The sequence below is a fragment of the Velazquezella soli genome, assembly GCF_977018685.1.
This window is the reverse complement of the sequence record NZ_CDRNXF010000004.1, coordinates 834,067-889,388: the sequence shown is the minus strand read 5'-3', so window position 1 is coordinate 889,388 and position 55,322 is coordinate 834,067. Positions and strand designations below refer to the sequence as shown.

At 61.2% G+C, this 55,322-nt stretch carries 56 protein-coding genes, 1 tRNA gene and 1 pseudogene (3 of these 58 cut by a window edge); 33 read left to right on the top strand and 25 right to left on the bottom strand.

Going from position 1 to position 55,322, the window contains the following annotated elements; genetic code table 11:
• Positions 1 to 62: the final stretch of a tRNA glutamyl-Q(34) synthetase GluQRS gene (gene gluQRS, locus AC0JZ8_RS07865; protein ID WP_471892206.1), read on the top strand. Its footprint begins 853 nt before the window's first position; the window shows 62 of its 915 coding nt (coding positions 854–915); its start codon lies off the left edge, out of view; its stop codon occupies positions 60 to 62.
• Here gluQRS and AC0JZ8_RS07860 read toward each other — a convergent pair.
• Positions 1 to 974 carry the 5' portion of a YihY/virulence factor BrkB family protein gene (locus AC0JZ8_RS07860; RefSeq protein WP_192085789.1) on the bottom strand. 16 nt of this gene lie to the left of the window's left edge, so 974 of the gene's 990 nt are visible here — the first part of the coding sequence; it begins with the start codon at positions 972 to 974; its stop codon lies off the left edge, out of view. The two genes, gluQRS and AC0JZ8_RS07860, sit on opposite strands and share 78 nt — an antisense overlap.
• 100 nt (positions 975 to 1,074) lie before the next feature.
• Between AC0JZ8_RS07860 and AC0JZ8_RS07855 the strand changes: the two genes are divergently transcribed.
• The 7 genes from AC0JZ8_RS07855 (at position 1,075) to AC0JZ8_RS07825 (ending at position 6,425) form a co-directional block, all read left to right on the top strand.
• Positions 1,075 to 1,908: an SDR family oxidoreductase gene (locus AC0JZ8_RS07855; RefSeq protein WP_471892205.1), complete on the top strand. Its 834-nt coding sequence runs from the start codon at positions 1,075 to 1,077 to the stop codon at positions 1,906 to 1,908.
• Between the two features lie 28 nt (positions 1,909 to 1,936).
• A complete protein-coding gene (locus AC0JZ8_RS07850; protein WP_062461700.1) occupies positions 1,937 to 2,140 on the top strand; it encodes a twin transmembrane helix small protein in 204 nt (67 codons plus the stop codon).
• Positions 2,141 to 2,172: 32 nt separating this feature from the next.
• Positions 2,173 to 2,745, top strand: coding sequence for a cob(I)yrinic acid a,c-diamide adenosyltransferase (locus AC0JZ8_RS07845; RefSeq protein ID WP_062461703.1), 573 nt, complete (start codon positions 2,173 to 2,175; stop codon positions 2,743 to 2,745).
• Between the two features lie 48 nt (positions 2,746 to 2,793).
• Positions 2,794 to 3,540 (top strand): rhomboid family intramembrane serine protease, encoded by a 747-nt coding sequence (locus AC0JZ8_RS07840; RefSeq protein WP_471892204.1) that lies wholly within the window; start codon positions 2,794 to 2,796, stop codon positions 3,538 to 3,540.
• Between the two features lie 140 nt (positions 3,541 to 3,680).
• A complete protein-coding gene (locus tag AC0JZ8_RS07835; protein WP_062461709.1) occupies positions 3,681 to 4,427 on the top strand; it encodes an electron transfer flavoprotein subunit beta/FixA family protein in 747 nt (248 codons plus the stop codon).
• 18 nt (positions 4,428 to 4,445) lie between these two features.
• Positions 4,446 to 5,375, top strand: a complete 930-nt coding sequence (locus AC0JZ8_RS07830; protein WP_471892203.1) for an electron transfer flavoprotein subunit alpha/FixB family protein — start codon at positions 4,446 to 4,448, stop codon at positions 5,373 to 5,375.
• 180 nt (positions 5,376 to 5,555) lie between these two features.
• Entirely contained in the window at positions 5,556 to 6,425 is an 870-nt protein-coding gene (locus tag AC0JZ8_RS07825; RefSeq protein ID WP_082476452.1) for a 3-hydroxybutyryl-CoA dehydrogenase, read from the top strand.
• A 93-nt stretch (positions 6,426 to 6,518) separates the two neighbouring features.
• Here AC0JZ8_RS07825 and tlpA read toward each other — a convergent pair whose 3' ends face one another.
• Positions 6,519 to 7,199, bottom strand: coding sequence for a thiol:disulfide interchange protein TlpA (tlpA, locus tag AC0JZ8_RS07820; protein WP_184654559.1), 681 nt, complete (start codon positions 7,197 to 7,199; stop codon positions 6,519 to 6,521).
• A 22-nt stretch (positions 7,200 to 7,221) separates the two neighbouring features.
• Here tlpA and argH point away from each other — a divergent pair, with 22 nt between their 5' ends.
• The 4 genes from argH to AC0JZ8_RS07800 all read left to right on the top strand — a co-directional run bounded on the left by argH (position 7,222) and on the right by AC0JZ8_RS07800 (position 13,159).
• Positions 7,222 to 8,622: an argininosuccinate lyase gene (argH, locus tag AC0JZ8_RS07815; RefSeq protein WP_471892202.1), complete on the top strand. Its 1,401-nt coding sequence runs from the start codon at positions 7,222 to 7,224 to the stop codon at positions 8,620 to 8,622.
• 92 nt (positions 8,623 to 8,714) lie between these two features.
• A complete protein-coding gene (gene lptM / locus AC0JZ8_RS07810; protein ID WP_062581790.1) occupies positions 8,715 to 8,921 on the top strand; it encodes an LPS translocon maturation chaperone LptM in 207 nt (68 codons plus the stop codon).
• Between the two features lie 33 nt (positions 8,922 to 8,954).
• Positions 8,955 to 10,223: a diaminopimelate decarboxylase gene (lysA, locus tag AC0JZ8_RS07805; protein ID WP_113111792.1), complete on the top strand. Its 1,269-nt coding sequence runs from the start codon at positions 8,955 to 8,957 to the stop codon at positions 10,221 to 10,223.
• 125 nt (positions 10,224 to 10,348) lie between these two features.
• Complete coding sequence (locus AC0JZ8_RS07800) at positions 10,349 to 13,159, top strand: TIGR02302 family protein (RefSeq protein ID WP_471892201.1); 2,811 nt, start codon at positions 10,349 to 10,351, stop codon at positions 13,157 to 13,159.
• Positions 13,160 to 13,175: 16 nt separating this feature from the next.
• Here AC0JZ8_RS07800 and AC0JZ8_RS07795 read toward each other — a convergent pair whose 3' ends face one another.
• From AC0JZ8_RS07795 to AC0JZ8_RS07785, 3 genes are all read right to left on the bottom strand, one after another.
• Positions 13,176 to 13,553, bottom strand: coding sequence for a response regulator (locus tag AC0JZ8_RS07795; RefSeq protein ID WP_062462002.1), 378 nt, complete (start codon positions 13,551 to 13,553; stop codon positions 13,176 to 13,178).
• A gap of 155 nt (positions 13,554 to 13,708) precedes the next feature.
• The gene (hpt, locus tag AC0JZ8_RS07790; RefSeq protein WP_471892200.1) at positions 13,709 to 14,251 is read right to left on the bottom strand and encodes a hypoxanthine phosphoribosyltransferase; all 543 of its coding nucleotides are present in this window, start codon (positions 14,249 to 14,251) and stop codon (positions 13,709 to 13,711) included.
• Positions 14,252 to 14,292: 41 nt separating this feature from the next.
• Positions 14,293 to 14,997: a hypothetical protein gene (locus AC0JZ8_RS07785; RefSeq protein WP_471892199.1), complete on the bottom strand. Its 705-nt coding sequence runs from the start codon at positions 14,995 to 14,997 to the stop codon at positions 14,293 to 14,295.
• A 207-nt stretch (positions 14,998 to 15,204) separates the two neighbouring features.
• Between AC0JZ8_RS07785 and ftsE the strand changes: the two genes are divergently transcribed.
• From ftsE to AC0JZ8_RS07765, 4 genes are all read left to right on the top strand, one after another.
• Positions 15,205 to 15,864, top strand: coding sequence for a cell division ATP-binding protein FtsE (ftsE, locus tag AC0JZ8_RS07780; RefSeq protein WP_062461741.1), 660 nt, complete (start codon positions 15,205 to 15,207; stop codon positions 15,862 to 15,864).
• Entirely contained in the window at positions 15,857 to 16,933 is a 1,077-nt protein-coding gene (locus AC0JZ8_RS07775) for a cell division protein FtsX (protein WP_430257767.1), read from the top strand. The genes ftsE and AC0JZ8_RS07775 overlap by 8 nt, the downstream gene beginning before the upstream one ends.
• A gap of 73 nt (positions 16,934 to 17,006) precedes the next feature.
• Entirely contained in the window at positions 17,007 to 17,741 is a 735-nt protein-coding gene (locus AC0JZ8_RS07770; protein ID WP_062461744.1) for a YdcF family protein, read from the top strand.
• A gap of 82 nt (positions 17,742 to 17,823) precedes the next feature.
• Positions 17,824 to 18,630 carry a lysophospholipid acyltransferase family protein gene (locus AC0JZ8_RS07765; protein ID WP_471892198.1) on the top strand — a complete coding sequence of 269 codons (807 nt, stop codon included), beginning with the start codon at positions 17,824 to 17,826 and terminating at the stop codon, positions 18,628 to 18,630.
• A 10-nt stretch (positions 18,631 to 18,640) separates the two neighbouring features.
• On the opposite strand, the gene AC0JZ8_RS07760 is transcribed toward AC0JZ8_RS07765, so the two are convergent.
• Positions 18,641 to 19,159 (bottom strand): gamma-glutamylcyclotransferase, encoded by a 519-nt coding sequence (locus AC0JZ8_RS07760; protein WP_471892197.1) that lies wholly within the window; start codon positions 19,157 to 19,159, stop codon positions 18,641 to 18,643.
• A gap of 53 nt (positions 19,160 to 19,212) precedes the next feature.
• Here AC0JZ8_RS07760 and AC0JZ8_RS07755 point away from each other — a divergent pair, with 53 nt between their 5' ends.
• Positions 19,213 to 20,217 carry a DUF2125 domain-containing protein gene (locus AC0JZ8_RS07755; protein ID WP_471892196.1) on the top strand — a complete coding sequence of 335 codons (1,005 nt, stop codon included), beginning with the start codon at positions 19,213 to 19,215 and terminating at the stop codon, positions 20,215 to 20,217.
• 15 nt (positions 20,218 to 20,232) lie between these two features.
• Here AC0JZ8_RS07755 and AC0JZ8_RS07750 read toward each other — a convergent pair whose 3' ends face one another.
• From AC0JZ8_RS07750 to AC0JZ8_RS07740, 3 genes are all read right to left on the bottom strand, one after another.
• Positions 20,233 to 21,162, bottom strand: a complete 930-nt coding sequence (locus AC0JZ8_RS07750; RefSeq protein ID WP_471892195.1) for a prephenate/arogenate dehydrogenase family protein — start codon at positions 21,160 to 21,162, stop codon at positions 20,233 to 20,235.
• A 19-nt stretch (positions 21,163 to 21,181) separates the two neighbouring features.
• On the bottom strand, positions 21,182 to 22,285 hold the full coding sequence (hisC, locus tag AC0JZ8_RS07745) for a histidinol-phosphate transaminase (protein ID WP_062461759.1): 1,104 nt from the start codon (positions 22,283 to 22,285) through the stop codon (positions 21,182 to 21,184).
• A gap of 80 nt (positions 22,286 to 22,365) precedes the next feature.
• Positions 22,366 to 23,127, bottom strand: coding sequence for a class I SAM-dependent methyltransferase (locus AC0JZ8_RS07740; protein ID WP_062461762.1), 762 nt, complete (start codon positions 23,125 to 23,127; stop codon positions 22,366 to 22,368).
• Between the two features lie 88 nt (positions 23,128 to 23,215).
• On the opposite strand from AC0JZ8_RS07740, the gene gloB reads away from it, so the two are divergent.
• Positions 23,216 to 23,986, top strand: coding sequence for a hydroxyacylglutathione hydrolase (gene gloB / locus AC0JZ8_RS07735; RefSeq protein ID WP_471892194.1), 771 nt, complete (start codon positions 23,216 to 23,218; stop codon positions 23,984 to 23,986).
• Between the two features lie 4 nt (positions 23,987 to 23,990).
• A complete protein-coding gene (locus tag AC0JZ8_RS07730) occupies positions 23,991 to 24,407 on the top strand; it encodes a cupin domain-containing protein (protein WP_430250918.1) in 417 nt (138 codons plus the stop codon).
• A 39-nt stretch (positions 24,408 to 24,446) separates the two neighbouring features.
• On the opposite strand, the gene AC0JZ8_RS07725 is transcribed toward AC0JZ8_RS07730, so the two are convergent.
• The 3 genes from AC0JZ8_RS07725 to AC0JZ8_RS07715 all read right to left on the bottom strand — a co-directional run bounded on the left by AC0JZ8_RS07725 (position 24,447) and on the right by AC0JZ8_RS07715 (position 26,568).
• Positions 24,447 to 24,572 carry a hypothetical protein gene (locus AC0JZ8_RS07725; RefSeq protein ID WP_256413811.1) on the bottom strand — a complete coding sequence of 42 codons (126 nt, stop codon included), beginning with the start codon at positions 24,570 to 24,572 and terminating at the stop codon, positions 24,447 to 24,449.
• Between the two features lie 306 nt (positions 24,573 to 24,878).
• The gene (gene yddG / locus AC0JZ8_RS07720; protein ID WP_471892193.1) at positions 24,879 to 25,763 is read right to left on the bottom strand and encodes an aromatic amino acid exporter YddG; all 885 of its coding nucleotides are present in this window, start codon (positions 25,761 to 25,763) and stop codon (positions 24,879 to 24,881) included.
• A 28-nt stretch (positions 25,764 to 25,791) separates the two neighbouring features.
• A complete protein-coding gene (locus tag AC0JZ8_RS07715) occupies positions 25,792 to 26,568 on the bottom strand; it encodes a DUF3108 domain-containing protein (RefSeq protein WP_471892192.1) in 777 nt (258 codons plus the stop codon).
• A 256-nt stretch (positions 26,569 to 26,824) separates the two neighbouring features.
• Between AC0JZ8_RS07715 and rpmB the strand changes: the two genes are divergently transcribed.
• Positions 26,825 to 27,127: a 50S ribosomal protein L28 gene (gene rpmB, locus AC0JZ8_RS07710; protein WP_062461777.1), complete on the top strand. Its 303-nt coding sequence runs from the start codon at positions 26,825 to 26,827 to the stop codon at positions 27,125 to 27,127.
• A gap of 107 nt (positions 27,128 to 27,234) precedes the next feature.
• Positions 27,235 to 27,876 carry a queuosine precursor transporter gene (locus AC0JZ8_RS07705; RefSeq protein ID WP_062461780.1) on the top strand — a complete coding sequence of 214 codons (642 nt, stop codon included), beginning with the start codon at positions 27,235 to 27,237 and terminating at the stop codon, positions 27,874 to 27,876.
• Between the two features lie 32 nt (positions 27,877 to 27,908).
• Here the strand turns inward: AC0JZ8_RS07705 and AC0JZ8_RS07700 are convergent, their stop codons facing one another.
• The 4 genes from AC0JZ8_RS07700 to AC0JZ8_RS07685 all read right to left on the bottom strand — a co-directional run bounded on the left by AC0JZ8_RS07700 (position 27,909) and on the right by AC0JZ8_RS07685 (position 32,593).
• Positions 27,909 to 28,868, bottom strand: coding sequence for an esterase-like activity of phytase family protein (locus tag AC0JZ8_RS07700; protein WP_471892191.1), 960 nt, complete (start codon positions 28,866 to 28,868; stop codon positions 27,909 to 27,911).
• Between the two features lie 44 nt (positions 28,869 to 28,912).
• Positions 28,913 to 30,838: a cobaltochelatase subunit CobT gene (gene cobT / locus AC0JZ8_RS07695; RefSeq protein ID WP_471892190.1), complete on the bottom strand. Its 1,926-nt coding sequence runs from the start codon at positions 30,836 to 30,838 to the stop codon at positions 28,913 to 28,915.
• Between the two features lie 52 nt (positions 30,839 to 30,890).
• On the bottom strand, positions 30,891 to 31,883 hold the full coding sequence (gene cobS / locus AC0JZ8_RS07690; protein WP_092660946.1) for a cobaltochelatase subunit CobS: 993 nt from the start codon (positions 31,881 to 31,883) through the stop codon (positions 30,891 to 30,893).
• Positions 31,884 to 31,945: 62 nt separating this feature from the next.
• Positions 31,946 to 32,593: a J domain-containing protein gene (locus AC0JZ8_RS07685; protein ID WP_471892189.1), complete on the bottom strand. Its 648-nt coding sequence runs from the start codon at positions 32,591 to 32,593 to the stop codon at positions 31,946 to 31,948.
• A gap of 116 nt (positions 32,594 to 32,709) precedes the next feature.
• Here AC0JZ8_RS07685 and AC0JZ8_RS07680 point away from each other — a divergent pair, with 116 nt between their 5' ends.
• On the top strand, positions 32,710 to 32,991 hold the full coding sequence (locus tag AC0JZ8_RS07680) for a BolA family protein (RefSeq protein WP_062581759.1): 282 nt from the start codon (positions 32,710 to 32,712) through the stop codon (positions 32,989 to 32,991).
• A gap of 7 nt (positions 32,992 to 32,998) precedes the next feature.
• On the opposite strand, the pseudogene AC0JZ8_RS07675 reads toward AC0JZ8_RS07680, so the two are convergent.
• The 3 genes and pseudogenes from AC0JZ8_RS07675 to AC0JZ8_RS07665 all read right to left on the bottom strand — a co-directional run.
• Positions 32,999 to 33,862: pseudogene (locus AC0JZ8_RS07675) on the bottom strand (transporter associated domain-containing protein); the annotation flags it as partial.
• Positions 33,863 to 33,882: 20 nt separating this feature from the next.
• Positions 33,883 to 35,013, bottom strand: coding sequence for a 3-dehydroquinate synthase (gene aroB, locus AC0JZ8_RS07670; RefSeq protein WP_471892188.1), 1,131 nt, complete (start codon positions 35,011 to 35,013; stop codon positions 33,883 to 33,885).
• Positions 35,010 to 35,615, bottom strand: coding sequence for a shikimate kinase (locus AC0JZ8_RS07665; protein WP_062581752.1), 606 nt, complete (start codon positions 35,613 to 35,615; stop codon positions 35,010 to 35,012). Before AC0JZ8_RS07665 ends, aroB begins: the two co-directional genes overlap by 4 nt.
• 145 nt (positions 35,616 to 35,760) lie before the next feature.
• Here AC0JZ8_RS07665 and AC0JZ8_RS07660 point away from each other — a divergent pair, with 145 nt between their 5' ends.
• From AC0JZ8_RS07660 to AC0JZ8_RS07640, 5 genes are all read left to right on the top strand, one after another.
• Positions 35,761 to 35,919 carry a hypothetical protein gene (locus tag AC0JZ8_RS07660; protein WP_092660944.1) on the top strand — a complete coding sequence of 53 codons (159 nt, stop codon included), beginning with the start codon at positions 35,761 to 35,763 and terminating at the stop codon, positions 35,917 to 35,919.
• A 26-nt stretch (positions 35,920 to 35,945) separates the two neighbouring features.
• Complete coding sequence (gene xerD / locus AC0JZ8_RS07655; protein WP_113111772.1) at positions 35,946 to 36,887, top strand: site-specific tyrosine recombinase XerD; 942 nt, start codon at positions 35,946 to 35,948, stop codon at positions 36,885 to 36,887.
• A gap of 64 nt (positions 36,888 to 36,951) precedes the next feature.
• Positions 36,952 to 37,905 (top strand): acetyl-CoA carboxylase carboxyltransferase subunit alpha, encoded by a 954-nt coding sequence (locus AC0JZ8_RS07650; RefSeq protein ID WP_092659372.1) that lies wholly within the window; start codon positions 36,952 to 36,954, stop codon positions 37,903 to 37,905.
• 204 nt (positions 37,906 to 38,109) lie between these two features.
• Entirely contained in the window at positions 38,110 to 39,468 is a 1,359-nt protein-coding gene (locus tag AC0JZ8_RS07645; protein ID WP_471892187.1) for a L,D-transpeptidase family protein, read from the top strand.
• Between the two features lie 6 nt (positions 39,469 to 39,474).
• Positions 39,475 to 39,711, top strand: a complete 237-nt coding sequence (locus AC0JZ8_RS07640) for a sulfurtransferase TusA family protein (RefSeq protein ID WP_062461809.1) — start codon at positions 39,475 to 39,477, stop codon at positions 39,709 to 39,711.
• Positions 39,712 to 39,757: 46 nt separating this feature from the next.
• Here AC0JZ8_RS07640 and AC0JZ8_RS07635 read toward each other — a convergent pair whose 3' ends face one another.
• A complete protein-coding gene (locus tag AC0JZ8_RS07635) occupies positions 39,758 to 40,933 on the bottom strand; it encodes a CobW family GTP-binding protein (protein ID WP_092659370.1) in 1,176 nt (391 codons plus the stop codon).
• A 30-nt stretch (positions 40,934 to 40,963) separates the two neighbouring features.
• Entirely contained in the window at positions 40,964 to 42,049 is a 1,086-nt protein-coding gene (locus tag AC0JZ8_RS07630) for a D-alanyl-D-alanine carboxypeptidase family protein (protein ID WP_244476246.1), read from the bottom strand.
• A 182-nt stretch (positions 42,050 to 42,231) separates the two neighbouring features.
• Between AC0JZ8_RS07630 and AC0JZ8_RS07625 the strand changes: the two genes are divergently transcribed.
• Positions 42,232 to 43,416, top strand: coding sequence for a M20 aminoacylase family protein (locus AC0JZ8_RS07625; RefSeq protein ID WP_113166672.1), 1,185 nt, complete (start codon positions 42,232 to 42,234; stop codon positions 43,414 to 43,416).
• Between the two features lie 55 nt (positions 43,417 to 43,471).
• A tRNA-Arg gene (locus tag AC0JZ8_RS07620) sits at positions 43,472 to 43,548 on the top strand.
• A gap of 340 nt (positions 43,549 to 43,888) precedes the next feature.
• Here AC0JZ8_RS07620 and AC0JZ8_RS07615 read toward each other — a convergent pair.
• The 3 genes from AC0JZ8_RS07615 to AC0JZ8_RS07605 form a co-directional block, all read right to left on the bottom strand.
• Positions 43,889 to 44,266, bottom strand: coding sequence for a DUF982 domain-containing protein (locus tag AC0JZ8_RS07615; RefSeq protein ID WP_325265530.1), 378 nt, complete (start codon positions 44,264 to 44,266; stop codon positions 43,889 to 43,891).
• 378 nt (positions 44,267 to 44,644) lie between these two features.
• Positions 44,645 to 45,181 carry a DUF2937 family protein gene (locus AC0JZ8_RS07610; protein ID WP_471892186.1) on the bottom strand — a complete coding sequence of 179 codons (537 nt, stop codon included), beginning with the start codon at positions 45,179 to 45,181 and terminating at the stop codon, positions 44,645 to 44,647.
• Positions 45,182 to 45,329: 148 nt separating this feature from the next.
• Positions 45,330 to 46,577 carry an FAD-dependent oxidoreductase gene (locus AC0JZ8_RS07605; RefSeq protein ID WP_471892185.1) on the bottom strand — a complete coding sequence of 416 codons (1,248 nt, stop codon included), beginning with the start codon at positions 46,575 to 46,577 and terminating at the stop codon, positions 45,330 to 45,332.
• Positions 46,578 to 46,677: 100 nt separating this feature from the next.
• Between AC0JZ8_RS07605 and dxr the strand changes: the two genes are divergently transcribed.
• Positions 46,678 to 47,862: a 1-deoxy-D-xylulose-5-phosphate reductoisomerase gene (gene dxr / locus AC0JZ8_RS07600; protein WP_471892184.1), complete on the top strand. Its 1,185-nt coding sequence runs from the start codon at positions 46,678 to 46,680 to the stop codon at positions 47,860 to 47,862.
• A 129-nt stretch (positions 47,863 to 47,991) separates the two neighbouring features.
• On the opposite strand, the gene hemA is transcribed toward dxr, so the two are convergent.
• On the bottom strand, positions 47,992 to 49,206 hold the full coding sequence (hemA, locus tag AC0JZ8_RS07595) for a 5-aminolevulinate synthase (protein WP_062462579.1): 1,215 nt from the start codon (positions 49,204 to 49,206) through the stop codon (positions 47,992 to 47,994).
• Positions 49,207 to 49,672: 466 nt separating this feature from the next.
• Between hemA and AC0JZ8_RS07590 the strand changes: the two genes are divergently transcribed.
• The 3 genes from AC0JZ8_RS07590 to AC0JZ8_RS07580 form a co-directional block, all read left to right on the top strand.
• A complete protein-coding gene (locus AC0JZ8_RS07590; protein WP_062462576.1) occupies positions 49,673 to 49,936 on the top strand; it encodes a glycine zipper domain-containing protein in 264 nt (87 codons plus the stop codon).
• 183 nt (positions 49,937 to 50,119) lie between these two features.
• Positions 50,120 to 52,045 (top strand): autotransporter assembly complex protein TamA, encoded by a 1,926-nt coding sequence (locus AC0JZ8_RS07585; RefSeq protein ID WP_092659354.1) that lies wholly within the window; start codon positions 50,120 to 50,122, stop codon positions 52,043 to 52,045.
• A gap of 17 nt (positions 52,046 to 52,062) precedes the next feature.
• Positions 52,063 to 55,322 carry the 5' portion of a translocation/assembly module TamB domain-containing protein gene (locus tag AC0JZ8_RS07580; protein WP_471892183.1) on the top strand. The gene runs 1,231 nt beyond the window's last position, so only the first 3,260 of its 4,491 coding nucleotides appear in the window; the start codon lies at positions 52,063 to 52,065; the stop codon falls past the right edge of the window.

Here is a 55,322-nt window from a genome sequence, read left to right as displayed (position 1 = left end):
CTCTGCGCGACGCGGGCCTCAGCCCGCTCGACATTCGCCGCCTCCTCGGCCTTGAGGGCTAGAGCGGAGGCATCACCCCGGCGGCGGCGCTCTTTCCGGACGCGGGAGAATACCGAATAGATCCGGTACTTCATCAGCGCCGCATTGAACTCCGCACCGAGCATGAAGATCACGCCGACCATATAGAGGAAGATGAGCACGATCATGATCGACGCCAGACCCGCATAGGTCGCTGCATAATTGGCGAAGGTGGAAAGATAGGCCGCGAACCCGAAGCCGAAGCATGTCCACAAAAGCACCGTCAGCGCCACCCCCGGCATGATGTCGATCAGCCGGCGATCTCCGGCCGGAAGGTACTTGTGCGACCCGAGCAGGCCGATCATCAGGAGAAACGCCGTGCCGACGAGACCCCAGTTGGCAGCCGCGTTGAGATCGCTGATCAGCCAGGGAAAGCGGGTCTGGGCGAAGCGCGATGCGACGGGCACTGCCAGCAGAAGAATGCTGATGACCGCAAAGATCACCACCGCCAGGATGACGTAACCCAAACTAGCGAGACGCGTCACATACCAGGGCCGCGTTTCCGTCACGCGGTAGGCGCGGTTGAGCGAGATGCGCAGCGCCTCGACGCCGTTCGACGCAAAGTATGCAGCCGCCAGCACCGATACGGTCAGCAACCCGCCGCGCGGTATCTCCAGCACCCGCTGCAGCTCGGACGCGATCGGATCGGCCACATCGGCCGGCCATGTATCGAACAGGAGATGCACCGTCGTCTGCGAGAAGCCGCCGGCACCGAGAAAGCCCGCAAGCGCCGTGCCAAAGATCAGGAATGGGAACAGCGCCAGTAGCCCCGACAGCGCCACATGGCTCGCCATGGCCCAACCGTCATCCTCCGAGAAATGCCAATAGGCATCCCAGAGCACCTTGAACGCCAGTCTCGGCCACCTGACCGGGGAGTTTTCTTCCAAAGGCGGCATCTCCCTGAGGGCTTCGGTGGAGGATGAGTTGAGGCTTATTGCAAAATATGGAAGGTAGGCGGCAACTTGTACAGAGAGACCTTAACGGTATGCAATCGGCATGACAGACGGAAGAACGATTATCGTGACAGGCTGTTCCTCAGGGATCGGCGCTCATTGTGCGCGCGCGCTGAAATCCGAGGGATGGCGGGTGTTCGCGACGGTGCGCAAGGAAGCCGACCTCGTGGCGCTGGAACAGGACGGCATCGAAGCCCTGCTGATGGACTATACCAAGCCTGAGACGATCGAGGCTCTGGTCGACACCGTTCTCGCCTGCACCGGCGGACGCATAGACGCGCTCTTCAACAATGGCGCCTATGGTCAGCCCGGCGCTGTCGAAGACCTTTCGACCGACGTGCTGCGTCTCCAGTTCGAGACCAATCTGTTCGGCTGGCATGACCTGACAACCCGCATCATCCCCTTGATGCGGAGACAGGGCCATGGACGCATCGTCAACTGCTCCTCCATACTAGGCATCGTTCCCTACCGCTACCGGGGCGCCTACACCGCCTCGAAATTCGCGCTGGAAGGCCTGACCGTCACGATGCGGATGGAGCTTCAAGGAAGCGGTATCCATGTGAGCCTGATCGAGCCCGGACCGATCGACACGCAGTTTACAGCCAATGCGCTTGCCAAGGTCAGGGAGAATATCGACCTCGTCAATTCGCCGCATGCCGAACAATACAAACGGCAATTGCAGCGCCTGGACGGGAGCGGGCCGGTCAACCGCCACAAGCTGGGGCCGGACGCCGTTCACACGGTACTGAAACATGCCTTGACCGCCGACAACCCGAAGCCACATTATCTGGTGACGAAGCCGGCCAAGCAGGGCGCGTTCCTGAAACGTATCCTGCCGGCAGCGCTCTTCTACAAATTGATGCAACGGATCGACTGATCGCGAGCAAGCGGAAAGCAAAAACTCGATGGCCACCTTTACCACCGTTCTGACCGTGATCGTCATCGGCCTGGTCGTACTCGTTCTGATCAAGGGCCTGTTCAACATGGTAAAGGGCACCGATGCCAACCGGTCGAACAAGCTGATGCAGCTGCGTCTGCTGCTCCAGGCCGTGGCCGTCATCCTCATCATGTTCACGCTCTGGCTGACCGGCGGCGGCCGGCCGAGCTAGAGAAATGCCGAACTAAGGAAATTACAGTCTTCATGGTCAAGCTCAACAAGATCTACACGCGCACCGGCGACGACGGGACGACAGCACTGGTATCCGGCCCGCGGCGCGACAAGCACGACATCAGGGTCGAGGCCTATGGCACGGTCGACGAGGTCAACTCGACAATCGGCATGGCAAGGCTTCATACGGCCGGCATGGGCGAGGTCGACCAGATGCTGTTTCGCATCCAGAACGACCTGTTCGATCTCGGTGCCGATCTTGCAACGCCAGATACCGGCGAAAAGCCCGAATACGAGCCTCTGCGGATCATCGAAGCGCAGGCGACACGTCTGGAAACCGAAATCGACACGCTGAACGCCGATCTCGAACCGCTGAAATCCTTCGTCCTGCCCGGTGGTTCGCCGGCTTCCGCCTATCTGCATCTCGCCCGCACCGTATCCCGGCGTGCCGAACGGTTGATGGTCGAGCTTTCGAGGCATGAGGCGATCGGCCCGGCTGCGCTCAAATATATCAACCGCCTGTCGGATTTCCTGTTTGTCGCGGCCCGCGTCGCCAACGAGAATGGCAGGACCGACATTCTGTGGGTGCCCGGCAAGAACCGATAGGCGAAAGCGCGACCAAGGCGCGACGGACGGGAGGAGAGGAAGCGACGCATGTTCATTCCCCTGCATGATGCCGTCGCGCTGAAATACATCCGCGTGCAGTGGGTGACGTTCTCGCTGATCGCCGCCAACATACTCATGTGGCTGTTCACGAGCCTTGCTCCATCGGAAACGACAGAGATCGCCTCGCTGGGTCTCGGCTTCATTCCGGCGATCATCTTCGACTATGCGGTGCTCGATCCCTCTGTCATCCTTGTCCCGGAAGACGCAACCTTCGTCACCTACGCCTTCCTGCATCTGGATTTCTGGCACCTTGCATCGAACATGCTGTTTCTCTGGGTGTTCGGCGACAATGTCGAAGACGCACTGGGGCATGTCCGCTTCCTGATATTCTACCTGCTTTGTGCCGCGGCCGGAGCCCTTGTGCACGGCCTGGTCGGCCCGATGTCCGAGGGGCCGCTGATCGGCGCATCGGGTGCGATCTCCGGTGTGGTCGCCGCCTATTTCATTTTGCATCCGCGCGTCCGGGTATGGGTGCTGGTTCTGTTTCGAATTCCGCTGCCGCTGCCCGCTTTCGTTCCGCTGACACTGTGGATCGTTCAGCAATTCGTGATGCTTTGGCTCGAAGCCGATAGTGCGGTGTCCTGGGGCGCGCATGTCGGCGGAATTCTGGCGGGTGCCGCACTCGTCATCGTGATGCGGCGCCGGGGCGTGCCCCTGTTCGACCGCGAGATCGTCACGCCGAAGGCCGTGCTGCACAAGCCGAGCGTATCGCAAGAGACCCGACCGGCCGAATAGGCCTATGAGAAAACCGCAACCCAGATGGGATAATCCACGTTGTCATCAGGGCAAAAATGGGTATCCATGTCGCCCACTGACAAATGGATAAGCCGCAAATATCTCAATCTGCGGCTGGAGAAAAGTCAAGGAAGGACCCCATGAAGATCCTGGTGCCTGTAAAGCGCGTCGTCGACTACAACGTGAAGATCCGCGTCAAGCCGGATGGATCCGGTGTCGAGCTTGCCAACGTCAAGATGTCGATGAACCCGTTCGACGAGATTTCCGTCGAGGAAGCCCTGCGCCTGAAAGAGGCCGGCAAGGCCGAGGAAGTGATCGTCGTGTCGATCGGTCCGGCAAAGGCTGAAGAAACGCTGCGCACGGCGCTTGCAATGGGCGCCGATCGGGCGATCCTGATCGAGACCGACGAAACGGTCGAACCGCTTGCCGTTGCCAAGCTGCTGAAGGGCGTCGTCGACGCCGAACAGCCGGGCCTCATCATCGTCGGCAAGCAGGCGATCGACGACGATTCCAACCAGACCGGCCAGATGCTGGCGGCACTGCTCGGAACAGGCCAGGCAACCTTTGCCTCGAAGATCGAGCTTTCCGCCGACAAGGCTGTGGTTACCCGCGAAGTCGACGGCGGCCTGCAGACCGTCGAGGTCAAGCTTCCGGCCGTCGTCACCACCGACCTGCGCCTGAACGAGCCGCGCTACGCGTCCTTGCCGAACATCATGAAGGCGAAGAAGAAGCCGCTCGACAAGAAGACAGCAGCGGATTTCGGCGTCGACATCGCCCCTCGCCTCAAGGTTCTGAAGACCGAGGAGCCGGGCGGCCGCAAGGCAGGCATCAAGGTAAAGTCCGTCGAGGAACTGGTCGGCGCCTTGAAGACCGCCGGCGTGATCTGATTTTAGGGAGATAAACTCATGGCCATTCTTCTTCTGGCAGAACACGACAATGCCAGCCTCAACGACCAGACCGCCAAGGCGCTGACGGCAGCAACCCAGATTGGTGGCGACGTCCACGTTCTGGTCGCCGGTTCGGGCGCGCAGGCCGCGGCAGACGCCGCAGCGAAACTTTCGGGCGTCTCGAAGGTCCTGCTTGCCGACGACGCAAGCCTTGCCAACAGCCTTGCCGAACCGCTCGCAGCACTGATCGTGTCGCTGGCGGGATCCTACGACGTCATCATGTCCTCGGCGACAGCGTCCGCCAAGAACGTCATGCCGCGCGTTGCCGCGCTGCTCGATGTGGCGCAGGTTTCGGAAATCATCGAGGTGATTTCGCCGGATACATTCCGTCGTCCGATCTATGCCGGCAACGCCATCCAGACCGTCCAGGCAACCGATGCCAAGAAGGTGATCACCGTGCGCACGGCATCCTTCGCGGCAGCCGACGAAGGTGGTTCCGCTTCCGTGGAAACCGTGGCAGCCGCAGCAAACCCTGACGTCTCGTCCTTCGTATCCGATGCACTCGCCTCCTCGGACCGTCCCGAACTCGCTTCCGCCAAGATCATCATCTCCGGTGGCCGTGCACTCGGTTCGTCCGAGAAATTCCAGGAAGTCATCCTGCCCGTCGCCGACAAGCTGGGTGCGGCCGTTGGCGCATCGCGCGCAGCGGTCGACGCAGGCTATGCGCCGAACGACTGGCAGGTCGGCCAGACCGGCAAGGTGGTTGCACCGCAGCTCTACATCGCGGTCGGCATTTCCGGTGCCATCCAGCATCTGGCCGGCATGAAGGATTCCAAGGTCATCGTTGCGATCAACAAGGACGAGGAGGCACCGATCTTCCAGGTGGCCGACTTCGGTCTCGTCGGCGATCTCTTCGAGATCCTGCCGCAGCTCGAAAAGGCCCTGTGAGGGCGACCGGCTTTTTCGCACCGCAGTTCGGCGACGCGAAAATGCTGGCAAAAAACACGCTAGCAGACTAGAAAAATGCCGGGCTGTCTCACGCAACCCGGCATTTTGCTGTGAGACGCCGGTTGGTTATGATGAATGCGAGACGCGGGCGAAAACCGCACCCAGGGAGCGAGTGAGATCATGAAGAATATCGGCGTCATCGGCGCAGGCCAGATGGGCTGCGGAATTGCACATGTTTCGGCGCTCGCCGGCTATCACGTGCATATCTATGATCTCTCCAAGGACCGGATCGAAGGCGCACTTGCAACCATCAACGGCAACCTCGCCCGCCAGGTTTCCAGCAACAAGCTTTCCGACGAGGATCGCAACTCAGCGCTTTCGCGCATCACCGGCTCCGCCGATGTCAACGACCTCGCACCGATGGACATGGTCATCGAAGCCGCGACCGAAGACGAAAGCGTCAAGCGCAAGATCTATGCGCAGGTCTGTCCGGTTCTCAAACCCGAGGCGCTTCTCGCCACCAACACCTCGTCGCTGTCCATTACCAGGCTTGCCGCCGCGACCGACCGGCCGGAACGCTTCATGGGCATACATTTCATGAACCCGGTGCCGCTGATGAAGCTGGTGGAACTGGTGCGCGGTATCGCCACCGACGAGCCGACCTTCCGGGCCGCCAAGGAATACGTGGTCGCGCTGGAAAAGACCGCGACCGTTGCCGAGGATTTCCCCGCCTTCATCGTCAACCGCATCCTGCTGCCGATGATCAACGAGGCGATCTATACGCTGTACGAAGGCGTCGGCTCGGTCGAGGCGATCGATACGGCCATGAGGCTTGGCGCCAACCACCCGATGGGACCGCTGCAGCTCGCCGATTTCATCGGCCTCGACACCTGCCTGTCGATCATGCAGGTGCTGCATGACGGCCTCGCAGACAGCAAATACCGCCCCTGCCCGCTTCTCGTCAAATACGTAGAAGCCGGCTGGCTCGGCCGCAAATCCGGCCGCGGCTTCTACGACTATCGCGGCGAGGTTCCAGTGCCTACGCGGTAAGGATCAGCCTTGTGGCGGTTCGCTCCTCACCCGCTTGACTGCACGCTAGAAGCGGTCGGCTGAGGCGAAGGGCAAGCCCTTCATCCGCAGCCCTCAAGCGCCCTTGGCGGCCGTCACCAGCGCCTTCGCATCGTCGCTGTCCCATGCGGCGGGGCCGTTCATGGCGCCGATCAGGCAGCCCTTCTTGTCGAGGATCAGCGTTGCCGGCAGGCCGAAGGCGAGGCCTTCCTTTTTCAGGGCGTTGAACGTGCCCATCGAACTGTCGCGGTAAAAGCCGAGCTTGTCGATCTTGTATTCTTCAAGAAAAGTCTTCGGCTTCTCGTCGGTGCCGGTGTCGATGTTGATGGCGACGACTTCGAAGTCAGGCCCGCCCATCGCCGCCTGCAAACCGTTCAGCGCCGGCATCTCTTCGCGGCAGGGCACGCACCAGGTGGCCCAGAGGTTAAGCAGCACCGTTTTGCCGGCGAGATCGGCGGTCGTCATGTCCTGCCCCGCCGGACCCTTGAAGGACAGGGAGAGCGGGCGCGGCGGCTGTGCCTCGACCATGGCGGCAACCTGGCCCTTCGAAAAGGCACCAACGGACTTTGCCAGTTCGGCCGAGCCCTCGCATTGCCCGGCGGAGGCGGACATCGCGGCGCCCCCAGCCCCATCCAAACCATTGCCAGACCCCATGTTCGTCACGTATACGGCGACGGTGCCGGCGACGATCCCGAGGACGGCGGCAATCAGGATCAATCGGACAGACGGAAGGCCAAGCGGTCTTTTGGACGTCATCAACTACTCCAGGACTGAATTCATGGCCGACACGAAGGACGCGACATCTTCCAACCAGATGTGGGGCGGACGCTTCGCTTCCGGGCCGGATGCGATCATGGAGGAGATAAATGCCTCGATCGGTTTCGACAAGAAGCTGTTCGCCCAGGATATCCGCGGTTCGATCGCCCATGCGACGATGCTGGCGGAACAAGGCATTATTTCGCACGAAGATAAAGACAAGATCGTTTCCGGCCTGAACACGATCATGTCAGAGATCGAAAACGGACAGTTCCAGTTCTCGCGCAAGCTTGAGGACATTCACATGAACATCGAGGCCCGGCTGGCAGACCTGATCGGTCCAGCCGCCGGTCGCCTCCACACCGCCCGCTCCCGCAATGACCAGGTCGCGCTCGATTTCCGCCTCTGGGTCAAGGAAGAGCTCGTCAAGACCGAGAAGATGCTGACGGGTCTGATCGCCGCGTTTCTCGACCGCGCCGAAGAGCATGCGGATACGGTGATGCCCGGCTTTACCCATCTGCAGACGGCACAGCCGGTCACCTTCGGCCATCACTGCATGGCCTATGTCGAAATGTTCGGCCGTGACCGCGCCCGCGTTCGCCACGCGATCGACCATCTGGACGAAAGCCCGATCGGTGCTGCGGCGCTTGCCGGCACGCCCTACCCGATCGACCGCCACATGACGGCAAAGGCCCTCGGCTTCCGCGAACCGACCCGCAACTCGATCGACACCGTTTCCGACCGCGATTTCGCGCTGGAATTCCTGTCGGTTGCTGCCATCTGCGCCGTGCATCTGTCGCGTCTTGCCGAAGAAATCGTCATCTGGTCGACGCCGCAGTTCGGCTTCGTGCGCCTGTCGGACGCGTTTTCGACCGGCTCCTCGATCATGCCGCAGAAGAAGAACCCGGATGCCGCCGAACTGGTGCGCGCCAAGACCGGCCGGATCAACGGTTCGCTGGTGGCGCTGCTGACGGTCATGAAGGGCCTGCCGCTCGCCTATTCCAAGGACATGCAGGAAGACAAGGAGCAGGTCTTCGACTGCGCCGAGAACCTGGAACTGGCGATTGCCGCCATGACCGGCATGATGCGCGACATGACCATTCGCGCCGACAAGATGCGCGCCGCAGCAGGCGCTGGCTTCTCCACCGCGACCGACCTTGCCGACTGGCTGGTTCGCGAAGTCGGCCTGCCCTTCCGCGAAGCCCACCATGCCACCGGCCATGCCGTGGCGCTGGCGGAGAAAAAGGGCTGCGACCTTTCCGAGCTCTCCCTTGAAGAACTGCAGGCGATCAACCCTGCCATCACCGACAAGGTCTTCGACGTTCTCTCGGTGGATGCCTCGGTTGCCAGCCGCGTCAGTTTCGGCGGTACGGCTCCCTCCGAGGTGCGCAAGCAGATCGCCTGGTGGCGCGAGAGAAACTGACGCCTGCGCGACGAATGAAGCGGCAAGGATACTGCACAAGCGCGCGGAACTTCGCTATGAAGTCTGCGTGACCGTGCCGGAGAAGGAAGAGAATGTCGAAATCCCTGGTGAAAATCGCCCATGTCAGCCTGATCCTGGGCGTCGTCAGCCTCGTTGTCGCCGGCTGCGGCCGCAAGGGCGACCTCGACCGCCCCAGCACGCCCGTCGAACAGCAGAACATCCGCAAGAGCAGCAAACCCGGTGACGCCAACAAGGAACCGGTTGCCGAGCGCCCGTTCGTCCTCGACCCGCTTCTGTAGTTTCCAGACCCCTTCAGTTTTCCGAGTTTTGACGTGAATCATTTCCATTACATCGACGGCGTGCTTCACGCCGAAAACGTCGCCATCCCGGAAATCGCAAAAGCCGTCGGCACGCCATTCTACGTCTATTCGACCGCCACGCTGGAGCGCCATTACAAGGTGTTCGCGCAGGCGTTTTCCGATGTGGATACGATGGTGTGCTACGCCATGAAGGCGAACTCCAACCAGGCCGTCCTCAAAACCCTGGCAAAGCTCGGCGCCGGCGTCGATGTCGTCTCGGGCGGCGAACTGCGGCGTGCGCTGGCGGCCGGCATTCCCGCCTCCCGCATCATGTTTTCGGGCGTCGGCAAGACCGTGGCGGAAATGGATCTGGCGCTCGAGGCCGGCATCTACTGCTTCAACGTCGAATCCGAGCCGGAACTGGAAGTGCTGAACCTGCGCGCTCTCAAAGTCGGCAAACGCGCGCATGTGTCCTTCCGCATCAACCCGGATGTGGATGCGGGCACCCATGCCAAGATTTCGACGGGCAAGAAGGAAAACAAGTTCGGCATCGCCTATGATCGGGCCCGCGCCGTCTATGCCCATGCGGCAACGCTTCCTGGCATCGAAGTGACCGGCATCGACATGCATATCGGTAGCCAGATCACCGAGCTTCAGCCGTTCGAGGATGCCTACCGGCTGCTGCGGGCGCTGGTGGATCTGCTGCGCGGCGATGGCCACACGATCAGCCACGTCGATGTCGGCGGTGGTCTCGGCATTCCCTACAAGGACGACAACACCCCGCCACCGCTGCCGGACGCCTATGCGGAAACGATCAAGAAGCAGCTTCGCACGCTCGACTGCAAGATCGTCACCGAACCCGGCCGCCTGATCGTCGGCAATGCCGGCATTCTGGTGACCGAGGTGATCTATGTGAAGGATGGCGGCGAAAAGACCTTCGTGATCGTCGATGGCGCGATGAACGACCTGATCCGCCCGACGCTCTACGAAGCCTATCATTCGATCCGCCCCGTCGTGGTACCGCCGGCCGATGCGCCGCGGATCAAGGGCGACGTTGTCGGTCCCGTCTGCGAGACCGGAGACTATCTGGCGCTCGACCGCGAGATGGCGGAACCGAAGCCCGGTGACCTGATCGCCGTCGGTTCTGCCGGTGCCTATGGCGCCGTGCAGGCCGGAACCTACAATTCCCGCCTGCTGGTGCCGGAAGTGCTAGTGAAGGGCTCCGAGTTCCACGTGATCCGCCCGCGCGGCTCCTATGATGACCTGATCGGCCTGGATTCCGTGCCTGCCTGGCTCGGCTAGAACGTTCACTTTTGCGGCAAACCGCCTGGAAATATCGGGGCCGGCATGTCGCCGCCCTCGTCTTCGCCACAAACATTGTTATGTTGATAGCTTGATTTGGGCCGCCACGATCGGAGACGGACCGCATGAGCTTGATCCGCAAAGGTGCATTCGAAACACATCCGGCGCTCGCAAGACGCGTTGCGCTGAAACGGTCGTTTGCCCGTTTCGTGCTGTTTTCCGAACGCCTTCTGCCGAAGCTTCTGGCCCCGCTCGCGGTCGTTGCCCTGTTCTTCTCCGTCTCCTGGTTCGGCCTTTTCCGCGTCACGCCCGATCTGCTGCGCTGGATACTGCTCGGCTTTTTCACCTTCGCGTTCCTGACCTCTCTCCTTCCCTTGGCGAGGCTTCGCTGGCCCGATGCTGCCGATGCGGACCGGTTGCTGGAAGATCGCAACGGCCTGCCGCACCAGCCCGTCGCCGTGCAGGAAGACCAGCCGGCGTTCGAGACGCCGTTTGCCCGCGCGCTCTGGAAAGAACACCAGATCCGCATGGCCGAGCGGATCGCGGCGCTCGATACGGGCATGCCGCGCCCGGATATTGCCAGCCATGACCGGTTCGCGCTCCGCGCCGTACCGGCGCTCATGTTTGCCGTGGCGCTCGGCTATTCCTTCTCGAACGGCGGCGGTTCGCCCGCAGACGCCTTCCGTCCGGCACCACTGGCTGCAAGTACCAACCCAGACCTTCGCATCGACGCCTGGCTGACACCACCATCCTACACCGGCCGCGCCCCGATATTCCTGACCGGCCGCGACACGGCGCCCGCAGCCGCGGGCGATACGGCCGGCAACACGGCATCTGTGCCGCAGAATTCCGGCCTGACCGTGCGCGTAACCGGTGGCGAGGGCGAGGAAGCGGTCGTCTTCACGCCGAAATCCGGCGGAGAGCCGCTGACGCTGATCACCGAGGAAGCGCGCAAGGCGGCTGAAGACGCAAGCAAGCAGGCACAAGGTAAGGCACCAGGCACGCCATTGCCCGAGGGCCAGCAGGCCAAGCCGCAGCCACCCGTCAAACAGCCGCAGACCGCACAGACTGTGCCGCCGCGCAGCTACGCCTTCAACGTGGACGAAAGCGGCGAACTCACCGTCAATGGCCAGACATGGACCTTCGACGTCATTCCCGACCGGCCGCCGGAGATCGCCTTCGACGGCCAGCCGAAGCGGTCCGTCAATGGCGCGCTGGAAATCGGTTTCCGCGGCAAGGATGATTACGGCATTCGGGAAGCCCATGCGCTGATCGAGCCTGTCGGCCCTGTCGACCCGGCGGCCACGCCGCTTTACCCGGCGCCAGAATACCGCCTCGACCTGCCGCGCCAGAACCGCGGCCAGGAGGTGAAGGCACTGACCAGCCGTAGCCTGGTCGAGCATCCGCTGGCCGGAAAGCGGGTCAGGATTACGTTGATTGCCAAGGACGGCGCAGGCCAGACCGGCCGCAGCCCCGCCCATGAAATGGTAATGCCGGGCCGCGGCTTCTCGGAACCGCTGGCGGCAGCCGTTGCCGAACAGCGCCAGGTTTTCGCGCTCGACACGCGCCAGGTGCCGCGCGCGATCGAGCTCAACGACGCGCTGGCGATCCGTCCCGACGAGACCATTCCGAACCTTGGCCACTTCCTGGCAATCCGCTCGGCCCGCGAGCGCATGAAGATTGCCCGCAACGAGGAACAGCTGAAGGACGCCGCCGACTACCTCTGGGAAATCGCGCTCGGCATCGAGGACGGCGATCTTTCCGCCGCCGAACGCCGTTTGCGCGATGCCCAGCGCAATCTGTCGGACGCGCTCGAGAAAGGTGCCGGGGATCAGGAAATCGCTGCCCTCATGAAGGAACTGCGCGAGGCGATGCAGCAGTTTATGAACGAGCTCGCGCAGCGCATGCAAAACGCACCGCCGGGCCAGCAGAACATGCAGGCGCAGAATGTCATTCGCCAGCGCGACCTGCAGAACATGATGGACCAGATCGAAAACCTCGCTCGATCCGGCAATCGTGACGCTGCCAAGGAAATGCTGTCGCAGATGCAGCGGATGATGAACAACCTGCAGGCCGGACGCCCGCAGCGCGGTCAGCAGGGCCAGCAGCAGCAGCAAAACAGCCAGATGCGCCAGCAGATCGACAGGCTCGGCCAGATCATGCAGGAACAGCAGCGGCTGATGGACCAGACATTCAAGCTGGACCAGGCCTTGCGCGATCGCATGCAGCGCGGCGACCCCGATCCGCAGAGCGGCGAACAGGGCGAGCAGCAGCAGGGCCAGAACGGCCAACCGGGTCAGCAGGGCCAACCGGGTCAGCAAGGCCAGCAGGCACAGCGCGGGCAGCAGGGCCAGCAAGGTCAGGGCCAGAACGGCCAGGGCGGCGAACAGAATACCGACCAGATGACAGCCGAACAGCTGCGTGAGGCGCTGAAGAACCTGCGTGCCCAGCAGGAAGGCCTCGGAAAACAGCTCGGCGAGCTACAGCAGGCGCTGAAGGGCATGGGCATGGACCCAGGCCAAGGCTTCGGGGAAGCCCAGAGTGAAATGGGCAGCGCCGGCAAGGCGCTCGGTGACGGCCAGGGCGAACAGGCCGTCGAAGGCCAGGGCAACGCACTTAACGCGCTTCGCCAAGGCGCCCAGAGCATGATGCAGCAGATGATGCAGGCGATGCAGCAGGGTCAGGGCCAAGGCGAAGGCCAGCAGGACGGCCAGGGACAGGGCATGGCCAACCAGGGCGGCCAGAACGGTCGCGATCCCCTAGGGCGCCCCCGCGCAACGTCAGGTCCGGACTTCGGCGATCAGGTGAAGGTGCCCGACGAAATCGACGTGCAGCGCGCCCGCGAGATCCTCGATGCCATCCGCGAGAAGCTGGGCAACGCCCTATCAGGCGATGCCGAGCGGCAGTATCTCGAGCGGCTGCTCGAGATCCGCTAAATCCACCTGCGAGAGATCAGGCCGCGCAGGAAGTCTGCACGGCAAGCGCCATGGCGACAGCCTTGCGGATTTCTGGCAATGCGAAAGGCTTCTGCACCACATCGACGATCTTCGACGACAGGTCATCGGCGCGTTCGCGCTGTTCGGCATAGCCGGTCATCAGCAGGATCTTCATGTCGGGATACTGGGCGGCGGCTTCGTGCGCCAGCGCAATGCCATCCATGACAGGCATGCGTATGTCGGAAAGCAGAAGATCGAACGCGCCCTGCTCGAGCTTTTCGAGGCCTTCGGCGCCATCGCCGGCCTCATGCGTCTCATGGCCATCCATCCGGAGAGCGCGCGCAACAAACATGCGCAACGTGTGTTCATCCTCGGTAATAAGGATCTTGGCCATAGCGATCATCGCTCCCATTTTGTGTATCAATCCGGGAGCAATTCACCAGAGTTTGGTTGTCGAGGAGTAAACAGGCGAGGCTCAAACCGCGCCATGGTTAACACCTTGCGACCGGATGACGGCAGATTTCTGCCCCCATCCGAACCAAAATCAACTCACGCGTCGCCAGTCACGACGCCGACGAAAGGCAGTTCGCGGAACGCGTAGGCGACGTCCATGCCGTAGCCGACGACGAAGTAGTCAGGGCATTCGAAGCCGACGTAATCCGCTTCCAGATCTTCCTTGCGCTTCACCTTCTTGTCGAGAAGGACGGCCAGAGAGACATGGCGGGCGCCGCGCTCGTAAAGCAGTTCCTTGGCAAATTTCAGCGTCCGGCCGGATTCCAAGATGTCGTCGATCAGCAGAACATCGCGGTCCTTCACGTCGCTGTCGATATCCTTGACGATGCGAACGCCCTGCGAGACCGTGCCGGTGCCGTAGCTCGAAAGCGTGATGAACTCCACTTCCGGTGCCAGGCCCGTTTCGTGCAGCGCGCGCAGAAGGTCCGCGGCGAAAATGAACGATCCCTTCAGGACGGCGATGACGAGCAGATCCTTGGTGGGACCGGTCGCAATCTGCGCAGCGATTTCGTGATTGCGCACGGCGATCTGTTGGGCAGTGAAAAGCGGCTCGATGTTTTTGCCGCGGACGACGGGCATGCGGATACTCCTGATAGATCGGAAGCGCCGCGATAACACAATCAGAGGCGGGACGCATCCCGTTCCGCAAATGTCAGGCGCAAATCCGGGAGTTTTCCGCCTGGATGCGGCACGCGCGCCGAAAATCCGCGGCTCTGGCCGGCAGCAATGGCGGATGCCGGCGGGGCAATCAGCGTCGAGGCGACCAGCATGTCTCCGGCCATCAGTTCGGCCCGGATCGCGGGCATGGTCTTTGCATCGCTGGTGCGGTTCTCGACGATCCCGTTGATCAGCAGAACCCGCATGCCATCGGCATCGCGCGGCATCATGGTGATATGGGTGATATCGAGCGAAGGTTCGGCTTTCGCCTCTCCGCTTTCGTTGAACAGAAACGAGAAGCCACCGGCACTTGCAAAGACCAGCACGAAAGCGGCCGCCACAAGCGCGCAGAACAGATCGGCCGAAAGCGTATTCAGCACACGCTCGACTTTGCCGACGAAGCCCTTTGGGACGGATGTGGCCGAAGCATCGGAACTAAATCTCTCTGCAGGCTTGCCGGCCGCCCGGTTCTTGGTTCTGTTGTCTGAATTGTCGTTGTGCGAACGCGGTCTGGATCGTTGCCACCCGCCATCGGTGACAGGCACAAACTGCGCATCCACCACGGGACCACGCGCCTTCACCCGGCCCTTCGGGCCTTTTGTGGGTTCGGGCGGCAGGATGTCCATTCGGACAATCGTCTTCCCGGCGCGGCTGCGGAACGTGTTCATCGGACCTCTTCGGCGCCGCTTGTCCCCCGATATCGAAAGAGGCGGCCATTGAAACGAATCCCCCCTAGTCGTAAATTCGATTGGTTAACCGATTGCAAACACCGCCCGAAATAAGCCCTTTTTGACCGGCGTTTTACCTTTCGTTTACCTTCATCGTTAAGAGATGGTCAGGTGCGAATCTGAAGGGTTCAGAGATTTGGTCTTCCGTTGATTCATTTCGAAAATGTTGGGTTGCGATACGGCATGGGCCCGGAGATTCTCCGGGACATGACGTTTGACATCCCGAAACGGTCATTTCAATTCCTGACCGGCCCATCGGGTGCCGGCAAGACGACGCTTCTGCGCCTGCTTTTCACCTCACTCTACCCCACCCGCGGCATCATCCGCATGTTCGGCCGCGAGCTGTCGCAGATCCCGCGGAGCGAGCTGCCGATGCTGCGCCGGCGAATCGGCATCGTCTACCAAGACTTTCGCCTGCTCGACCATCTGACCACCTATGAGAACGTCGCCCTGCCGCTTCGGGTGCGCGGCAAGGACGAGGCGTCCTATCGCAATGACGTGATCGAGCTCCTCAAATGGGTCGGCCTCGGCGAGCGCATCAATGTGCTGCCCGCGGTGCTTTCAGGCGGCGAAAAGCAGCGTGCGGCGATTGCCCGTGCGCTGATGGACCGTCCGGAAATCCTGCTCGCCGACGAACCCACCGGCAATGTCGACCCGCCCATGGCCCGCCGGCTGCTCAGCCTGTTCCTCGAGCTCAACCGGCTCGGCACCGCCGTCGTCATCGCGACGCACGATCTGGCGCTGATGGATCAGGTCGATGCACGGCGGATGATCCTCACCGAAGGGCGGCTCGATATCTATGAATGAGCCGCGCCCTCCCAAGAAGACCAAACCGGCTAAGACGGAGAAAGCACCGGCACCGGCAAACGCTTGGCAGGAGAAAGGCGCCGAGACAGCGACCGACCAGGGTCCGCGCCGCGCCTCGATGCGCGTGCGCCCGACAGCCCCGATCCTGCCTCCCTCCAATATCCAGGGCAATGCGCTGATGGTGGTGATCGCCATCATGGCCTTCCTCGCATGCCTGACGCTCGGCGGGGTCAGCATGGTTCGCGCCACCGCGGCCGGCTGGCAGAGCGAGATCGCCCGCGAAATCACCATCCAGATCAAGCCGGACGATGGCCTAGACATGGATGCGGCGCTGAAGAAGGCGCGCGATGTCGCACTCACCTTCGTCGGCACCCGCGACGGCACGATCATGGACGACAGCGCCACCGCCCGGCTGCTGGAACCGTGGCTCGGCACCGGCCTCGATCTTGCCGACCTGCCCGTGCCGAGGCTGGTCATCATCACAATCGACGAGCAGAACCCGCCGGATTTCGGGGCCATGCGTGACCTCCTGAAGACCGAAGTGCCGCAGGCCTTCCTCGATGACCACCGCACCTGGGTCGATCGGCTTGTGTCGATGGCCCGCACCACCGTGCTGATCGGCATGGGCGTGCTGATCCTGGTCTTTACCGCGATGATCCTGACCGTCGTCTTTGCCACCCGCGGCGCCCTCTCCGGCAACCGGCATATCATCGAAGTCCTGCATTTCGTCGGCGCCGAAAGCGGTTTCGTCGCCCGCGAATTCCAGAAGCATTTCCTAAAGATCAGCATCAAGGGATCGGCAGCCGGCGGCGCGCTGGCCGCACTGCTGTTTGCGGCCGCCAATCTGTGGCAGTCGAATTCCCGCGCGACGCCCCAGAGCGAGCAGGCGACAGCCTTGTTCGGATCCTTCACGATCGGATTCGGCGGCTATCTCGGAATTTTTGCGACGATCCTCGTGATCGCCCTTCTGACGACGCTGACCGCCCGCCTGACGGTGATGAAAACCATCGACGAGATCGACCTGATCCGCTCCGATCCGGCACGGGCGGATGGCGCGCCGAAATCATAACCCGCACGTGTTTTTTGAAGTGAACCCGTTGTGGGGCTAGGCGACAACGAAATCTAGGTCTATCAACGAAATCATGACACTCGGCCAGACCCCTCCCGATGTGACGGACGACCGGACTTCGGACCGGAGACGAAGGGCTTTGCTCTCGCGCCGGAGCACGTTTAGACGAATAGCAAGACGGATCGTCATGGTGGCGTTCATCTGCGTTGCGATCGTCGTCGGCGGTTTCCTCTGGTTCGCGGACGCGGTCACATCGTTGCGAGCGCCCGATGGCGTCAAGGCCGATGCAATCGTTGTTCTGACAGGTGGATATCTGCGCATAGAACAGGCGCTCGGTCTGCTGCGCGACGGGGCCGGCAGGCGGCTTCTGATTTCCGGCGCGCATCCATCCACCACGCCAACGCAGATCCGCAAGGTCACGCAGGCCTCGCCCGACCTTTTCAAGTGCTGCGTCGATATCGGCTATGATGCGATCGATACAATCGGCAATGCCAACGAGATCTCCCGCTGGATCCACGACAAAGACTACAAATCCGTGCTCGTCGTGACCAACAACTACCACATGCTGCGCAGTCTGCACGAACTGCGCCGCGCCGATCCCGCGACGGAATTCATTCCCTATCCGGTCATCAATGCAGATCTCGCCCGCCGCGCCTGGTTCGCCGAGCCGGATACTCTGCGCACGATGCTGTCGGAATACGTCAAGGTGGTGCTGGCAACCATTCGCGACTGGGTGGGCATGCAGAAGGGCAGCGGCCTTCGAACCGACGGCGATTCGACCGGGTCGGTGCCGAAAAAATCTCCCTGATCTGAGCAGGCCGTCGATCTCGCGCTTTTGTCCGCTCGAGTTCTCGTGTAGGCAACGGGCAGTCTGCAAGAAAGCCCGCTCCATGCTTCTCATCCGCTCCGTCGTGTTCAATACCGCCTTCTACGCCAACATGATCCTGCGGATGATCGTGTTTGCTCCCTACTACTTCCTGGCTTCGCGAAAGGCCGCCTTCAGCGTCCCCAAGGGCTGGGCTTCGTCCAGCAACTGGCTGATGGGCAAGATCGTCGGTGCCACTTTCGAAATCGAGGGCCTCGAGAACATTCCGGAAGGCGGCTGCATCTTTACGCCCAAGCACCAGTCTGTGTGGGACACCTTTGCGCTGATGCCCCACTATCCCGACCCGGTCTATATCCTGAAGCGCGAGCTTCTGTGGATCCCGCTGTTCGGATGGTATCTGGCCAGGCAACGGATGATCCCGGTCAATCGCGGCGCCCGCGGCAAGGTCATGGTCGAGGTGATGAAGCGCACCAAGGAAGAGATGGAAAGCGGCCGCCAGCTGATCATCTACCCTGAGGGAACCCGTCGCTCGCCTGGCGCCGAGCCGGACTATCGCTACGGCATCGCCCGCATCTATCGCGATGCGAAGGTTCCGGTCGTCCCGGTCGTTGCCCATTGGGGCCTGTTCTGGGGACGCCGCAAGCTGGTGAAATATCCGGGCCATTTCAAAGTCCGCATCCTTCCGGCCATCCCGCCTGGAATGGAGCCGGATGCCTTCTACAAGCACCTGATCGATACGCTGGAAACAGCAAGCGACCAGTTGCTGGTCGAAACCGTGGCGGCGAACCCGCATCTGCCGCTGCCGGCGACAGCATTGAAACGTCTGGCGGAACTGAAGGCCGAACAGAAGAGAGAGCAGACGACGGTTTGAGCGGGTAGCCTTACGCGGCTAGCGCCGCGGCGACCCCTTCCAGCCACAGGTCGCGAATGCCGATCTGCGCAAGATGCTCGACAGTGTTGAACACATAGGCATCGTTGGGACCGGACTTGCCGGCCGAGTGGCGCACGATGCCGGCCGCCTGTTCGACGCCCATCGCACCGGCATATTGCGGGTGGGCGCGATCGACGACATAGGTGACGGCCTTCACCTGCCGTCCGTCGATGAGCGTGATCGGCACGATCTTTTCGCGGTAGACATTGGTGACGAGTTCGCGACGACGCAGGTAGTCGATCGCATCGTCCCATGCGTCACCTGCCACCCGGAAGGCCGCACCCCTGCACGATCCGCCACGATCGAGCCCCATGACCAGACCCGGACGATCCGGCGTTCCACGGTGCACTGTCGACCAGATGCACAGCGACCGGCGAAAGCCGTAAACGCGGGCCTGCGCCTTCTCTTCGAACGGAAAGCCCGGGTTCCACATCAGCGATCCGTAGCCAAACACCCAAAATTCGTCCATATCGCACGCCATGCCGTCATCGAGATTTGCGAAAAGACCTTTGGGAGAACAACATGGCAGCGTCAAGCCGAAGCGGCGTCAGCAGAAAACTATGGATCCTGGCGAGTGCCGTCATTCTGGCGATAGCCCTTTATACGGCAGGCTGGTTCTATGCCGCATCGGTCCTGAAGCAGAACACGCTGGCGCTCCTGGGCAGCCAGCAGAAGCGCGGCATCGTCGCCGAATGCACCGATGCCGAATATCGCGGCTATCCTTTCCGGATAGGCCTGTTCTGCTCCAAGGTGACGGTGGATGACCGTGAAAACGGCATTTCGGGCACGTTCGGCGCTTTGCGCTCGGCAGCCCAGGTCTATGCGCCTGGTCACATCGTCTGGGAACTCGACGCACCCTCTGAAGTCCGCACCAGCCATGGCTTCTCCGTATCCACCACCTGGAAATCGCTGCAATCCAGTATCGCTGCCAAGCTGAAAGGCGTCGAGCGGGCGTCGATGGTCATCGAGGGCTCGCGCGCAAGCGTCGTTTCCGCGGCAAACACCCAGCCCTTCGACATCACCACCGACCGGACGGAAATCCACCTGCGCCAGAACGGCGACGATCTCGATGCCGCGATCTCGCTCGGCGGCACCTCGACGACAGCCGAGGGCATGGCAGAGCTTCTGCCCAAGCTCAACGCTCTCGTGGACGTGACGCTTGCCGGTCGCGCCGGCATGATTGACGGCAGCGATCCGAACGGTACAGCACTCTACAATACCAAGGGCGAGCTTCGTTCCCTGAAGGCCGATCTCGGCGAGGGACGGGTTGCCACTATCTCCGGCCCCTTCTCCTTCGATGACGAAGGGCGCATGTCAGGCAAGCTCAAACTGCGCGTGGAAAAGATCGACGCGTGGCAGCAGAGCCTCGGCGAAGTGTTTCCGGATCTCGCATCGACCATCAAGACCGCGGCAAACATGCTGGCAGCGCTTGGAGGTGGTGAAAATGCCTCACTCGACATCACCATCCGGCGCGGCAAAGTTCTGGCGGGCGGGCTGATCCAGATCGGCGAAATTCCGCGGATCTAGTGCAGACAGACCTGCTTATTTCTTCACATCCAGTGCGTGCCGGCCAAAGTCCGGCGCGTCCACATCCTGGCCGGCCTGAACGATGGAGCGGCGGATGGTGCGGGTGCGGCTGAAGAGTTCGAACAGCTTGTCGCCCTCGCCCCAGCGGATTGCCCGCTGCAGGTAGGCAAGATCTTCCGAAAACCGGGCCAGCATTTCCAGGATCGCATCCTTGTTGTGCAGGCAGACGTCCCGCCACATGGTGGGATCGGAGGCCGCAAGACGCGTGAAATCGCGGAAACCGGAGGCGGAATACTTGATGACTTCCGATTCGGTGACCGTTTCCAGATCATCCGCCGTGCCGACGATATTATAGGCGATGATATGGGGCAGATGCGAAACGATCGCGAGCACCTTGTCGTGGTGTTCGGGATCCATCTCGTCGATGCGCGAACCGAGCGCCACCCAGAAAGCCTTCAACTGCTCGAGCGCCGCCTGATCCGTTTCCGGCAGCGGCGTGAAGATGCACCAACGATCGCGAAACAGACCCGGAAAGCCCGCATCCGGACCGGACTTCTCGGTCCCGGCCAGCGGGTGACCGGGAATGAAATGCACGCCTTCAGGCATATGCGGCGCCATCTGCGCGATGACAGACGCCTTGGTTGAACCCACATCGGTGACGATCGCACCTGGCTTGAGGCTGCCCGCAATCTGCTTTGCGACCGTTTCCGACGCACCAACGGGAACGGAGACGATGACGAGATCGGCATCCTTCACCGCGTCAGCTGCAGACGCGGTATATTCGGTGCCAAGCTCCAGCTCTTCGGCCCGCTTCAGCGTCTCGCTACTGCGTGTCGAGATGACGACGTGATTGGCGAGCCCGAGCTCCTTCACGTCGCGCGCAATAGATGAGCCGATCAGGCCGATGCCGATCAGAGCGATCCGATCGAACTGCGGATGGGTCATGATATCAGTCCCGTTGCTGTCAGCGCGCCAGAAATTCGCCGAGCGTTTCGATGACGCCGCGATTGGCCTCTTCCGAGCCGATCGTCATGCGCAGCGCGTTCGGCAGGCCATAGCCCTTGACGACCCGCAGGATATAGCCGCGGCTGGTGAGGAAGGCATCGGCATCCGGCGCACGCTTGCCGTCCACATCGGGGAAGTGGATCAGCACGAAATTGGTGACCGACGGCGTGACCTTGAGCCCGAGCGTTTCGAATGCATGGGTCAGCTTGTCGAGCCAGAGCGTGTTGTGCTCGACGGCCTTCTCGACGAAAGCCCGATCGCGGATGGCCGCAGCACCTGCGGCAATCGCCGGCGCATTCAGGTTGAACGGTCCGCGGACACGGTTGAGCGCATCGAGGATCGCGGCCGGGCCGTACATCCAGCCGATCCGCAGCGCCGCAAGACCGTAGGCCTTCGAGAAGGTCCGGCACATCACGACGTTTTTGCTGTTCGAGACGAGCTCGAGGCCAGCCTCGTAATCGTTCTTCTTCACGTATTCCGCATAGGCCGCGTCGAGAACCAGGATGACGCTTTTCGGCAGACCGGCATGCAGGCGGCGGATGTCGGATACCGGGACATAGGTACCGGTCGGATTGCCCGGATTGGCGATGAACACCATCTTCGTCTTGTCCGTGACAGCGGCGAGGATCGCGTCGACATCGACGGTGCAATCCTTTTCCGGCACTTCGATCGCCTTGGCGCCGGCACCAGTGATCTGGATCTTGTAGACGAGGAACCCGTGCTGGGTGATGATCGCCTCGTCGCCGGCACCGAGATAGACATGGCACAGCAGGCCGAGCAGTTCATCCGAACCATTGCCGCAGATGATGTTGGCAGCGTTCAAGCCATGCACCGAGCCGATCGCTTCGCGCAGCGCCAGGGCCTGGCCATCGGGATAGAGCTCGAGGTGACCTGCCGCCTCGCGAAAGGCTTCGATCGCAGCAGGGCTCGCACCAAGCGGCGTTTCGTTGGACGAGAGCTTGAACACCCGCGCAACGCCGGGAGCATGATCCTTGCCGGGCACATAGGCGGCGATATCCAGAATGCCTGGACGCGGAACGGGCTCACTCGCAACGATGCTCATCGATTGGACCTTCTCGGTAATGTCTGTGGGCAGGGTATGCTCAGGCATTAAAGCCGAACAGGCCCAATGTCGAGCCGGTTTTAAGAGCCTTTGGGCGTGTCGGGCTGCGTCCGCGTCGTCGGCACACCGCGTGGTGCCATGACCGGCACGAACACGCGTCTCGACGCGCGGGCTGCCACCGGCAGGCCCTGATACAGCCGCTTTTGCGCTTCCAGCACGATGACTCCAGAAAATACCGGCCAGAAGCGGCGACCGATACGATCGAACACCTGCCGCATCTTCATAATCGTCCGCGCTTTCGAGGGCGGAAAGAACAATGCCTCGGCGCTGGCGCCCGGCGTGAAGTTCGTCTCACGCATCAACGTCGTCAGCTGCCCGCGCGAATAGGGCCGGCCGGAGCCGAAGGGCGTATGTTCCATGCGGGCCCAGACGCCGCGTCTGTTGGGAACGACGATCACCAGGCGCCCGCCTGGCGCCAGCACCCGCCAGATTTCCTTCAGCGTCTCACGCGGATTTTCGGCAAATTCCAGCGAATGCACCAGCAGCACGCGATCGACCGAACTGTCCGGCAGCGGCAATTCCTCGTCGAACACCAAAGCCGTGCTCGAAAGCTCGCCCGGCGGCCAGTTCACCGCCCCCTGCCCGGCCGGCATGAAAGCGAAGGTGCGCTCGGTATCGGCCCGGAAGTGATCGAGATAGGGCACTGCGTATCCAAGCCCGACCAGACGCTCCTCCGGCAGGCGCGCCCAGAGCGACGACAACGCCACGACGATCGACTGCTCGGCAAACCGGCCAAGAGCAGAATGATAGAACTCACGCAGATCGACGATATCGACGGACAAGATAAATTGCTCGCTGAAGGTGGTTGGACTTCAAGGCACCAGTCTCTACATTGTTCGCCAAGTGGAAATGAGCAAGAGGTGAGGCAGAATGAAGCCGTTGGAACTCGAAGTTTTTCCCTGCCGGAGCGACAATTTCGGCGTTCTCGTGCACGATCCGGAAAGCGGACTGACTGCGTCAATCGATGCGCCGGAAGAAAAGCCGATCGTCGAGGCCGCCGCCCGTCGCGGCTGGACGATCACCCACATCTTCACCACCCATCACCACACCGACCATGTGGAAGCAAACCTTGTGCTGAAGCAGAAGTTCGGACTGGAGATCATCGGCCCCGTCAACGAGGCGGTCGCGATCCCCGGCCTCGACCGGACAGTTGCAGATGGCGATGAGTTCCATTTCGGCGACCATCTCGTTCGCGTCATCGAAACGCCCGGGCACACGGCCGGCCATATCTGCTTCCATTTTCCGGACGACAAGATCCTGTTTGCCGCCGACACGCTGTTTGCGCTCGGTTGCGGCCGCCTGTTCGAGCGGCCCGCTGCCGACATGTGGTCTTCGCTGCAGAAGCTAGCTGTTCTACCGGATGAAACGGCGATCTATTTCGGCCATGAATACACGCTGTCCAACGCCCGTTTCGCGCTGACGATCGATCCGGACAACGAGCGGCTGAAGACCCGCGCCGCCGAGATCGAGGCCCTGCGCGCCGACGGAAAGTTCACCATTCCGACGATGATGGGCCTGGAAAAGGAAACCAACCCCTTCCTGCGCCCCGCCGATCCCGCGATCCGGCGCAACCTGATCATGGAAGGCAAGACCAACGAAGAAGTGTTTGCCGAAATCCGCAAGCGCAAGGACAATTTCTAAAACGATGACTGCGCAAGAGATCATCACTACTCTCGGCATGCAGCGCCACCCGGAAGGCGGCTGGTATGCGGAGACGTTTCGCGATGGAGACGGCACCGGGCGCGGTGCCTCGACGGCGATCTACTACTTGCTTCAAGCCGGCGAGAAATCGCACTGGCATCGGGTGCCCGATGCAGCGGAAGTCTGGCACTATTATGCCGGCGATCCGCTGCTTCTGAAGATCTCGGATGGAAAGACCGTCGAGGAAATCCGGCTCGGTGTGGATCTGGCCAGCGGCGAGCGGCCTCAAGCCGTGGTGCCGGCCGATGCCTGGCAGGCAGCAGAACCACTCGGCGCCTACACGCTGGTGGGCTGCACGGTCGCGCCGGGATTCGAGTTTGCGAGCTTCGAGATGGCAGCGCCTGGCTGGGAGCCGGGTTGAGGGCGTGCACAAACCCGAGCACAAACCGGTGTGGAGCGCCTAGTCTTCCTTGCGCTTGCCATACTTCCGTTCGTGCTGTCGCACTGTGAAATAGGCATAGGCCCATCCCAAAGCCGCGATCGAGAGCGGAAGAACGATGAACGCATATATCTGCAAACCTGTCATAGCAGCTTCCTCAATATACGCTTGCCTCCCCAATGTAGAATAGCGGCGGCAAAAAGCCAACCGGGTCCCACAACCGAAAGTATAAAAGCGTTTCCAGTCGAGACTGACGGCGCATAGATCGCCGCGGCGATCGGAGCAAACACGCCAACCGTGAGACAGGACGTCGACGCCCGGTCGAAGGAATTGGCGACGTACTTGGTTCGTTCGTTATGGATGATCGACATCGTCGGCAGATCACTCGCTGTTGCGATGGCAATCTAGCGGATAAGTTGCAGGCAACACACCCAAAGCCTGACGCTCAGGCTGCTAATCTGTTTCGACAGCTTTCGATTTCGGCCGCAGCATATCACGTGCAGCGAGCACCGCTCCACCGGTGATCAGTACGCAGGCCGCGAGGATGCGCCAGTCCGGTTCGGCAAAGCCGGAAAGCACCAGGATCAAGGTCGAGAGCAGGGGCGCGGCATAACTTGCGGCGCCGATCACCTGGATATCGCCGTTCTTCACGCCGTAATCCCAAGCGTAGAAGGCAGCGCCAACCGGCAGCAGGCCAAGGCCGACGACCGCCGCCCACTGGCTGGTGTCCGCCGGCCATATCGTGATCTCCAGCGCCAGATGGCACACAAGCGACAAAAGCGATGTGGCGAGGCAGAACCCCGTCACCACGTCGGTCGAGACACGATCGAAGCTGCGGGTCAGCAGCGAGTACCCCGCCCAGGTGAAGGCGCAGATGAAGGCTGTGCCATAACCCAGCGTATAGGCACCGTCGAACGACAGGCCGTTGCGCGAGACGATGGCAATCGTGCCGCAAAGCCCGGCAACCGCACCGGCGACGTGGTACCAGCGCAGCCGCTCGCCCGGCAGGAGCGCCGAGCCGACGACGATGAGCAGCGGCCAGAGATAGGCGATCAGACCCGCCTCGACCGCCGGCGCATTGCGCAGCGCGGTAAAATACAGAAAGTGGTAGCCGAATAATCCGCCGATCCCGATGATCCACACCTTGGCGGGCTGTTTGAGCAACCGGATGCGCTGCGGCCTGAAGGCGAACAGGATCAGCCCCGGCAGGCTGCCGATCGCAAACGTCATCGCATTCATCTGGAACGGCGGAACCTTGCCGGATGCCGCCGTCATCAGCGCCAAAAGCGACCACATCAGAATGGCCGTAAAACCGATCAGCGTACCCCGGATCTTCACTATGCCTCCTTCGGCATGAGCCGATCTGCTAATCGCCAATCTTCACGGCCGTCACGTAGAGCGGCCCCATCCTGGTCGGGATACGGGCATAGACGGGAGCATATACATTTGCTCCCTCGGCCTTGGCAAACCAGATTTCCATCGGCGTCTTGCGCAGATACTCGATATCTGTGCGTCCGCGACGGAACCCGGATTTGGGCGTATAGCGGATCGAGCAGACGATGGCCTCTCCCTTGAACCCTTCCGCCGCAAACGGCTTGGTGCCCATCGGCGACAGCACCAGATCCATGCGCGATTCACCGTCATAGATCGGCAACCGGTTCGGGCAGATCTTGGCATCGACCGGAAAGATCAGGCCGCTCAACGGGTCGAGCACGGCGCGAAGATCCTTGTCCGTCACGGGCACCCAGTTTTCCCGGTTGCGACGCGGCGGCGGGGTGACCTTCGTATCGGTCACATTACCGTTGCTGTAGGAGATATCGTAGACGCGCTTCCTCTTTCCGACATTGTAGACAAGATTATAGCGGTCAGCCTGCAGCTTCTGGCCCTCGATGCGACCCGTCACGCTGGTTTCCGCCGAAACCTTGCTGATGATATCGGCGATACCTGACGATTTGAACGTTCCGTTGATCTTGTACTGGCCGCCGTCGAATTCGCTCGAAAAGCTCGCCGTCGCGATCGGCAATATCCCGAGCGTGATACTGTAATGGCTGACCTGCCGGGTTTCGGCCGCCATCGAAGGCGTTGCTGCACCGAAACTCACAAGAGAGGACAGGGCGACGGCGAAATATGTGCGAGAAAGCATGAACGGCCCTGACGGATGAGATGGAAGCGACTTGCCTGACGAGTGTGACTGACCATAATGGCAAGAAAACAGCGACGCGCCAGCCGCAAAAGCACCAAGCGACGCCTTGAGAGTCGGAAACACAAGGTTTTGGCTTGACGCGCCGGACCTCACTGACTATAGAACCGCAACTTTCCAATCAGGACCAATTGGATCGGCATGTCGGGCATTGCCCGGAAATTGCTTCCGATTGCAGAATAGAACAAAGGTGTATCCCATGTCTCGTGTATGCGAACTGACCGGCAAGGGCGTAATGACCGGCAATAACGTCAGCCATGCCAACAACAAGACCCGTCGTCGGTTCCTGCCGAACCTGTGCCAGGTCACTCTGATCTCCGATTCGCTCGGCCAGCGCTTCCGTCTGCGGGTTTCCGCTCACGCGCTTCGCTCCGTTGAGCATCGCGGCGGTCTTGACGCTTTCCTTCTGAAGTCCAGCGAGACTGAGCTGTCCATGCGCGCTCGTCTTCTGCGTCGCCAGATTGCCAAGAAGACTGCTGAAGCAGCGACTGCTGCTGCTTAATCAGCGTCTTCAACATCACCGGCTTTGAAGAGGGCTTGACCGGATAACCGGACAAGCCCTTTCTCATGGCCATATCCGCAACTGGTGGCATACCCCAGGATAAAAAAATGCAAGCGAAACGCTATACCCTTATCTATGCCCTGCTGATGGCAGCGGTCGTCGTCGCCTCGAACTTCCTCGTACAGTTCCCTGTCACAGGAAGCCTTTTCGGAGTAGCCCTTGGCGATCTCCTGACCTGGGGCGCTTTCACCTATCCCTTCGCCTTCCTCGTCACTGACCTTACCAATCGCCAGTTCGGGACGACAATCGCACGCCGTGTGGTTCTGGTCGGCTTTATCTTCGGCGTAACGTTGTCGCTCTGGGCATCCGCTCCGCGCATCGCCATCGCCTCGGGCACCGCCTATCTGGTCGGCCAGCTTCTGGACATCTCGGTGTTCAACCGCCTGCGTCGCCAGTCCTGGTGGCAGGCGCCGCTGGCAGGCTCCCTGCTCGGATCGGCGCTTGATACACTGCTGTTCTTCTCGCTGGCCTTTGCCCCGATCTTCGCCTTCCTCGGCGCCAATGACGACTTCGCCGTCGGCTGGTCTCCGATTCTGGGCGCACTCTCGACCGAAGCCCCGCGCTGGGTTTCCTGGGCGCTCGGCGACCTCGTGGTCAAGATCCTCGTCGGAATCGTGCTGTTGCTGCCCTATGGCGCGCTGATGACCGTGTTGCGGCCGATGCCGCAGGTCACTGCAAAGACCGTGTGACATAATCAAGGGGAGCCTGAAGCTTCCCTTTCTTATTCCGCGAGCCGAAATTCCAGCATCAGGTTGCGCTGCAGGAAGTTGCCGTTGTCGTCGGAGACGAGGATGAGATGCGGGCGGCCGTCGGGCGCCTCGATCACGTCGAGACCTTCCATATTGTCGATCGCGTAGGTCATATCCGCTTCCAGCAGGACTTCGCCGTCGATTAGGGCACCCGGACGGATCTGCGCGCCATCGAAGCGGCGGATGCGCATGCCGAGGCCGCCGAGGAAGCTGAAACGGCGCTCCAGCAGCAGAAAGTCGCCGTCAGGCAGAAATGCGCCATCGGTCGCGTCATAGGGATCGTGACGGACGATCTTGAAAACGCCCTTCAGCGGCCCTTCGAGAATGGCCGCAAACATGTTGCCGTTCTGATCGAGGCTGTGTTCCGTTACCGTCACGAGCGAGCCCTTCAGCGGGCTGTCTTCAGGCGAGAGCGCCAGCGTTTCCATGCCGGCGTTCATCCGCAATTCCCTGCGGGGAAAGACGAAGTCTATGGTGCGCGTCGGGCCTGAAGCCTCGAAACCGGGATCCGGATAGGTTTCGATGCGGTGCAGCTGCTCGAAGCTTACCATTGCCTCGCCCTTACGCAGGGCAAGACCCTCCGCATCCGAATGGAACTTCGACCCCGGCCGCCCGCCCCTGTAGAGCAGTGGCGACACCTGCAGGCGGCTGAGACCCGAGAGACGGCCCTCCGCATCCCGTTCGATCTGCCCGGTCAGCCAGTGACCGGTATCGAGCACCGAAACAAAACTCTTACCGTCCGGACGGAATCGGATCGCGGATAGCGATTGCAGCATGCTGTTATTTGAGGAGAACTGCAGCCCGCCCAAAAATTCGAGCTTGCCGAAACGGGTGGCGTCAGAGCCCGTCTTGAAACGGGAAATGGTATGGACACTCGCCTCTACATCAGGACCTGCGGCACCGGCCGGCAGAGCGGCCAGTGCAGTCGACATCAGAGCCGCCGCAACGGCCACGCGGAAGGGTTTCACCGAAGCCCTCAGCCTGCCCGTCGCATACGTCCGCCGCGGGCGCCACGCGCACCACGGCCGCCCTGTGCCGACGACTTGTCGGCAAAGAGTTCGGCCAGCTGCTCGGTCATCGCGCCCGCCAGCTCGTCCGCGTCGACGATGGTGACGGCATTGCGATAGTAGCGCGTCACATCATGGCCAATGCCGATCGCCAGAAGCTCGACAGGCGACTTGGTCTCGACCTGTTCGATGACGGCGCGCAGGTGCCGCTCCAGATAGTTGCCCGGATTGACCGACAGAGTCGAATCATCGACCGGCGCACCGTCCGAGATCATCATCAGGATCTTGCGTTGTTCCGGCCGCGCGATGAGACGGTTATGGGCCCACATCAGCGCTTCGCCGTCGATGTTTTCCTTGAGCAGACCTTCGCGCATCATCAGTCCGAGATTGCGGCGCGAGCGGCGCCATGGCGCATCGGCGGACTTGTAGACGATGTGGCGCAGATCGTTGAGACGGCCAGGCGTCGCAGGCTTGCCGTTCGCAAGCCAGTTCTCGCGGCTCTGGCCGCCCTTCCAGGCTTTGGTGGTAAAGCCGAGGATCTCGACCTTCACGCCGCAGCGTTCCAACGTGCGCGCAAGGATGTCGGCGCAGGTTGCCGCAACCGTGATCGGACGGCCGCGCATGGAGCCGGAATTGTCGATCACCAGCGTCACGACCGTATCGCGGAACTGCGTATCGCGTTCTTTCTTGAAGGACAGCGGCTGCATCGGGTCGATGATCAGGCGCACCAAGCGGGCCGGATCGAGATAGCCCTCCTCCAGGTCGAAATCCCAGGAACGGTTCTGCTGCGCCATCAGGCGGCGCTGCAGCCGGTTGGCCAGACGACCGACGGCGCCCTGCAGATGCGCAAGCTGCTTGTCGAGGAAGGCACGCAGCCGCTCGAGTTCTGCTTCGTCGCACAATTCTTCGGCGGTGATCTCCTCGTCGAATTCCTGCGTGAAGATGTGATAATCCACCTTCTCGTTAAAATCGTCGAACGGGCTGTTGGGGCGGCGGGTTTCGCCCGGCGTCTCGGAGTGATCGTCGCTTTCGTCGGACATCTCCTCGTCCGACATTTCGGCGCCGTCCATCTCGCCTTCGTCCATGTCGTCGTCGGCAACGTCGCTCTGTTCGGCGGGCGCGGCGTCCGATCCGGCTTCTTCCTCGACTTCCTCGTTCTCGGTCTCGCCGCTGCTCGGCTGTTCCTCGTCGTTCTGGTTGTCGATTTCCTCAGGCTCGCTGTCGTCGCTGGCGAGATCCTCGGCCATCTGCATGGATGACAGCATGCGGCGCACGACCTTGGAAAAGGCCTGCTGGTCCTCGATGACATTTCTCAGATTGTCGAGATCGCCCGACGCCTTGTCCTCGATGAACGGACGCCAGAGGTCGAGCACCTTGCCGGCGCTTTCGGGCGGCGTCACGCCGGTCAGCTTCTCGCGAACCAGCATGGCGATCGCTTCGCCGATGGGTGCGTCTTCCTGACGCTCGATGCCGGTGAAATTCGCCTTGGCGTATTTTTCCTGATGCATCGAGTTGAGGTTGGAGGCAACGCCGGTCATTCGCAGCGCGCCGATCGATTCGATCCGGGCCTGCTCGACCGCATCGAACACAGTGCGCGCATCCGATCCCTGCGGCGCCAGATTGGCATGCATGGCCGTATCGTGGCAGGCAATCCGCAGCGCCATAGAATCGCCGAGGCCCCTTGTGACGGCAAGCTCATGAGCCGTCGGACGCCTTGAGATTTCAGGCAGACGAATGCGATCACCGGCAAGGCCGGGGCGCTCGTTGGCGAACGACACCTCGACCTCGCCATTGGCGGCAATCGACCGGACGCAGCCGGTGATCGCCCGGCGCAACGGCTCGGTATCGACCATGCCGCTGGACTTGGGCTTCGAATTGTCTCCACGACCTGACATGGCCTGCATTTCCTTCGCTTGGCGAGTTAGGTCACGCCCCTGCCGACGTTCATTAAGCGCCGAGAACCATGTTCGCGGCACTTTCCTTGAGCTCGACGCCGAAGGCGCGCTGATACTGTTCGGCCACCAGCGTGCGCTCAAGCTCGTCGCACTTGTTGAGGAAGGTGATGCGGAAGGCAAAGGCGACATCACCGAAGATCTCGGCATTCTCGGCCCAGGTGATGACCGTACGCGGGCTCATCACGGTGGACAGGTCGCCGTTGATGAAGGCGGAGCGGGTCAGATCGGCGACGCGCACCATCTTCGACACGGTTTCGCGACCTTCAGCCGTCTTGCCGAACGACTTCACCTTGGCGGCAACGATATCGACTTCCTTTTGGTGCGGCAGGTAGTTCAACGTTGTCACGATCGACCAGCGGTCCATCTGTGCCTGGTTGATCTGCTGGGTGCCGTGATAAAGGCCGGTCGTATCGCCCAGACCAACCGTGTTGGCGGTCGAGAAGATGCGGAATGCCGGGTGAGGACGAATGACGCGGCTCTGGTCGAGAAGCGTCAGGCGGCCCGACGATTCCAGCACGCGCTGAATGACGAACATCACGTCCGGACGACCTGCGTCGTATTCGTCGAACACAAGTGCGACATTGTGCTGGTAGGCCCAGGGCAGGATGCCGTCCTTGAATTCGGTGACCTGCTTGCCGTCCTTCAGCACGATCGCGTCCTTGCCGACGAGATCGATACGGCTGACGTGGCTGTCGAGGTTGACGCGCACGCAAGGCCAGTTGAGGCGGGCGGCAACCTGCTCGATATGGGTCGATTTGCCGGTTCCGTGGAAACCGGACACCATGACGCGGCGGTTATGGGCAAACCCTGCGAGGATGGCGAGCGTCGTGTCGCGGTCGAACAGGTAGTCCGGATCAAGGTCCGGAACGTAAGGGTCGCCGTGGCTGTAGGCCGGAACCCTCAAATCGGTATCAATGCCGAAAACATCCCGGACAGATACTGTGGTGTCGGGAAGGTTGGAAATGTCTAAGTCGATCTTGCTCATCATAACTCCAGGGCACGGGCAAATGCCCGGCCTTCATCCTCGCTGCCATATGTTTTTACGGCTTAGCAGAAACCCGCCTGCTTCAACAACTGGTATGCTTGAATGACAGCGCGAAAACGGTCTTCAGAACCGCGGTCTCCGCCATTGGCATCCGGGTGGTGCTTCTTGACCAGTTCCTTGTAGCGCCGCTTGATATCGGTCGAATTCGAGTTTGCCGCCAGTTCCAGCGTATCGAAAGCCTTGGCTTCCAGCGTTTTCAGCTTTCGTCCCTGCGTTTCGAACCGTCCGCCGGTGCCCGCACGGGCCTGGGAAACAAATCCGAACGGATCTTTGAAACGCTGCTGCGCGTAAGCAGTTCCGCTGGCACCGCCGGCACTGGAACGCGCGCTCGAATGCAATGGCCCGTCTTTCGCCGCCTTATTGACGCCAACCGTCCATGTGGGGCGATGACCGGTGATCGCTTCCTTCTGGTAGCGCGCAATCTCACCATCCGACAGGCCGGAGAAATAGTTGTAACCCTTGTTGTATTCCTTCACATGCTCGAAGCAGAACAGGAAGAACTGTCCTTCCGCATTTCGACCCACGGGCGCGCGGTGGGCGCCGGGATTGTTACACCCGTCCCACTGGCAGGTCGGAGCCTGCGCAGCCGTTTCCTGCTGCCTGTTCCGGCGCGTCCGGATACGGTCGAAATATTTGGAATCGAGTTTCATAAGGCTCCTATTATGGGGCCGCCGAGAAGTCGGGACAAGAATTGACAAACCGGTTTGTTGCTGGTTTCTGAGATGCCCTTCTGCGTCGCCCTGTCTGCCATCAAAGGAAGCCGAACATGACCGTAAGAGCCCGCATCGAAGCTACGCTTCGCGACAACCTTTCCCCCGATCGGCTCGAGGTGATCGACGAGAGCCAGCATCACGCCGGACATCAGCCGGATATTACAGGAACCGGCGAGACCCATATGCGGGTGCGGATCGTGTCTCCGGCATTTGCGGGAAAGAGCCGTCTCGACCGGCACCGGGCGGTGAATGCGCTGCTTAAGCCCGAACTTGACGCAGGTCTCCACGCGCTGGCGGTGGAAGCCGCAGCACCGGGCGAAGCGACGCGCTGGTAGCGGAGACCTATTCGCCGGGCAGCGCTGTCTCGACTGCCGGGCGGATTCTGAGCCGCGTGATGCGGTTCTTCTCGCGCTTCAGGACGATGAAGCGCTTGCCGTGGAAGGTGAAGGCCTGACGCTCTTCGGGGATGAGCTTCGATTCGTGGATGACGAGGCCGGCGATCGTCGTCGCTTCCTGATCCGGCAGGCTCCAGCCGAGTGCCCGGTTGAGATCTCGGATCGGCACCGAGCCATCGACCAGGATCGAGCCGTCGGCTTCCTGGCGCACGCCACGGACCTCGATATCATGCTCGTCTGCGATATCGCCGACGATTTCCTCGAGAATATCCTCCAGCGTGACAATGCCCTGCACCTCGCCATATTCGTCGACCACGACGGCGAAATGCACCTTTCGCTTCAGGAATGCGGCAAGCTGGTCCTTGAGGCTGGTACTATCGGGCACAAACCACGGCCGCTGGGCGATCTTTACGACATCGACAGGGGCCCCGTCGGCCTCCACGTCGGCAAGTGTGCGCAACAGGTCCTTGGCATGCAGCACGCCGATGATGTTTTCGGTCGAATTGCGCCACACCGGCATGCGGGTATAGGGGCTTTCGAGCACGGTGCGCACCAGAACCTCGGGCGGATCGTCGGCGTTCAAGGCGCGCATGACGGTGCGATGCCGCATAACGTCGGAGACTTCGAGCTCCTGAAGCTCGAACAGTCCGCTCAGCCGGTTGCGGTCCCGCTGCACGGGATCGCGCTCCCGGTGCCGGGCCTCGAGTGCCGAATGCAGATCGTCGCGGTCCGCAAAGACCAGCGTTTCCGGTGACAGCGACAGGCCGGACATGCGAAGCAGGCGGCGGATGACCGCGTTCAGCAGGCGCGATGGCAGGCTGCGTTTCGCGCTCATCGGCTCCGCTTTTCGTCAAGAAAGCTCAGCACTTCGGAAGACGGTACATCGTCGGCAACAAAGGACTGGCCGATCCCGTGGGTGAGGATGAAGGTGAGCTTGCCGCTCTTGACCTTCTTGTCCTGCGCAATCGCATCGAGAAGCTTTTGCGTCGGCGGCAAGTCACCTGGAATGTCGCTGATCCTGGTCGGCAGGCCGACGGCTTTCAGATGCGCCTCGACGCGGCTGGCATCATCGGGGCTTGCAAGGTTCATGCGGGCCGAGAACTGGTAGGCCAGAACCATGCCGATCGCGACGCCCTCGCCATGAACGAGGCGCTTCCCGTCGTATTCGACGGCGGCTTCCAGCGCGTGGCCGAACGTGTGACCGAGATTGAGGAGCGCCCGACGGCCGGTCTCCCGCTCGTCTTCGACAACCACATCGGATTTCGACTGGCAGCTTCTGGCAATTGCCTCGATCCGCTCGGGCTCGCCCGAGAACACGGCCTTCCAGTTCTTTTCCAGCCATTCGAAGAAATCCGGCTGGTCGATCAGTCCGTATTTGGCGACCTCGGCGTAACCTGCCCGAAACTCCCGCTCGGACAGCGTGTCGAGTGCTGCGGTATCGGCGAGAACCAGATCCGGCTGGTGGAAGACGCCGAGCAGGTTCTTGCCGTGACGGGTGTTGATGCCCGTCTTGCCGCCGACGGACGAATCCACCTGCGCCAGAAGCGAGGTCGGGATCTGCACGAAGCGCACGCCGCGCCGCACGATGCCCGCCGCAAACCCTGCGAGATCGCCGATCACGCCGCCGCCAAGCGCGATCACCGCATCGTTACGTTCAATCCGCGCCGACAGAACCATGTCGCAGACGGTTGACAGGTGTTCGAGGCTCTTGGTCTTTTCGCCAGCCGGCAGCGTCAACGACACGGCTTCGATGCCGTCGGTCTGCAGACTGTCCATCAGTGCTTCGAGATAGAGCGGCGCCACATTTTCGTCCGTGACGATGGCTGCACGGCGACCTTTCAGCCGCGAGGTGATCTCGCCGCCGGCGCGCTCGATGAGGCCGGGGCCGATCAGAATATCGTAGGCGCGCCCTTGGAGCGGCACATGCACCAGGCGTTCGGAAGCACGGGAGAATTGGTTCATGGCATGTCACCTGTCTTTGCAAGGCCGGCCTTGGGAAGCCCGGCCAGCGCTTTTAGCACCTCGTTGACCATCACGTCCTTGCGGACATTATGCGACAGCACGGTGAGATCGGCTTCGGCATAGATCGGGTAGCGCTGGATCATCAGGTTCTCCAGCGTCTGCTTCGGGTTTTCGGTTTTCAGAAGCGGGCGGTGATCGCGCCGGTTGACGCGCTCCCACAGAACATCCAGATCCGCTTTCAACCAGAGCGAAACGCCGCCGGCCTTGATCTGCGCGCGGGTCGCCTCGTTGATGAAGGCACCGCCGCCGGTGGAGACCACCCGCGGTCCCTGCTTCAGCAACCGCTCGATGACCCGCGTTTCCAGTGCCCGGAATTCCGTTTCTCCGTATGCGGCAAAAAGCTCCGAGATCGTCATTCGGGAGACTTTTTCGATTTCCGCGTCGGTATCGACGAAGGGCACGTTGAGCGCCTGGGCGACCAGCTTTCCGATCACCGACTTGCCCGCTCCCATCAGGCCGACAAGGGTCAGGTTGCGGCCATCGAGTGCCGCGCTCGCCCGCTGCTTGAGCGACTGTTCCGCAATGGATGCAACTTCGTTCATCGTCTCGTCCGTTTGCGAAACGGTATCGACAAATGCGGGATGGGCGTCAAGCCGCGCGGCGCCTGAAACACCGCCCTCACCGTTTCTTCTTGTCGATCTATAAACATTTACGGATATAGTGCAGCGCAACGAAGCGGAGTTCTCGATGCCTACCCTGTTCCGGTTTCTATTCGTGCTCGCGGTCATCGCTGGCATCATCTACGGAAGCATGGTGGCACTGGTCTTTCTGGTGGAGCCGCGCGAACGCGATGTCACCGTGCGCGTGCCCTCCGAACGGCTGAACCCGCCCGCCCAGAAGCCCTGACCGCCTGACAAGGATAGGACGAACCAATGGCCGACCTGTCTCGCGCTCACATCGAAGCCTTTCTGGAAATGATGAGCGCCGAACGCGGCGCGGCGATGAACACGCTGTCCTCCTATGAACGCGATCTGGAGGACATGCATTCCTTCCTCGCAACCCGCAAATCGACGCCGTCTTCCGCGCAAAGCGCCGATCTGTCGGCCTATCTCGGCCATCTCGGCAAGCAGGGCTTTGCCGCGTCCTCGCAGGCAAGACGCCTTTCTGCCATGCGGCAATTCTACAAGTTCCTCTATGCCGAAGGCCTGCGCACCGACGATCCGACATCCATTCTGGACGCCCCGAAGAAGGGCCGTTCGCTGCCGAAGATCATGACCGAGGCAGACGTGACACGTCTCTTAAGTCTTGCCATCGAGGAAGCGGCACAGCCGGGACCCGATCAGATTTCCCGCGCCCGCATGCTGGCGCTGCTCGAGCTTCTGTATGCAACGGGGATGCGGGTGAGCGAACTCGTCTCTCTGCCGGCAAAGGTGCTGGACCAGGAAGGCCGGTTCCTGATGGTGCGCGGCAAGGGCAACAAAGAACGGCTGGTGCCGCTCTCCCGCTCGGCCATCGCCGCGATGAAAGTTTATGGCGAAATGCGGAGCAGCCGCGAAAAAGATGCGGAGAGCATCTGGCTCTTCCCTTCCAGCAGCAAGGAAGGTTATCTTCCCCGCCAGGTTTTCGCCCGCGACCTCAAGGGACTGGCGGCGCGGGCGGGCTTAAAAACCGCTGCGATCTCGCCGCATGTGATGCGTCACGCCTTTGCAAGCCATCTTTTGGCAAACGGCGCCGACCTTCGAGTGGTACAGGAACTGCTTGGACATTCAGACATTTCCACCACTCAAATATACACTCATGTCCTGGAAGAACGGCTTCGCCAGACGGTGCAAACACATCACCCTCTTGCAAAACAGGCCAAAAACCGGGATTAGAAGCCCCGATCGAAAATTGGAACGCTACGTTCCTCAAGAGAAAAACAACCGGAAACCGGATCTCATGCAAACGTATCTCGACTTCGAAAAGCCAATCTCTGACCTCGAGGGCAAGATCCACGAGCTCAAGAAGCTCACGGACGAGAATGAAGGCATAGACACGACCGACGAGATCACCCGCCTTGAAGGCCGGGTGAAGGAAGCGGTCAAGGACATCTATTCCAAGCTCGGCGCCTGGGAAAAGACGCAGGTTGCCCGCCATCCGCAGCGCCCGCATTTCGTCGATTACGCCGCAAAGCTGTTTACCGATTTCACGCCGCTTGCCGGCGACCGCAATTTCGGTGAGGACGCGGCGATCCAGGCAGGCCTTGCCCGTTTCAACGGCATGCCTGTCGCGCTGATGGGCCAGGAAAAGGGTCACGACACCAAGAGCCGCCTGAAGCACAATTTCGGCAGCCCGCGTCCTGAAGGCTATCGCAAGGCGATCCGCATCATGGAAATGGCCGATCGCTTCGGTCTTCCGATCATCTCCCTGATTGATACGGCAGGCGCCTATCCGGGCGTCGGCGCGGAAGAGCGCGGCCAGGCGGAAGCCATCGCCCGCTCGACGGAAATGTGCCTTGGCGTGAAAGTCCCGTTGATCTCGATCGTCATCGGCGAAGGCGGCTCCGGCGGTGCGATTGCCATCGCCACCGGCAACCGGGTCTACATGCTGGAGCATTCGATCTATTCGGTGATTTCACCTGAAGGTGCAGCTTCGATCCTGTGGCGCGATTCGACCCGCGCCCGTGAAGCTGCGACCAACATGAAGATCACCTCCGACGACCTGAAGGGTCTCGGCATCATCGACGAGATCATTCCGGAGCCGATCGGCGGCGCCCATCGCGATCCAGAAACCGTTATTGCTGCCACCGGCAAGGTGATTGCTTCGGCTCTGGAAGAACTTGGAAAGCTCTCCGGCATCGAGTTGCGCAACCAGCGCCGGCAGAAATTCCTCGATATCGGCCGCAACCTGTAGGATTAGGCGTAAAACCGATCGTCTGCCCCTGAAATTGCCAAAATCGCCGGTATAGGACTTTGGCAATTGCCGGTGTGCGGTGAAAACCGCGGCGGTTTCGCTAGACAGCCGCGTGCAAGCGTTTAAGAAGATGTAAAGCTTACCGTCTTATTGATCGTGTCTCGTACGGTTTTGTTCGCCATTCCTGATATGTGGTTTGTCTCGATGCGCCTGAAACACATCGCCTTCGCCCTTCTTGTCGCAACGGCCCTTACCGGCTGTAACGATACGCTGGACTCTGCAAAGATCGATCTCTCGACCGTCAAGAACAAGAAGGAGCAGCCTCTTCCTTCCAGCATCGTTGCCGAGATGCAAAAGAGGAACATGCCGCGCCAGTCGCCGATCATGATCCGCATCCTCAAGGAAGAGGGTAAGCTCGAGATCTGGAAGGCGAAGGCCGACAACCGCTTCGACGTCATCAAGAGCTATGACATCTGCGCCTGGTCCGGAAAGCTCGGACCGAAGGTGAAGGAAGGCGACCGTCAGGCGCCGGAAGGCTTCTACAGCCTGACCCCTGCGCACCTGAACCCCAATTCGCAGTATTACCTCGCCATCAACACCGGCTTCCCGAACCGCTACGACGCCGCCAACGGCCGCAGCGGCACCAATCTGATGATCCACGGCGCCTGCTCGTCGTCGGGTTGCTACTCCATGACCGACGAACAGGTTCTGGAAATCTACGCCTTTGCACGCGACGCCTTTAAGGGCGGCCAGACCTCGATCCAGCTGCAGGCGCTTCCCTTCCGCATGAGCGCGGAAAACATGGTGCGCCACCGCGACAACCAGAACTATGACTTCTGGAAGATGATCAAGACCGGCTACGACAATTTCGAAGTGACGAAGCGCCCGCCGGAAGTGAACGTCTGCGAAAAGAAGTACGTTTTCAACCAGCAGACCGACAGCAACGGCAAGTTCGCACCGGCCGCCGCCTGCCCGACCATGTCGACGCCGCCGACGCTGGTATCCGCACTGTCGTCCTATTCCAAGACCTACGACCTCGCCTATCAGAAGGCGATGGACAAGTATGACGGCAAGGTCTGGTACGAGCCGACGGAAGCCGAGCGCAAGGCCGTCGTTGCCGGCAAGCGCAAGGGCCGTGAACTCGCCTATGCACCAACAGGCACGTCGCTGGAAGCCGGCAAGCTGCTGAGCCAGTCGGAATTCAAGCAGATGATGGAAAAGCGCATGGCCTCGGGCGGCGAGAAGCCGGCGACCACCGTGCTTGCCTCCGCTGGCCCGACGTCTGCCCGTACAGCCTCGATCAACGAGCGCATGATGGTAAAGCAGGACCGCCTGCCTGCAACGACGACCGGCTCGATTGCCAATACGCAGTTGCGTGGCGCCCAGACCACCAGCGTTCCATCGGCGCCGGCACCAAAGGCTGCAACGCCGACCGTTCAGACAGCGCAGGGCACGACCGTTGCCGTTCCTGTGCCGGAACAGAACCCGCTTGCCTATACGGCAACGCAACCGGTGACCGAGACCGCCAAGAAGCCCGCCTGGAAGTTCTGGTCCAAGGACTGACGCCCAGTGCCTGGGGAAGCCCTCGGAGAGACCTATGATCTTCGCGGGCTGAAATGCCCCCTGCCCGTGCTGAAGACCCGCAAGCGTCTGAAATCCATGGAAACAGGCGCGTCTCTCACCCTGGAAACCACCGATCCGCTTGCCGGCATCGATATCCCGCATTTCTGCAGCCAGGACGGCCACGTCCTGCTCTCGTCCGAGCGGACCGAGACGGGCCACAGGTTCGTGATCCGCAAGGGTTGATCCCGGCGACAGGCTCAAGCGTGAGCCGGTGCCAGACGGCGCAGCCTTAGAACTGCATGCCCGGCACGGCCAGCGGATTGTCTTCGAGCGCCGCACGATCCGGACGATCGATCTGCGGCTTGCCTGTGAAGGCCGCGAAAAGATCCTGCACGAACGCCTCCGGCAGATCCTGGGTGATCAGCACCATGCGCGTCAGACGATCGGAGCCTTCAGGCCATTTCGCCAGCCGTTCCGGCGGATGGAAAATGCTCTGCACGCCGTGCAGCACCAGCGGACGCTCGAGATTATCGGACATCGCCACGATCGCCTTCATGCGCAGAAGCTTTTCGCCATGCGCCGAGCGCAGCAGATCCACGAACATGCTGAGCGCCATCGGCTCGATCGGCTTGTCGTGGACGATCGAGAAGGAGCGAATGTTGGCGCCGTGCCGGTTTACATCGTGATGATGGTGGCCGTGATCATGAGGATCGTGCTTATGGTCGTGATGGTCGTGCCCGTGCCCGTGCCCATCGTGCCCATGCCCATGAGCCTCATGCGCGTGATCGTGCGCCACTTCTTCCCGCAGCCAGCGGCCGACATCGGCGATCTTTGTTTCCGGATCGTAGAGCCCGTTGACGAGGATCGCGGCGGCACCGGTGCTTTCGTCATCGCCATCGACGATGGGTGCCCGCGGGTTGAGCGCGCGCAGCCGGGCCCGCAGCGCGTCGCTCTCCTCCGGTGTGGACATGGAAAGCTTGGAGAGAACCAGCCGGTCGGCGACCGCAGCCTGCTTGACCGCTTCCGGATGACGATCGAGCGTCGAGATACCGTTGACCGCATCGACAACGGTGACGACGCCGTCGAGCTCGAAATTCTGCGCGATGACCGGGTTTCCCATGACCGACTGCATGACCGGCGCCGGATCGGCAAGGCCTGTCGTTTCGATGACCACCCGGTGGATCGGCTTCAGCCGCCCGGTCTGCACGCCGTCCATCAGCGTGGCGAGCGTATCGATCAGCTCTCCGCGCACGGTGCAGCACAGGCAGCCGTTGGAAAGTTCAAGCAGCGCATCGCCCGAGCTTTCGACCAGGAAATTGTCGATGCTCACATCGCCGAATTCGTTGATGATGACGGCCGTGTTGCTGGCGGCCGGATCCTTCAGGATCCGGTTGAGAAGCGTGGACTTGCCCGCCCCCAGAAAGCCGGTGAGGATCGAAACCGGAATGCGACCGCTAAAGGACATGTTTTAGTACCTTAAAGTTCAGCCCGCTCTTTAGAGATTGGCTGGGCGCGGCTGCGGGATCGGCACGGACTTTGTGCCCGTATTGGCATCCGGCACGTCTTCGCCGCCGAGGATGAGGCTTGTCACCGCATATTGCGGTGGCCGCGTCATCTCGTGGATAAAGGGCGAATGCAGAACGGTTCGCCCGGCATCGTCGCGATTTTCACTGCGGACTTTGGCAGCCTTCGGATTGCAGATCTCGGCGCTGACATCATTCACCTCGGCCGTGTTTCCATAGGGCGGCAGCGAGGCGAGCGGCACGCCTTCGTTTGCCTGGGAGGTGAGCCCCTGCTGCAGAAGGTTCGCAGTATCATCCGCCCGGCCGGCGAGACTGTCGGACCCGAGCACGACCGAAATCACCGTGCGGCCGTTGCGGGTGGCCGAGCCGATCTGGTTGAAGCCGGCGGCGCAGATGAAACCGGTCTTCATGCCGTCGGCCCCATCAAAGCGGCCGATCAGCGTGTTGAAGTTCGGATACTGCTTCTTGCCGGTATCGATGCCTTCCAGCGAGAAATAGCTCTGGTACTGCGGAAATTCCCGCTTCAGCGCCAGCGTCAGCACGGCGAGATCGCGCGCCGTGGTAAACTGGCCCTTGCCCGGCAAGCCATGCGGATTGATGAAATGGCTCGATGCCATGCCGAGCCCCTGCGCTTCGGAATTCATCATTTCCACGAACTGGTCGAGCGAGCCACCCACCGTTTCGGCGACGGCCACGGCGATATCGTTGGCAGACTTGACGAGAAGGATCTTCATCGCATTGTCGAGCGTCAGCCGCGTGCCCGGTTTGAAATACATCTTGCTGGCCGGCTGGTCCGTCGCCTTCTTGCTCATCACCACCTGGGTTTCGAGCGAAAGACGGCCGCTTTTGATCGCCTTGAAGGTGACATAGGCCGTCATCAGCTTGGTCAGCGAAGCCGGATACCATTTCAGGAACGCATCCTGATGGGCGATGACCCGCCCGCTCTTCACATCGACGATCAGCCGCGGATTGGCCGCAGCGCTGCCGGCGGAAACGAGGAGGCCTAGTGCCGCAATGGCGGAGACCACCCGAACGGCGGTCGCGGATTTCAGATGCAAGAATGACAAGAGCGTTCCTCGTCGCTGGAGCCGGAATTGGAGGCCCGAAACGTTTGGCGCATATGTGGCCACTGTGGCCAAGCAATGGCAAAGATGATTGATTACGTCAATCAGGCGAGGCACACTCCCTTCGGGAGGATGGGTCACAACCTTATGAACAGCAGCAGCGACAGGAAATCCGAATGCCCATCTTGAACCGAGCCGCCGAACTTCAAGGCGAAGTCAGCGAATGGCGCCGACACCTCCATCAGACCCCCGAAATCCTCTATGACGTCGTTGAGACCGCAGCCTTCGTAGCCGCTAAGCTGAAGGAATTCGGCGTCGACGAGGTCGCGACCGGCATCGGCCGCACCGGCGTTGTCGGCATCATCAGGGGCAAGGGCGCCGCGGGCTCAGGCGCAGGGAGCAGTGGACGCACGATCGGTCTGCGCGCCGACATGGACGCGCTGCCGCTGACCGAACTCACGGGAAAGACCTGGGCCTCGAAAACCCCTGGCAAGATGCATGCCTGCGGCCATGACGGGCACACGTCCATGCTGCTGGGTGCTGCAAAATACCTTGCCGAAACCCGCAATTTCGAAGGCTCCGTGGCGCTGATCTTCCAGCCCGCCGAAGAAGGCGGCGCCGGCGCGCTGGCGATGATCGAAGACGGCATGATGGAGCGCTTCGGCATCGACGAAGTCTACGGCATGCACAATATGCCGGGCATTCCGGTCGGCCAGTTTGCCATCCGCAAGGGCGGCATCATGGCCGCACCCGACCGCTTCACCATCACCATCAAGGGTCGCGGCGGCCACGCGGCCCAGCCTCACAAGACGATCGACCCGATCTTCATCGGCTCGCAGCTGGTGGGCAGCCTGCAGGCAATCGCCGCCCGCAATGCGGACCCCGTCCAGTCGGTGGTGATATCAGTGACCCGCTTCGATGCCGGAACGACACACAATATCATCCCCGACAACGCGATCATCATGGGCACCGTGCGCACGCTGAACGAGGACACCCGCGATCTCGCCGAAAACCGCATCCGCCAGATCGTCGAAGGCTTGGCAAGCGCCCACGGCGCCGGCTGGTCGATCGACTATGAGCGCAAATGCCCTGTCACCTCCAACCACGACAGCGAGACCGACCACGCAATCGGCGTCGCCTCATCGATCGTCGGCGCCGCCAATGTGGATGCCAACGTCGAACCGACCATGGCCGGCGAAGACTTCGCCTTCATGCTAAAACGCCGCCCCGGCGCCTTCATCTTCATCGGCAACGGCGATACGGCAGCCCTTCACAACCCCAACTACGACTTCGACGACGAAGCCCTCGCCTACGGCATCTCCTACTGGGTCAAGCTCACGGAGCAGCGCCTGTCACCATAACCCGCAGAAAAACACTTGGCTAAACCCATCACCTTTTGTATGGGTTTTGCCGAGTGGTCCCATAGCTCAGCAGGATAGAGCGCAAGATTCCTAATCTTGAGGCCATTGGTTCGAATCCAATTGGGATCACCATTATTTGCAGGACTTATGGGACGTCCGCGTTCCCGCGTTCCCACAACCCGATCATTCGCTGGCTGATTACGTCCGAGTTCGCTCAGCCGTTACCCGCGACGTGATGCGTTGCTGCACAGTAAAAACAGCTCAGCACCACAACCATCCGCTACCGTCGAAATACGCAAACTCAGAACCGTGGCGAGAACTCGTAGTTGCAAAGGATTTGCTTCGACCCAAGCCATCGTAACTGCTTTGCTGCGGCCATGCTCAACGTCTCGATTTTGGCCAGGCTTCAATTTTCGCATGGCTCTTTCACACACAATAGAGCGCCTGCAAACTTCATCAAACAGCGGATCAACTAAATCCCGACCTCGACGAAATTTATACTGTTTGGCTCGAATTTATCTAACGTTGCCTCGAGACAAGATTGAAGATCGGTGTCCAAGGCCATTCTGATTGCGCTGATCATCTCTGCCTCAAAAGCATCGATGCTGTCGTAGGCGATCAGGTTGGACGACGAAGCCGCCTTACACAGCACTTCGACAACGCGTCTTTCGTTCGTGAGGCCCCTCAATGCTCCAGCGCAGGCGACCACGGCATCATGGTAAGCTGCGTCCCGGGAACCCGGCCACGCTTCGATCAAATACTTCGCCGCCTCCTTCGTGCTTTTGATACGCACAAAGGTCTTGGTTTCCCCCCGCAACTCGATGGTGACGACGTTGTCCCATTCAGCCATGGCTATGCTCGCCCAATCCGCAAGTAGAGCTAATTTAGCGGGCAATACTTGAGCGGGGCTGGTGACCGTCGTGTGGAAAAGAGGACCTGGCGACGTAGTAGATCGGCGCCAATGTACGAGATCGACTTGAGGTCGATACCTATAGAAAGCGGGTACTTGGCCAATGTGTGGCGCCAGCAGGCCAAACTCTTATACCAGTGCACGATGTCTACATACTGCGCCACGCCGTTCATTTACAGAAGGCCCGCTCCCGTAGCTGAGAACGCGAACTTTCGGAAGGATGTCGCGTTTCTGCCTACGAATATTCCGTTTTCTCGGGATTACCTTCTCGGAGATTTCGCCGTCCATTCGGGATCAGCAATTCCGCACCCTCCTCGTCTATACTTGCGGCGTGGCCTGCTTGCTGCCGCGGTTTGTGCGAAATGGGCGGGTCGCCCCCTTGAGCACGAATCCGAGAATGCCGGCGGCGACCCAGCCGGCGAAGAAGCCACCGCCGGCCCAGGTGAGGCCGGCGGCGTCGATCGGCACGGCCGGCACATAGTCGCGCCATGTGTTGGTGAAGGTCATGGGGTCGGCGTTGCGCATCACCACGAACGGCTTGATCGGCAGCGAGGCCTTGATCAGTTCATCCTGCTGCGTCAGCAAGGTCTCGTAACGGTGAAAGATGCCGCGCATCGTGTCGCCTTGGTCGCGCAGGAAGGTCTCCGGCGAGCTCGAATAGACGTTGAGCGCTTCTTGCCGGCCAAGACCGTGGTGGTTGGCCTGGGTGTCGAACTGGGTAATCATCACCTTCAGCTCATCGAGCGCGCCGCCGATGCGCTGGCGGTATTGCTGGGCAAACTCGGGCGCCTGAGAGAAAAACAGCCCGCCCAGTATCGCTGCAGCCATCGTCAGCATTCGTCCGAACATCAGCATCGCATCACCCCGTTCGTGGAACCCTTTCACAACGGGAGATACCTGGAAAGGTTGCGGACAGGAATACTGGTGGCATTTTGAGGCGCCTCAAAGTTGCGCTTTTCCCGCTGCGCCGACCTCGTCGATCTGAAAACCCACGGCGAACGGTTCAGGTCTTGCGGACATGCTCCATACGGAAGCCGAGGCCCATCAGTCGTCCCGAGAGATGGGCGAGAAGCGGAAAGCGGGCGATGCCGCGGATAAAGGCGGGCGGGCCTTTGCGTTTTTGCGCATCGACCTCATCGCTGCGGCGGCTCGAGCGCATCATCAGCTGCAGTTTCTGCGTGGCGCGCGTCGGAAAGCTGCGGCGCTTTTCCACGGCCGCGAGATCCGCATCCGAGAGCCTGTTTTCCCGCAGCGGCTTTGCCAGAATGTTTGCCGTCGCCACCGCATCCTGGATGGCAAGGTTGACGCCAACGCCGCCGATCGGCGACATCGCATGGGCCGCATCGCCGATGCAGATCAGGCCGCTGCGCCACCATTGTATCAGCCGGTCGATCCGCACGGTCAAAAGGCTGACGTCGTCGAAGGAGGAGATCTCCGCCATCCGCGCGGCCGGAAGCGGCGAAACATCCACCACTCGCTGACGAAAAGCCTCGATGCCTTTTTCGCGGATGTCTGCATAGGTCGTGCGACGGACCACATAGCCGCATTGCCAGTAGTCACCCCGGTCGATCAGCACCAGACCCTGACTTGGACCGGCATGCCCCATCACCTCGTTCGGATCATCCTTCTGCTTGGAAAGCTTCATCCACAGGACTTCGCTCGGCTCTCCAAAGCTTTCGACGGTCAGGCCGGCCTTGTCCCGGATGATGGAATTGCGGCCATCGGCCCCGACGACGAGTTGCGAGTGGATGGTCAGCGGACCATCCGGCGTTTCGACGCAGAGGCCGGCAATTGCGTCCTTCTCCTCGATGAGCCCGGTTACCTTGGCATCCATGATCAGCTTTAAATTGGGATAGCTTTGCGCCTGCCTTGCCATGAAATTCAAAAAATCCCATTGCGGCATGAAGGCGATGAAACGGTTCTTGACCGGGAGACGGGAGAAATCCGCCATGGTGATCGTCTCGCCCCCCATCTGCGCGGAAAGCTTTGGCGCCCTTGTGTGCGGCAGTGCCAGAAAGTCGTCGATCAGGCCGAGCTCCGTGATCACTTCCAGCGTCGAGGGATGGATGGTATCGCCACGGAAATCGCGCAGGAAATCCGCGTGCTTTTCGAGCACGACCACATCGACGCCGGCCCGCGCCAGAAGAAAACCCAGCATCAGGCCCGCCGGCCCTGCCCCGGCGATGACACACTGTGTTTCGATCGTCTGGGTTTCGATCGTCTGGGTCTCGATCGTCTGCATATCCGTCATGACCTATCGGGCTCTTCGAAAGTTCGGAGTTGAGCGCTTACACTTGTGAGCCGCTGCTTTCTCTTTTAGACCAGCGGTCACCGTAAAGACAGGACATACCATGGCCGAAACCGGCAAGCGTCGCATCAGCATTCTTGGTTCCACCGGCTCGATCGGCGTCAACACGCTCGATGTCGTGAGCCAGCTTGGCGGGCGCGACGCATTCGATGTCGTGGCAATTACCGGCAACGCCAATGTCACATTGCTGGCCGAGCAGGCGATAGCCTGCGGTGCAGCGCTGGCCGTAACCGCCGATGATGCCCATTACGACGCGCTGAAATCAGCACTGTCAGGCACCGGGATCGAGGTCGCGGCAGGACGCGCGGCGCTGATCGAAGCGGGTGCACGACCATCCGACCTGGTGATGGCGGCAATCGTCGGGACTGCCGGCCTTGCGCCGACGCTTGCTGCTGCGGAGCGCGGAGCAGACATCGCCCTTGCCAACAAGGAGTGCCTGGTTTCCGCCGGCGAACTCTTCGTTCGGGCGGTGGCCGAGGGCGGCGGTCGGCTGATCCCGGTCGACAGTGAGCACAGCGCGATCTTCCAGTCGCTGGAAGACGACCAGCACCATGCGGTGGAACGCATCGTTCTGACCGCGTCCGGCGGACCGTTCCGGACATGGAGCCGCGAGGAGATGGCCGGCGTCACGGCAGAGGTTGCCCGCGCCCATCCCAACTGGTCCATGGGACTGAAGATCTCGATCGGCAGCGCCTCGATGTTCAACAAGGCGCTTGAAATCATCGAGGCGAAGCACCTGTTCAATATCAGGCCGGACCAGATCGAGGTGATCGTGCATCCGCAGTCCATCATTCATTCCATGGTGGGTTACCAGGATGGATCCGTCATTGCGCAGCTCGGCAGTCCGGATATGCGCACCGCCATCGGCTATGCGCTGACCTATCCCGAGCGGCCGAAGCTGAATGTGGACCGGCTCGATTTCGCCAAGCTGGCAAGGCTCGATTTCGAGGCGCCGGACGAGGTTCGGTTTCCGGCACTCAGGCTTGCCCGCACTGCGCTGGAGCGCGGCGGCGCGCAGGGCGCGATCATGAATGCCGCGGAAGAGATGGCGTTTCATGCCTTCTGCGCCGGCAGGATCGGCTTTCTCACCATGGCGGATGTCGTCGAAGACGTGATGGACGCGATGATGGGCCACGCTGCCACAACGATGGATGCCGTGTTTGCAGCAGACGCTGAAGCACGCCGCCGTGCCGACGAAATTATCGAGAAACGGGAACTGGTCGCCTAAGCGCCGAAAGCCATCGGCTACGGCGGGACGGCCGCGTGATCAGACAAGTTCATTGCGTGATGTGAAGACGGGGCGACTTGGAGCGCCCGGCATCCCCGTGACACGCACGGGGATGAGGCAAACGTCGTGTCAGGCGACCTGGCGTGCCAATGCGCAGCGCGACCACAGCTGATGCAGCGAGCTGACCAGATGTTCCAGATCCGTATCCGTATGCAGCGGCGTCGGTGTGATGCGCAGGCGCTCGGTCTTTTTCGCAACCGTCGGATAGTTGATCGGCTGGACATAAACATCGCAGGTGTCGAGCAGGATGTCGGAGATCCACTTGCACTTGGCCGCATCGCCGACCATGACAGGCACGATATGGCTTGGGTTGTGCATATGGGGGATGCCCTGCTGATCAAGCATCATTCGCAGCTTCTTGACGCGATCCTGGTGACGCACGCGCTCGAACGGGCTTGCCTTGAGGTGGCGGATCGAGGCGATCGCGCCGGCCGCAAGTGTCGGTGGCAAAGCCGTGGTGAAGATGAAACCGGATGCGAACGAACGGATGAAGTCGCACAGCGCCGTCGATGCCGCGATATAGCCGCCCATGACGCCGAAAGCCTTGCCAAGCGTACCTTCGATGATCGTCAGACGGTCCATGAGGCCTTCGCGTTCGGCAATGCCGCCGCCGCGCGGGCCGTACATGCCGACCGCATGAACTTCGTCGAGATAGGTCATCGCACCGTATTTGTCGGCGAGATCGCAGATCTCCTTGATCGGCGAGATATCGCCGTCCATCGAGTAGACGCTCTCGAACGCGATCATCTTGGGCGCCTTCGGATCGGCTGCCGCAAGCTTTGCTTCCAAATCGTTCAGATCGTTATGCTTCCAGATCACCCGGTCGCATTTGGCATAGCGGATGCCCTCGATCATCGAGGCATGGTTCAACGCGTCGGAAAAGATGATCAGACCGGGGATCTTCTGGCCAAGCGTACCCAGCGTCGCCCAGTTGGAGATATAGCCGGACGTGAACACGAGCGAGGATTCCTTGCCGTGAAGGTCCGCGAGCTCCTGCTCCAGAAGAACATGGTAGTGGGTGGTGCCAGAAATATTCCGGGTGCCTCCCGCACCCGCGCCACAGTGATCAATGGCCTCGTGCATGGCCTCGATCACGGCCGGGTTCTGGCCCATGCCGAGATAGTCGTTGGAACACCAGACGGTAACCTCCCTCGGTCCCTCGGGCGTATGACGCGTCGCGCGCGGAAAACTTCCGCGATGCCGCTCGAGATCGGCGAACACGCGGTAGCGGCCTTCCGAATGAAGTCCGTCCAGTTCGCTTTTGAAAAATGCCTCGAAATCCATGTCACACTCCAGAACCTACCCCGGTTTTGGGTCCGGTTTCGCCATGCGTCAAGCCCGAATAGGTCAATTTGCCCCGACCTGCGGCGAAAAGTCCGATTTTTTGGAACAATTCCAATGAAGCGAAACTACCATTGAAATCTGCCGAAATCGTTACGAGTCAGGCGACCCCGAAAAGACGAAAGACTTTCCGAACAATCGGCTCGAGCTGGCGTGATGCGACTTCCCCCACCTTCTCATCATTCCCCAAGTCGGCCGGCCGATCAATCCCCATTTCATACCGGCGAAACCTGACTGAAAGCGGATTTTTGCCACAGCCATCGAAGAATGAGATCAGAATGTGTCTTGCTTATATGGACTATTTGAAGAGCCGGCCTATTGTTCATTGGATGCACAAAAGCCCGGCGTGCGCACCTGCAAGGGTTTCGCCGGACACAATCAACCGGCAGGAACTACTCAGGAGGAATTCATGAAAAAGGCTTTGATGCTTCTCGTGCTCGGCGCATCTCTCGCGAGCTGCACCGCGACTGAAAAGGGTGCCGGTATCGGCGCTGCATCCGGCGCAATCATTGGCGGCGCAGTCACCGGTAACGTCCGCGGCGCAGCCGTTGGCGCAGCCATCGGCGGCGTTTCCGGTGCGGTCATCGGCAACGTGTCGGAACAGCCGGGCCAGTGCTATTATCGCGATCGCTACGGCCGTCGCTACATCGACGATTGCCCGCGCCGTTACTAATCGGAGCGGCGCTCGACGAGCACCGCAAGACTGTGGCCCTGGAGCATGCTCCAGGGCTTTTTCATTTATGAAGACATACTTATCGACGAGACGGGGGTACCCCGTTAAACAATTTGCGGCTACACAAGACCAGGAGCTGGTCATGATGGCCGGGGCGGTGATAAGTCGGCAATAAGTTAGCGTATGCAGAACGTAAGCAGCGGGCGGAAGAAGATGAATTACCGGAGGACCGGTTCCGTCGCAGCGATTGCGGCCGCCCTTCTTTGTTCGCCTGCGCTCATCGAGAGCGCCTACGCTTTCAAGCTTTTCGGCATTACACTGTTTGGCGACGACGAGGACAAGGTCGAGGTGATCGACCCGGTCCGCTACGACGCGACTCTGGAAGCCGGTGATGCGGACAAGAAACTCAAGGATCGCCTGGAAACCGCGGCATCGCTGATCGCCGACAAGGACGAGCCTGTATCCGGTGATCTTGGCATCGTCATCAAGGCCCGCGAAGACCGGGACCGCCTGGTTGCTGTTCTCTACGAAGAAGCCCGGTATGGCGGGGTGGTCCGTATCTCTGTTGCCGGAACGGATATCGACGCGCTGCCACCCAACCCCACCTTCGACCACTCATCACCCGTTCCCGTGACGGTTCAGATCGAACCCGGACCGGTTTTCAAACTTGGCTCGGTGCGGTTCGACAAGGATGCGGCCGGTCGCAACCCCGCGGACTACGATCTGGAGCCTGGCGGCGAAGCTGGTTCGCGCGTGATTCTGAAGGCCGGCGAAAAACTGCTGGTTGACGTCAAGGCAGAAGGTCGTCCGCTTGCCAAGCTGACCGAACGGCAGGTAACCGCCGACCATCGCACCAACACGGTCGATGTCGTGCTTGGCGCCATCTCGGGCCCGATCGCACCGTTTGGCATGGTCACGGTCAAAGGCTCGCGCACGGTCGACCCAGCCTTCATCAAACGCTATTCCCGCCTCGACAAGGGCGGCCGCTATTCACCGGTGCAGCTGAAAAAGGCCAATGACCGGCTGCGCGAGCTCGGCGTGTTTTCTAGCGTCACGATTCAGGAATCCGATGCCCTTGCGCCGGATGGATCGCTGCCGCTGATGATCGAGGTTTCGGACGGCAAGCAGCGGTATTTCGGCTTTGGTGCCGAATACTCTTCGCTCGATGGAGCGGGTCTCTCGGGTTACTGGGGGCATCGCAATCTGTTTGGCCAGGCCGAATCGCTGCGCGTGGAAGGCAAGGTCTCCGGCATCGGCGCAACGACCGACGTCACCACATTCGACTATTCCGCCGGTATCGTCTTTACCAAGCCGGGCTTTCCCGTGCCTGAGGCAACGTTCGAATCGCGCCTGGAAGCCAAAAGCGAAAATCCAGACGATATCTACGACGCGCAGTCGATCGCCTATTCGGCCGGCTTTTCCTACGAACTCAACGACACCGACAAGCTCACCGCCGGCGGTGAAGTCGCGTATATTCTCGCCGACGATGCCTTCGGAAAGAATGAGTACCTGACGTTCAGCGTGCCTGTCGGCTTCGAACGCGACGCGCGTGACAACAAACTGGACCCAACCGAAGGTTACCGCGCAACGCTTTCCGCCAAGCCTAGTTATGAGTTCTTCAATCAAAGCATTTTCTCGTCTTTCGAGGGCTCGATTTCCGGGTATCTCGGATTGGGTGCAGAGGATCGGGTCGTGTTTGCAGGCAAGCTGAGTGCGGGGACGCTGGTCGGCGCCGACGAGCTGCAGGACATCCCAGCCACCAGGCGCTTTTATGCCGGCGGCGGCGGATCGGTGCGCGGCTATTCCTATCGCGAAATTTCGCCTTATAACGGCGATGACGAAGCGCTGGGCGGACGATCCTACACTGTGGCCTCTTTTGAAATGCGCGTAAAAGTGTCAGATAGCATCGGCATCGTACCGTTTCTCGACGTCGGTACGGTTTCGACCGAAATCGTGCCTGATTTTTCTGATATAAGAGCTGGAGCGGGGATCGGGTTGCGTTACGCCACTCCTTTCGGGCCGATCAGGCTGGACGTCGCGCTTCCGTTGCGACGCTATGACGACGGTAGCCAGTATGGAATTTATGCCGGCATTGGCCAGGCATTCTGAAAGGTAAAGTTGCCAGCATGACGCTTTTCGTTCGCCTGCTGAGATGGGTCTTCAAGGCCGCGATTGCCGCGGTCGGGGTCCTTTTCGTCATGGCGCTCGGCGTCGTCCTGTTCGTTGCATTGACGCCGTTCGGCGGAAACATTGCGGCAGAGCGGATCTCGGCGCTGGTGTCCACCCCGGACCGCAAGGTCAGTTTCTCTCGACCGGAAGGTCTGCTGTCGGGTGATCTGCGCATCGACAGCCTGACGCTGTCGGACAAGGACGGTGCCTATGCCGAAATCGGCGGCATCGAGGTCGACTGGTCGCCATCGGCGCTGGTCTCCGGCGTCTTCCGCGCAGACCGGGTTTCCGCAACGACCGTGAACTTCATTCGTCCGCCGCAGCCGGATGCGACCATAACGACGCAGAGCACGACAAAGTCGTCCGGCTCGCCGCTGCCGGTCGGCATTCGGGTCGCGCAGATAGATCTGCCGGATATCAACCTGTCGCAGGCCCTCTCCGGACGCGATTTTGCGCTGTCGGTGAAGGGCTCGATCGATGCGACCGGCCCCAACATCTCGCTCAAGCTGGAAGCAACCCGCAAGGACGAGATGGATGCGAAGGCATCCGCCGGTATCGTCTACGCACCGTCGGAAAACCGCCTGCAGCTGAAGGCCTCGGTCTCCGAACCGCAGGGCGGACTGCTCGCCCGCCTGTTGCGCCTTCCCGGCGCTCCTGCCGTCGCATTGGGGCTGGATGGCGAAGGACCTCTCTCGAACTGGGCCGGCCGTCTCGTCGGCAATGTCGATGGCGCACCTGTCATATCCGTCGATGGAAAACATGTCCTGGTCGACAACGGCGCCCACCGCGTGGAAATCATCGGTGGCGGCCAGCTTGCAACGCTGATGCCGCCAGCCTTCCGGTCGCTGGTCGAAGGTACAACGGACATCAATGTGGCCGCCATCTACGCGCCTTCGGGTCGCGTCGACATCCAGCGCGGCGACCTCACCTCCGGCGCCGTGAAGATTACCGCCAAGGGCGCATGGGACCCGAACGGCGACAACAGCCTGACGGCCGGCGTTTCCGGCACCAAGGGCCCGGTCTCGATCGCGTGGCCGATCAACGGCCAGGAGAGCCGCTTCTCCATTGATACGATCAATTTCACCCTGACCGGCGCCGCAGCCTCTGCCCGTTTCAATGCGACGGCAGCGCTGAATTCCGCCGAACTTCCGCAAGGCCGGTTTGGCCAGGTGCGGCTGCAGGCTGAAAGCGAGGATCTCGACCTCATCCAACGGGCCGGCAGCATCCGCAGCCGCCTGACAATTGGTCAGATGAGCTTCGTCAATCCCGACCTCAACCGTGTGATCCGCGGGCCGCTGACGCTCGACGCACCACTTCGGCTGGCACCACCGGCCATCGGCCTGGATGCAGCGACGCTCGAAAGCGCCGGCATCAGTGGCACGGTCAGCGGCGCATTCGATACGTCGAAGCAGACAGTCACCGGCAATTTCCGCATTTCGACCAATGCCTCGGTCCTGCCGCCGTCGCTGGCACCGAAGTTTGAAGGCGCAATTGCCGCCGAAGGCTATGTCGACGCCTCCTCGGCAAACCGCATCAGCCTGGAAAACGTCACGCTGAAATCGAACGCACTCGAAGCCCGCGGCAACGTGCTCTATGAAAACGGCACGCTGGTCAGCCACCTTGCCGGACGCCTTCCGGACATCAAGCGCTGGCTGCCGGATGCCGAAGGCGCCGCAGGCTTTGACATCACCACCAGCGGCCCCACCACGGCACTGGCCGTCAAGGCCGTCGTCAACTCCGCCGAGGCAAGGCTCGTCGGCCGCAAGCTCGAAGATCTGAGCTTCACGATCAATGGCACCGCCAATCCACAGGCGCCGCAGGGCACGATCGTCGCCAAGGGCACTCTGGACAGCCAGCCGATCCGCATCAATGCCGATGTGCAGTCGGCGAACGGCCAGACGTCTGCCCCCAATATCGTCGCCGAAATCGGCCCGAACCGCCTGAACGGCGCACTGACCTTCTCGCCGGAATTCCTTCCCACCGGCGAAGTCACCTTCAACTTCCCCGATGTGGCACTTCTGGCCGCACTCGCAGCCCAGCAGGCGCAGGGCGACCTGCGCGGTTCGGCGACCTTTGCCAATGTCGACGGCAAGGCGAGCGCTGTCGTGAAGGCCGAAGGTTCCTTGCTGAAGCGAGGTGCTATCGAGATCACCCAACCCAAGGTCGACCTGACGATCCCGGACCTGAAGGCGATTGCGGCTGCCGGTTCGATCAGTGCGGCGCGCATCGGCAGCGGCACCAACGTCATCGATAACATGCAGTTGGGTATCACCCACGGTGGTACGACGACGGACTTCAAGCTGTCCGCGACCTACGACAATGCGCCACTCGAGGGTGCCGGCGCGATCCAGACCGCGGACGGGCTTGCTGTCGAGATCAACAGCTTCAATGCGACTCCGCGCAAGATCCCCGTGCGCCTCGCTGCCCCAACCCGGATCGTTGTCGAGAACGGCAACGCGCGGTTTACCGACTTTACCATTGCCACCGGCAACGGCCGTCTGTCTCTGAACGGGACCGCCGGCACGGCGCTTGATCTTTCCGCCAAGATCACGTCCCTGCCGGCCAGCCTGATCAACACGTTCGTACCTTCGATCAATGCAGCCGGCGTCATTTCCGGCACGATCAATGCAACGGGCACGACCTCTGCCCCGGCGATCAAATATGATTTGGAATGGAGTGATGCACAGCTTCGCCAGATGCGCGACGCTGGCATCGCACCCTTTCGACTCCAGGCTGCCGGAAGCTTCGCCGACCGTACAGTCACACTAGACCGCACCCGTCTCACGGGATCCGATGGTCTGGAACTGACCGCCGACGGACGCGTGATCCTCAACGCCGACGGCGCGCCGGCGCTCGACATCAATGCCAGGGCCAGATCTGTCCCGGCCAGTCTCGCAAATGCCTTCGTACCGGGCCTCGGCGCAAAAGGCGCGATCTCCGGGACCGTGGTGGCAACCGGAAGTCCCCAGGCGCCGGCCGTTCGTTACGATCTGCGTTGGGCGAACGCCTCCGTCAGCCAGTCGACATCCGCAGGCGTTGCTTCGGTGGATGTGAATGCCAAGGGTACCTATGAGGGTAAGCGCGTAACCGTTGACCTCGGTCTCACCGGCGGCGGCGGTATTTCGCTCACCGGTGGCGGCGCTGTCTCGCTCGAAGGCGACAAGGCGCTGAACCTCAAATTCGATGGGCGCTTTCCGTTTTCCATACTCGCGGGCCA

Bases quoted from the DNA above. Each gene is read 5' to 3' on its own strand.
- AC0JZ8_RS07625 (WP_113166672.1), top strand. From the start codon at position 42,232: ATGCCCATCTTGAACCGAGCCGCCGAACTTCAAGGCGAAGTCAGCGAA.
- AC0JZ8_RS07755 (WP_471892196.1), top strand. From the start codon at position 19,213: ATGGCAGCGTCAAGCCGAAGCGGCGTCAGCAGAAAACTATGGATCCTG.
- hemA (WP_062462579.1), bottom strand. From the start codon at position 49,206: ATGGATTTCGAGGCATTTTTCAAAAGCGAACTGGACGGACTTCATTCG.
- AC0JZ8_RS07760 (WP_471892197.1), bottom strand. From the start codon at position 19,159: ATGGACGAATTTTGGGTGTTTGGCTACGGATCGCTGATGTGGAACCCG.
- AC0JZ8_RS07660 (WP_092660944.1), top strand. From the start codon at position 35,761: ATGCCTACCCTGTTCCGGTTTCTATTCGTGCTCGCGGTCATCGCTGGC.
- AC0JZ8_RS07750 (WP_471892195.1), bottom strand. From the start codon at position 21,162: ATGACCCATCCGCAGTTCGATCGGATCGCTCTGATCGGCATCGGCCTG.
- AC0JZ8_RS07730 (WP_430250918.1), top strand. From the start codon at position 23,991: ATGACTGCGCAAGAGATCATCACTACTCTCGGCATGCAGCGCCACCCG.
- AC0JZ8_RS07770 (WP_062461744.1), top strand. From the start codon at position 17,007: ATGACACTCGGCCAGACCCCTCCCGATGTGACGGACGACCGGACTTCG.
- AC0JZ8_RS07650 (WP_092659372.1), top strand. From the start codon at position 36,952: ATGCAAACGTATCTCGACTTCGAAAAGCCAATCTCTGACCTCGAGGGC.
- xerD (WP_113111772.1), top strand. From the start codon at position 35,946: ATGGCCGACCTGTCTCGCGCTCACATCGAAGCCTTTCTGGAAATGATG.
- AC0JZ8_RS07795 (WP_062462002.1), bottom strand. From the start codon at position 13,553: ATGGCCAAGATCCTTATTACCGAGGATGAACACACGTTGCGCATGTTT.
- AC0JZ8_RS07590 (WP_062462576.1), top strand. From the start codon at position 49,673: ATGAAAAAGGCTTTGATGCTTCTCGTGCTCGGCGCATCTCTCGCGAGC.
- AC0JZ8_RS07715 (WP_471892192.1), bottom strand. From the start codon at position 26,568: ATGCTTTCTCGCACATATTTCGCCGTCGCCCTGTCCTCTCTTGTGAGT.
- AC0JZ8_RS07635 (WP_092659370.1), bottom strand. From the start codon at position 40,933: ATGTCCTTTAGCGGTCGCATTCCGGTTTCGATCCTCACCGGCTTTCTG.
- gloB (WP_471892194.1), top strand. From the start codon at position 23,216: ATGAAGCCGTTGGAACTCGAAGTTTTTCCCTGCCGGAGCGACAATTTC.
- AC0JZ8_RS07585 (WP_092659354.1), top strand. From the start codon at position 50,120: ATGCAGAACGTAAGCAGCGGGCGGAAGAAGATGAATTACCGGAGGACC.
- AC0JZ8_RS07665 (WP_062581752.1), bottom strand. From the start codon at position 35,615: ATGAACGAAGTTGCATCCATTGCGGAACAGTCGCTCAAGCAGCGGGCG.
- rpmB (WP_062461777.1), top strand. From the start codon at position 26,825: ATGTCTCGTGTATGCGAACTGACCGGCAAGGGCGTAATGACCGGCAAT.
- AC0JZ8_RS07645 (WP_471892187.1), top strand. From the start codon at position 38,110: ATGCGCCTGAAACACATCGCCTTCGCCCTTCTTGTCGCAACGGCCCTT.
- hpt (WP_471892200.1), bottom strand. From the start codon at position 14,251: ATGCCCGTCGTCCGCGGCAAAAACATCGAGCCGCTTTTCACTGCCCAA.
- AC0JZ8_RS07825 (WP_082476452.1), top strand. From the start codon at position 5,556: ATGAAGAATATCGGCGTCATCGGCGCAGGCCAGATGGGCTGCGGAATT.
- AC0JZ8_RS07840 (WP_471892204.1), top strand. From the start codon at position 2,794: ATGTTCATTCCCCTGCATGATGCCGTCGCGCTGAAATACATCCGCGTG.
- AC0JZ8_RS07680 (WP_062581759.1), top strand. From the start codon at position 32,710: ATGACCGTAAGAGCCCGCATCGAAGCTACGCTTCGCGACAACCTTTCC.
- AC0JZ8_RS07835 (WP_062461709.1), top strand. From the start codon at position 3,681: ATGAAGATCCTGGTGCCTGTAAAGCGCGTCGTCGACTACAACGTGAAG.
- AC0JZ8_RS07800 (WP_471892201.1), top strand. From the start codon at position 10,349: ATGAGCTTGATCCGCAAAGGTGCATTCGAAACACATCCGGCGCTCGCA.
- AC0JZ8_RS07705 (WP_062461780.1), top strand. From the start codon at position 27,235: ATGCAAGCGAAACGCTATACCCTTATCTATGCCCTGCTGATGGCAGCG.
- AC0JZ8_RS07785 (WP_471892199.1), bottom strand. From the start codon at position 14,997: ATGAACACGTTCCGCAGCCGCGCCGGGAAGACGATTGTCCGAATGGAC.
- lptM (WP_062581790.1), top strand. From the start codon at position 8,715: ATGTCGAAATCCCTGGTGAAAATCGCCCATGTCAGCCTGATCCTGGGC.
- dxr (WP_471892184.1), top strand. From the start codon at position 46,678: ATGGCCGAAACCGGCAAGCGTCGCATCAGCATTCTTGGTTCCACCGGC.
- tlpA (WP_184654559.1), bottom strand. From the start codon at position 7,199: ATGACGTCCAAAAGACCGCTTGGCCTTCCGTCTGTCCGATTGATCCTG.
- AC0JZ8_RS07700 (WP_471892191.1), bottom strand. From the start codon at position 28,868: ATGTCGACTGCACTGGCCGCTCTGCCGGCCGGTGCCGCAGGTCCTGAT.
- AC0JZ8_RS07845 (WP_062461703.1), top strand. From the start codon at position 2,173: ATGGTCAAGCTCAACAAGATCTACACGCGCACCGGCGACGACGGGACG.
- hisC (WP_062461759.1), bottom strand. From the start codon at position 22,285: ATGAGCATCGTTGCGAGTGAGCCCGTTCCGCGTCCAGGCATTCTGGAT.
- argH (WP_471892202.1), top strand. From the start codon at position 7,222: ATGGCCGACACGAAGGACGCGACATCTTCCAACCAGATGTGGGGCGGA.
- cobT (WP_471892190.1), bottom strand. From the start codon at position 30,838: ATGTCAGGTCGTGGAGACAATTCGAAGCCCAAGTCCAGCGGCATGGTC.
- AC0JZ8_RS07615 (WP_325265530.1), bottom strand. From the start codon at position 44,266: ATGGCTGAATGGGACAACGTCGTCACCATCGAGTTGCGGGGGGAAACC.
- AC0JZ8_RS07855 (WP_471892205.1), top strand. From the start codon at position 1,075: ATGACAGACGGAAGAACGATTATCGTGACAGGCTGTTCCTCAGGGATC.
- AC0JZ8_RS07765 (WP_471892198.1), top strand. From the start codon at position 17,824: ATGCTTCTCATCCGCTCCGTCGTGTTCAATACCGCCTTCTACGCCAAC.
- AC0JZ8_RS07850 (WP_062461700.1), top strand. From the start codon at position 1,937: ATGGCCACCTTTACCACCGTTCTGACCGTGATCGTCATCGGCCTGGTC.
- aroB (WP_471892188.1), bottom strand. From the start codon at position 35,013: ATGAACCAATTCTCCCGTGCTTCCGAACGCCTGGTGCATGTGCCGCTC.
- AC0JZ8_RS07830 (WP_471892203.1), top strand. From the start codon at position 4,446: ATGGCCATTCTTCTTCTGGCAGAACACGACAATGCCAGCCTCAACGAC.
- cobS (WP_092660946.1), bottom strand. From the start codon at position 31,883: ATGAGCAAGATCGACTTAGACATTTCCAACCTTCCCGACACCACAGTA.
- AC0JZ8_RS07605 (WP_471892185.1), bottom strand. From the start codon at position 46,577: ATGACGGATATGCAGACGATCGAGACCCAGACGATCGAAACCCAGACG.
- AC0JZ8_RS07685 (WP_471892189.1), bottom strand. From the start codon at position 32,593: ATGAAACTCGATTCCAAATATTTCGACCGTATCCGGACGCGCCGGAAC.
- AC0JZ8_RS07725 (WP_256413811.1), bottom strand. From the start codon at position 24,572: ATGACAGGTTTGCAGATATATGCGTTCATCGTTCTTCCGCTCTCGATC.
- AC0JZ8_RS07610 (WP_471892186.1), bottom strand. From the start codon at position 45,181: ATGCTGATGTTCGGACGAATGCTGACGATGGCTGCAGCGATACTGGGC.
- AC0JZ8_RS07775 (WP_430257767.1), top strand. From the start codon at position 15,857: ATGAATGAGCCGCGCCCTCCCAAGAAGACCAAACCGGCTAAGACGGAG.